At 66.5% G+C, this 56,611-nt stretch carries 52 protein-coding genes (1 of these 52 only partly in view); 15 read left to right on the top strand and 37 right to left on the bottom strand.

The genetic code is table 11. The features are described 5' to 3' along the window. Positions 1-171: 171 nt before the first annotated feature. The 5 genes from ACIGKQ_RS07580 to ACIGKQ_RS07560 form a co-directional block, all read right to left on the bottom strand. Complete coding sequence (locus ACIGKQ_RS07580) at positions 172-1,170, bottom strand: Gfo/Idh/MocA family protein (protein WP_235725107.1); 999 nt, start codon at positions 1,168-1,170, stop codon at positions 172-174. Then, positions 1,167-2,057, bottom strand: a complete 891-nt coding sequence (locus ACIGKQ_RS07575) for a sugar phosphate isomerase/epimerase (protein ID WP_235725106.1) — start codon at positions 2,055-2,057, stop codon at positions 1,167-1,169. Before ACIGKQ_RS07575 ends, ACIGKQ_RS07580 begins: the two co-directional genes overlap by 4 nt. Before the next feature lie 70 nt (positions 2,058-2,127). Then, positions 2,128-3,171 (bottom strand): Gfo/Idh/MocA family oxidoreductase, encoded by a 1,044-nt coding sequence (locus ACIGKQ_RS07570; RefSeq protein WP_235725105.1) that lies wholly within the window; start codon positions 3,169-3,171, stop codon positions 2,128-2,130. Next, complete coding sequence (locus tag ACIGKQ_RS07565; RefSeq protein WP_235725104.1) at positions 3,171-3,965, bottom strand: SDR family oxidoreductase; 795 nt, start codon at positions 3,963-3,965, stop codon at positions 3,171-3,173. Before ACIGKQ_RS07565 ends, ACIGKQ_RS07570 begins: the two co-directional genes overlap by 1 nt. 31 nt (positions 3,966-3,996) lie before the next feature. Next, a complete protein-coding gene (locus tag ACIGKQ_RS07560; RefSeq protein ID WP_235725103.1) occupies positions 3,997-5,190 on the bottom strand; it encodes a phytanoyl-CoA dioxygenase family protein in 1,194 nt (397 codons plus the stop codon). 159 nt (positions 5,191-5,349) lie between these two features. Between ACIGKQ_RS07560 and ACIGKQ_RS07555 the strand changes: the two genes are divergently transcribed. The 3 genes from ACIGKQ_RS07555 (at position 5,350) to ACIGKQ_RS07545 (ending at position 8,671) form a co-directional block, all read left to right on the top strand. Further along, complete coding sequence (locus tag ACIGKQ_RS07555) at positions 5,350-6,372, top strand: LacI family DNA-binding transcriptional regulator (RefSeq protein ID WP_235725102.1); 1,023 nt, start codon at positions 5,350-5,352, stop codon at positions 6,370-6,372. A gap of 77 nt (positions 6,373-6,449) precedes the next feature. Continuing rightward, positions 6,450-7,853, top strand: a complete 1,404-nt coding sequence (locus ACIGKQ_RS07550; RefSeq protein WP_235725101.1) for a chloride channel protein — start codon at positions 6,450-6,452, stop codon at positions 7,851-7,853. Positions 7,854-7,939: 86 nt separating this feature from the next. After that, positions 7,940-8,671: a GntR family transcriptional regulator gene (locus ACIGKQ_RS07545; RefSeq protein ID WP_235725130.1), complete on the top strand. Its 732-nt coding sequence runs from the start codon at positions 7,940-7,942 to the stop codon at positions 8,669-8,671. Positions 8,672-8,944: 273 nt separating this feature from the next. On the opposite strand, the gene rsgA is transcribed toward ACIGKQ_RS07545, so the two are convergent. Genes rsgA through ACIGKQ_RS07520 form a run of 5 tightly spaced genes read right to left on the bottom strand, consistent with a single transcriptional unit; the run spans position 8,945 to position 13,664 of the window. Then, entirely contained in the window at positions 8,945-9,988 is a 1,044-nt protein-coding gene (rsgA, locus tag ACIGKQ_RS07540) for a ribosome small subunit-dependent GTPase A (RefSeq protein WP_235725100.1), read from the bottom strand. A gap of 1 nt (position 9,989) precedes the next feature. After that, complete coding sequence (gene aroA, locus ACIGKQ_RS07535) at positions 9,990-11,255, bottom strand: 3-phosphoshikimate 1-carboxyvinyltransferase (RefSeq protein ID WP_235725099.1); 1,266 nt, start codon at positions 11,253-11,255, stop codon at positions 9,990-9,992. Positions 11,256-11,303: 48 nt separating this feature from the next. Beyond that, complete coding sequence (locus ACIGKQ_RS07530; protein ID WP_235725098.1) at positions 11,304-11,690, bottom strand: VOC family protein; 387 nt, start codon at positions 11,688-11,690, stop codon at positions 11,304-11,306. Further along, positions 11,691-11,927 carry a hypothetical protein gene (locus ACIGKQ_RS07525; protein WP_235725097.1) on the bottom strand — a complete coding sequence of 79 codons (237 nt, stop codon included), beginning with the start codon at positions 11,925-11,927 and terminating at the stop codon, positions 11,691-11,693. 33 nt (positions 11,928-11,960) lie between these two features. Then, positions 11,961-13,664, bottom strand: coding sequence for a nucleobase:cation symporter-2 family protein (locus ACIGKQ_RS07520; RefSeq protein WP_235725096.1), 1,704 nt, complete (start codon positions 13,662-13,664; stop codon positions 11,961-11,963). 115 nt (positions 13,665-13,779) lie between these two features. Between ACIGKQ_RS07520 and ACIGKQ_RS07515 the strand changes: the two genes are divergently transcribed. The 8 genes from ACIGKQ_RS07515 (at position 13,780) to ACIGKQ_RS07480 (ending at position 22,576) form a co-directional block, all read left to right on the top strand. After that, positions 13,780-14,256 (top strand): NUDIX domain-containing protein, encoded by a 477-nt coding sequence (locus tag ACIGKQ_RS07515; protein WP_235725095.1) that lies wholly within the window; start codon positions 13,780-13,782, stop codon positions 14,254-14,256. 149 nt (positions 14,257-14,405) lie between these two features. Continuing rightward, the gene (locus tag ACIGKQ_RS07510) at positions 14,406-15,566 is read left to right on the top strand and encodes an XdhC/CoxI family protein (protein ID WP_235725094.1); all 1,161 of its coding nucleotides are present in this window, start codon (positions 14,406-14,408) and stop codon (positions 15,564-15,566) included. Positions 15,567-15,619: 53 nt separating this feature from the next. Continuing rightward, positions 15,620-16,510 carry a xanthine dehydrogenase family protein subunit M gene (locus tag ACIGKQ_RS07505; RefSeq protein WP_235725093.1) on the top strand — a complete coding sequence of 297 codons (891 nt, stop codon included), beginning with the start codon at positions 15,620-15,622 and terminating at the stop codon, positions 16,508-16,510. Positions 16,511-16,562: 52 nt separating this feature from the next. Beyond that, positions 16,563-17,090 (top strand): (2Fe-2S)-binding protein, encoded by a 528-nt coding sequence (locus ACIGKQ_RS07500; protein ID WP_235725092.1) that lies wholly within the window; start codon positions 16,563-16,565, stop codon positions 17,088-17,090. Next, a complete protein-coding gene (locus ACIGKQ_RS07495) occupies positions 17,087-19,498 on the top strand; it encodes an aerobic carbon-monoxide dehydrogenase large subunit (RefSeq protein WP_235725091.1) in 2,412 nt (803 codons plus the stop codon). Before ACIGKQ_RS07500 ends, ACIGKQ_RS07495 begins: the two co-directional genes overlap by 4 nt. Positions 19,499-19,519: 21 nt before the next feature. Beyond that, positions 19,520-20,470 (top strand): XdhC family protein, encoded by a 951-nt coding sequence (locus ACIGKQ_RS07490; protein WP_396572992.1) that lies wholly within the window; start codon positions 19,520-19,522, stop codon positions 20,468-20,470. Then, positions 20,467-21,345, top strand: a complete 879-nt coding sequence (locus ACIGKQ_RS07485) for a MoxR family ATPase (RefSeq protein ID WP_287015962.1) — start codon at positions 20,467-20,469, stop codon at positions 21,343-21,345. Before ACIGKQ_RS07490 ends, ACIGKQ_RS07485 begins: the two co-directional genes overlap by 4 nt. 13 nt (positions 21,346-21,358) lie before the next feature. Continuing rightward, positions 21,359-22,576, top strand: a complete 1,218-nt coding sequence (locus ACIGKQ_RS07480; protein ID WP_287015963.1) for a VWA domain-containing protein — start codon at positions 21,359-21,361, stop codon at positions 22,574-22,576. 32 nt (positions 22,577-22,608) lie between these two features. Here the strand turns inward: ACIGKQ_RS07480 and ACIGKQ_RS07475 are convergent, their stop codons facing one another. Then, on the bottom strand, positions 22,609-23,577 hold the full coding sequence (locus ACIGKQ_RS07475; protein ID WP_328712943.1) for a LysR substrate-binding domain-containing protein: 969 nt from the start codon (positions 23,575-23,577) through the stop codon (positions 22,609-22,611). Positions 23,578-23,697: 120 nt separating this feature from the next. Here ACIGKQ_RS07475 and ACIGKQ_RS07470 point away from each other — a divergent pair, with 120 nt between their 5' ends. Both ACIGKQ_RS07470 and ACIGKQ_RS07465 read left to right on the top strand, forming a co-directional pair. Beyond that, the gene (locus tag ACIGKQ_RS07470; RefSeq protein WP_287015965.1) at positions 23,698-24,030 is read left to right on the top strand and encodes a helix-turn-helix transcriptional regulator; all 333 of its coding nucleotides are present in this window, start codon (positions 23,698-23,700) and stop codon (positions 24,028-24,030) included. Then, entirely contained in the window at positions 24,030-24,725 is a 696-nt protein-coding gene (locus ACIGKQ_RS07465) for a cation transporter (RefSeq protein ID WP_396572989.1), read from the top strand. The genes ACIGKQ_RS07470 and ACIGKQ_RS07465 overlap by 1 nt, the downstream gene beginning before the upstream one ends. Before the next feature lie 188 nt (positions 24,726-24,913). Here ACIGKQ_RS07465 and ACIGKQ_RS07460 read toward each other — a convergent pair whose 3' ends face one another. From ACIGKQ_RS07460 to ACIGKQ_RS07430, 7 genes are all read right to left on the bottom strand, one after another. Further along, positions 24,914-25,528, bottom strand: a complete 615-nt coding sequence (locus ACIGKQ_RS07460) for a TetR/AcrR family transcriptional regulator (protein ID WP_328712944.1) — start codon at positions 25,526-25,528, stop codon at positions 24,914-24,916. 41 nt (positions 25,529-25,569) lie between these two features. After that, positions 25,570-27,381: an FAD-dependent oxidoreductase gene (locus ACIGKQ_RS07455; protein WP_396572987.1), complete on the bottom strand. Its 1,812-nt coding sequence runs from the start codon at positions 27,379-27,381 to the stop codon at positions 25,570-25,572. Positions 27,382-27,579: 198 nt separating this feature from the next. After that, positions 27,580-29,076: a PH domain-containing protein gene (locus ACIGKQ_RS07450; protein WP_235725082.1), complete on the bottom strand. Its 1,497-nt coding sequence runs from the start codon at positions 29,074-29,076 to the stop codon at positions 27,580-27,582. Then, positions 29,063-29,563, bottom strand: a complete 501-nt coding sequence (locus ACIGKQ_RS07445; protein WP_396572985.1) for a PH domain-containing protein — start codon at positions 29,561-29,563, stop codon at positions 29,063-29,065. Before ACIGKQ_RS07445 ends, ACIGKQ_RS07450 begins: the two co-directional genes overlap by 14 nt. Positions 29,564-29,601: 38 nt before the next feature. Then, positions 29,602-30,384 carry an SGNH/GDSL hydrolase family protein gene (locus ACIGKQ_RS07440; RefSeq protein WP_396572983.1) on the bottom strand — a complete coding sequence of 261 codons (783 nt, stop codon included), beginning with the start codon at positions 30,382-30,384 and terminating at the stop codon, positions 29,602-29,604. A 3-nt stretch (positions 30,385-30,387) separates the two neighbouring features. After that, positions 30,388-31,149 (bottom strand): SDR family NAD(P)-dependent oxidoreductase, encoded by a 762-nt coding sequence (locus ACIGKQ_RS07435; protein WP_235725079.1) that lies wholly within the window; start codon positions 31,147-31,149, stop codon positions 30,388-30,390. Between the two features lie 46 nt (positions 31,150-31,195). Beyond that, positions 31,196-32,971, bottom strand: coding sequence for an acyl-CoA dehydrogenase (locus ACIGKQ_RS07430; protein WP_235725078.1), 1,776 nt, complete (start codon positions 32,969-32,971; stop codon positions 31,196-31,198). Between the two features lie 107 nt (positions 32,972-33,078). Here ACIGKQ_RS07430 and ACIGKQ_RS07425 point away from each other — a divergent pair, with 107 nt between their 5' ends. Beyond that, positions 33,079-33,660 carry a TetR/AcrR family transcriptional regulator gene (locus ACIGKQ_RS07425; protein ID WP_372475213.1) on the top strand — a complete coding sequence of 194 codons (582 nt, stop codon included), beginning with the start codon at positions 33,079-33,081 and terminating at the stop codon, positions 33,658-33,660. A 205-nt stretch (positions 33,661-33,865) separates the two neighbouring features. Here the strand turns inward: ACIGKQ_RS07425 and ACIGKQ_RS07420 are convergent, their stop codons facing one another. The 6 genes from ACIGKQ_RS07420 to ACIGKQ_RS07395 all read right to left on the bottom strand — a co-directional run bounded on the left by ACIGKQ_RS07420 (position 33,866) and on the right by ACIGKQ_RS07395 (position 40,215). Further along, the gene (locus ACIGKQ_RS07420) at positions 33,866-35,113 is read right to left on the bottom strand and encodes a DUF222 domain-containing protein (RefSeq protein WP_396572980.1); all 1,248 of its coding nucleotides are present in this window, start codon (positions 35,111-35,113) and stop codon (positions 33,866-33,868) included. A 242-nt stretch (positions 35,114-35,355) separates the two neighbouring features. Then, a complete protein-coding gene (locus tag ACIGKQ_RS07415; protein WP_396572978.1) occupies positions 35,356-36,501 on the bottom strand; it encodes a helix-turn-helix transcriptional regulator in 1,146 nt (381 codons plus the stop codon). A gap of 107 nt (positions 36,502-36,608) precedes the next feature. Then, positions 36,609-37,994 (bottom strand): FAD-binding oxidoreductase, encoded by a 1,386-nt coding sequence (locus ACIGKQ_RS07410; RefSeq protein ID WP_287017000.1) that lies wholly within the window; start codon positions 37,992-37,994, stop codon positions 36,609-36,611. 97 nt (positions 37,995-38,091) lie between these two features. Continuing rightward, positions 38,092-38,502 carry a RidA family protein gene (locus ACIGKQ_RS07405; RefSeq protein WP_235725073.1) on the bottom strand — a complete coding sequence of 137 codons (411 nt, stop codon included), beginning with the start codon at positions 38,500-38,502 and terminating at the stop codon, positions 38,092-38,094. A gap of 109 nt (positions 38,503-38,611) precedes the next feature. Further along, positions 38,612-39,517, bottom strand: a complete 906-nt coding sequence (locus ACIGKQ_RS07400; RefSeq protein ID WP_235725072.1) for a carbohydrate kinase family protein — start codon at positions 39,515-39,517, stop codon at positions 38,612-38,614. After that, positions 39,514-40,215 (bottom strand): class II aldolase/adducin family protein, encoded by a 702-nt coding sequence (locus tag ACIGKQ_RS07395; RefSeq protein WP_308191723.1) that lies wholly within the window; start codon positions 40,213-40,215, stop codon positions 39,514-39,516. Before ACIGKQ_RS07395 ends, ACIGKQ_RS07400 begins: the two co-directional genes overlap by 4 nt. 156 nt (positions 40,216-40,371) lie before the next feature. Between ACIGKQ_RS07395 and ACIGKQ_RS07390 the strand changes: the two genes are divergently transcribed. Further along, positions 40,372-41,037 (top strand): DUF6891 domain-containing protein, encoded by a 666-nt coding sequence (locus ACIGKQ_RS07390; protein ID WP_396573091.1) that lies wholly within the window; start codon positions 40,372-40,374, stop codon positions 41,035-41,037. A 52-nt stretch (positions 41,038-41,089) separates the two neighbouring features. On the opposite strand, the gene ACIGKQ_RS07385 is transcribed toward ACIGKQ_RS07390, so the two are convergent. The 13 genes from ACIGKQ_RS07385 to ACIGKQ_RS07325 form a co-directional block, all read right to left on the bottom strand. Next, positions 41,090-42,793 (bottom strand): sigma-54-dependent Fis family transcriptional regulator, encoded by a 1,704-nt coding sequence (locus ACIGKQ_RS07385; protein WP_235725127.1) that lies wholly within the window; start codon positions 42,791-42,793, stop codon positions 41,090-41,092. 279 nt (positions 42,794-43,072) lie between these two features. Then, entirely contained in the window at positions 43,073-44,749 is a 1,677-nt protein-coding gene (gene groL / locus ACIGKQ_RS07380) for a chaperonin GroEL (protein ID WP_266062308.1), read from the bottom strand. A gap of 33 nt (positions 44,750-44,782) precedes the next feature. Next, positions 44,783-45,808 carry an NAD(P)-dependent alcohol dehydrogenase gene (locus tag ACIGKQ_RS07375; protein WP_266062310.1) on the bottom strand — a complete coding sequence of 342 codons (1,026 nt, stop codon included), beginning with the start codon at positions 45,806-45,808 and terminating at the stop codon, positions 44,783-44,785. Next, positions 45,805-46,572, bottom strand: a complete 768-nt coding sequence (locus ACIGKQ_RS07370) for an iron-sulfur cluster assembly protein (protein ID WP_235725068.1) — start codon at positions 46,570-46,572, stop codon at positions 45,805-45,807. Before ACIGKQ_RS07370 ends, ACIGKQ_RS07375 begins: the two co-directional genes overlap by 4 nt. After that, a complete protein-coding gene (locus ACIGKQ_RS07365) occupies positions 46,569-47,615 on the bottom strand; it encodes an amidohydrolase family protein (protein WP_396572973.1) in 1,047 nt (348 codons plus the stop codon). Before ACIGKQ_RS07365 ends, ACIGKQ_RS07370 begins: the two co-directional genes overlap by 4 nt. Before the next feature lie 89 nt (positions 47,616-47,704). Then, a complete protein-coding gene (gene mimD, locus ACIGKQ_RS07360; protein WP_396573089.1) occupies positions 47,705-48,043 on the bottom strand; it encodes a propane 2-monooxygenase effector subunit MimD in 339 nt (112 codons plus the stop codon). Between the two features lie 8 nt (positions 48,044-48,051). Then, positions 48,052-49,158 carry an aromatic/alkene monooxygenase hydroxylase subunit beta gene (locus tag ACIGKQ_RS07355; RefSeq protein WP_328712963.1) on the bottom strand — a complete coding sequence of 369 codons (1,107 nt, stop codon included), beginning with the start codon at positions 49,156-49,158 and terminating at the stop codon, positions 48,052-48,054. 26 nt (positions 49,159-49,184) lie between these two features. Further along, positions 49,185-50,225 carry a 2Fe-2S iron-sulfur cluster-binding protein gene (locus tag ACIGKQ_RS07350; protein ID WP_235725065.1) on the bottom strand — a complete coding sequence of 347 codons (1,041 nt, stop codon included), beginning with the start codon at positions 50,223-50,225 and terminating at the stop codon, positions 49,185-49,187. A 170-nt stretch (positions 50,226-50,395) separates the two neighbouring features. Next, positions 50,396-52,033, bottom strand: a complete 1,638-nt coding sequence (locus tag ACIGKQ_RS07345; protein WP_328712964.1) for an aromatic/alkene/methane monooxygenase hydroxylase/oxygenase subunit alpha — start codon at positions 52,031-52,033, stop codon at positions 50,396-50,398. Between the two features lie 172 nt (positions 52,034-52,205). Continuing rightward, entirely contained in the window at positions 52,206-53,498 is a 1,293-nt protein-coding gene (locus tag ACIGKQ_RS07340) for a serine hydrolase domain-containing protein (RefSeq protein ID WP_372475210.1), read from the bottom strand. A gap of 96 nt (positions 53,499-53,594) precedes the next feature. Continuing rightward, positions 53,595-54,770 (bottom strand): pyridoxal phosphate-dependent aminotransferase, encoded by a 1,176-nt coding sequence (locus ACIGKQ_RS07335; RefSeq protein WP_396572968.1) that lies wholly within the window; start codon positions 54,768-54,770, stop codon positions 53,595-53,597. 106 nt (positions 54,771-54,876) lie between these two features. Beyond that, on the bottom strand, positions 54,877-55,710 hold the full coding sequence (locus tag ACIGKQ_RS07330) for an aldo/keto reductase (protein ID WP_396572966.1): 834 nt from the start codon (positions 55,708-55,710) through the stop codon (positions 54,877-54,879). Between the two features lie 65 nt (positions 55,711-55,775). Continuing rightward, positions 55,776-56,611, bottom strand: the 3' portion of a protein-coding gene (locus ACIGKQ_RS07325) for an NADP-dependent oxidoreductase (RefSeq protein WP_396572964.1). 106 nt of this gene lie beyond the right edge of the window; only the last 836 of its 942 coding nucleotides appear in the window; the start codon falls outside the window, past its right edge; its stop codon occupies positions 55,776-55,778.

Genomic DNA, 56,611 nt, shown 5'->3' with positions numbered 1-56,611 from the left:
TGGCTCGCTGCGCTGGCACGTCGCTACTCGACCAGCATTGGGCGGTGGTCGGGCGGTCGGGTTCGGGCGCGTCGGTTTGCGGCCGGCGGGGACGTTCCCCTGTCGCTGATCGAGTAGTCCGAGCCGCCAGGCGAGGACGTATCGAGATCCCCGCAGCGCGACTCGCACCACTCACCTCGGGTGCAGGCCGATCGCCCGGTACGCGGCGTCGAGGTAGCGCATGTTCTCCACCGCGTCGTCGAGGTCGATGGGCAGCGCCGCACCGGTGCGTACCGCGTCGGCGAACGCCTCGAGTTGGTAGGTGTAGGTCGACCGGGTGCCGAGCCGTTCGACTCCGACCGTGCCGTCCCTCGAGGACACGATGGTCAGCCGATCGTCGCGGTTCGGGGCCAGATAGTCGTGCAGGAACAGGCTGCCTTCGTCACCGACGATCCGCAGGCTGAACACGAACTCGCCGGCCACCATGGACACCGCGTGCAGGCCGGCGGCGCCGTTGGGGTAGCGAAGATCCAGCACGCAGGACTCGTCGATCTGCGGGCTGGCCAGCGACGCGCGGCCGCCGGTGATCTCCGGCGGCCCACCACACCAGCGGCCGAGCAGGCGCGACACGTGCAGCGAATAGCAGCCCAAGTCCATCAACGCACCGCCGGCGAGGTCGTAGGACCATCGCGGATCGTTGTCGTCGGGAGGCGGCATGGCCATCACCACTTCGACGTGCGCGATGTCGCCGATCGCACCCGCGTCGAGCAGTTCAGTGGTGCGTGCCATCAACGGGTGGAACAGGTAGTGAAAACCCTCGAGGACCACAACGTCGGCTGCGCGCGCCGCGGCCGCCACCTCCTGTGCCTCGGATTCGTTCCGTGCGAAGGGTTTCTCCGAGAGCACCGGTTTCCCGGCCCGGATCGCGGCGAGGTTCCACGGCCCGTGCAACGCGTTGGCGAGAGGGTTGTAGATGACATCGACCTCGGGGTCGTCGATCACCGCGGCATAGGAGTCGAGTACCCGCTCGACCCCGTACTTGTCGGCGAACGCCTCGGCACGACCGCGGTCGCGTGCGGCGACGGCCACCAATCGGTGTCCCAGCGTGCGGGCGGGCCCGACGATGGCCGACTCGGCGATCCGGGACGCGCCGAGCAGTCCGATCCGCAACGGTTCGGTCACCTCGGTCACACCCGCACCGGACGTGCAGCGGCCTTGCGCAGGAACGACATCGAGACCGCCACGTTACCTGCGGCGGCATCGCCGTCGGTTTCGTCGGTGAGGATGGTGTCCTGTTCGAGCACGTACCAGCCGTCGAACCCGGCGTCGACGAGCGTCGCGACGACCTTGGCGATCTTGGCCTCGCCCGCGCCGAGGGGCACGTACATCCCCTGCGCCACCGCGTCGGTGTAGGTCATTTCGCCGCGCTGCACCTTCTCGGCGAGCTCGATCCTGACGTCTTTGAGGTGGGCGTGGGTGATGCGGTCGGTGTAGGCCTGCGTCATCTCCAGCGGGTCGGTCCCGCCGATCAGCAGGTGACCGGTGTCGAGGCAGAGTCCGATGGTGGTGTTCTCCAATACCCGATACACCTCGTCGCGCTGCTCGACCATGGTGCCGACGTGCGGATGCAGCGCGGCGGTGACCCCTCGGGACGCGGCCAGTGCTCCGAGCCGATCCAGGTTGGCCAGCAACGTGTTCCACTGCACCTCGGTGAGGTCGGGACGATCGTCGTATCCGTCGACGCCGGTGGCCGCGGCCAGCACCAGTACGTCACCGCCGGAGGTCTCCAGGCGGTCGAGCACCTCGTTCACCGCAGGAGCGGGATCGTGGTCGGCCTGGTGCAGCACCACTGGAACGAAGGACCCCACACACCGCAGGTCGTAGGCTGCCAGCGTGTCGCGCAGTTGCGCCGGGGCCGATGGCAGGAAGCCTTCGGGGCCTGTCTCGGCTGCGGTGACGCCGAGCTCACGCATCTCGCCGAGGACGCGTTCGGGGCTGAGTTGGTATCCCCATCCGGGGACTTCGCAGACACCCCACGAGATGGGGGCGGCGGCGATGCGGAGGTCAGTTGTAGTCATCGATGAATCCCTTTGGTGGTGCTCGGTGGTCTGGTGGTGCCCGGTCGTCGGATGAGTTCGTGCGACGGCGTCAGCGTGCTGGTACCAGCATGTCCCGGATCTCCTCGATCGGGACCGGCCGGCCGGTGTCGACCGACCGGGTGGCGGCTTCGGCGATCAACGAGACCTCCAGCGCATCGTGTGCGGTGCATGGTGCCGATGTCGTCGGGTTCGTCGACGGGTCCATCACCGATGCGCAGAAGGCAGCGAGTTCGGCGCGATAGGCGGCGGCGAATCGGTCCATGAAGAACCGGTGCGGTGCTGCGGCGGGAAAAGCGCAGTCGGCCTGCATGTTCCGTACCGGGGTGGCGGGGTCCCACCCGGCGACGACGCTGTCGGTGCTGCCGTGAACTTCCAGGCGGCAGTCGTAGCCGCGCGCGTTGTATCGGGTCACCGACACCACGCCGATCGTGCCGCGGGCGAATCGCAGCAGGATCGATGCGGAGTCCACATCGCCGACCTCGGCGAACAGCGGATCGCCCTGGTTGCTGCCGGTGGCGTACACCTCCACCACCTCGTCATCGAGAAGCCAACGGACGGTGTCGAAATCGTGTACGGCGCAATCCCGGAAGATCCCGCCCGACGCCGCGATGTACTCGGCCGGTGGAGGTGCCGGGTCCAGCGTCGTCGACCGCACCGTGGTGATGAAGCCGAGTTCGCCGGCATCGACGGCTGTGCGGGCAGCCGCCATCGCGGGATCGAACCTACGGTTGTAGCCGATCGTCACCGGGACGTCGGTGTCGGCGACGCGGGCGACGACCTCGGCCGACTCGGACACCGACAACGCGATGGGTTTCTCGCACAGGGTGGGAATCCCTGCGGCGATGGCCTTCTCGATGAGTTCGGCGTGCGTGGGGGTGGCGCTGGCGATGACCACCGCGTCGACCCCGGAGTTGAACAGGCTGTCGGCATCGGAGGCGGCCCGTGCCGAGGCCAACCGGTCGGTGGTCGTCGCCACCGCCGCCGGATTCGCGTCGGTCACCACGAGCTCGTCCACCGACGGCAAAGCGGTGAGCGTGTCGGCGTGGAAGCCGCCGATCCGCCCGAGTCCGATGACCCCTACGGTCAGTCCCATCAGTCGATTCCTCCCATCACGATCTGGTCCCAGTCGATGACCGACCCGGTGACCACTCCGCTGCGCTCCGAGAGCAGAAAGACCACGAAGTCCGCGATCTCGTCGGGTTGTCCGAGCTTGCCCATCGGCACCGACGCGTTGGCGTCGTCGATCCAGCTGTCGTCGGCGCCGTGAAAGCGCTTCTGGATGTCGGCCTCGCCCTCGGTCTCGGTCCAGCCGATGTTGAGTCCGTTGATGCGGATACGGTCCCAGCGGTGGGCATGGGCGGCGTTCTTGGTCAGACCGACCAACCCGGCCTTGGTCGCCGAGTACGGCGCCAGAAACGATTGTCCGCCATGGGATGACATCGTGATGATGTTGACGATGCTGCCCGGCGCGTTGCGGCCGACCATGTCGGCCACGGCGGCCTGCATGGTGAAGAACGGGGCCCGCAGGTTGACGGCGACGTGGCTGTCGAAGAGTTCGGGGGTGGTGTCGAGCAGGCTGCCGCGTGTGGTCGTGCCCGCCGCGTTCACCAGGGCATCGATGCGACCGAATTCGGCGATGGTGTCCGCCACGGAGCCGGTCGCTGCGCGCGGATCGGTGAGATCGGCGTGCACGAATCGCACCGGTGCGCCGTTGAACTCGGCGGCGAGTGACTTGCCTTTCTCAGTGTTGCGGCCGCTGAACACGACCGAGGCGCCGGCGTCGACGGCAGCGCGCACGATCGCGGCGCCGACGCCTTGCGTGCCGCCGCTGACCAGTAGTGCCTTGTCGGCCAACAGGTTGCTGCGGTGTCGTGGTTGATCATTCATTTCGGTGACGTCCTTGTCGGGAGAGCTCGGGTCAGGCGATGTGGCGGCGATCCAGTGCCGATAGCTCGGCGTCGAACTGCGCCGCGTCGAGTCCGTCGGCGATGGCCCGGGCGAACAATTCGGCCTGGGATTCTCCGGTCAACCCGGTCAACGGCTGGTCGAGATCGAGATTGCTGGGGAAGGGGTACCCCTCGGCCGACGCGGCGATCACGTTCGCGACCGCGCGATCGTCGGCGGTGCCGGCCAGCGTCTGTACCGACGGATAGATCCACCGCATGACCGCGGAGCGGTCCACGGCGTCCATCGCGCGGCCGAACGCCGAGGACACCTGTAGCAGATTCGCCATCCGCCTGATGTCCGACGATGTGTTGTGGCCGGCCGCGTGGAACAGGGCGGGGTTGAAGAAGACGGCATCGCCCGCCTGCAGGGGGAGCTGGACATAGTTCTGGGCGAAGTGTTCGCGGAACTCCGGCAGGTTGAAAGCGAGATATCCCTGCTCATAGGTCTGTGAGTACGGCAGATACATCGTTGGGCCGGACTCGATCGGCATGTCGACGTGGGCGACGGCGCCCTGCAGGGTCAGCGCGGGCGAGAGGCGGTGGATGTGGGCACGGAATGTCGCGGCGGTGTCGGTGGACATGAAGCCGAGGTGATAGTCGCGGTGCGGGTTCTGCGCCTCTCCACCCGGATTGACGACGTTGATCGCCGAGGTCACCTGATACCACGGACCCAGCCACGCCTCGCTGATCAGATTGAGGACGTCGTTGGAGTAGTAGCGGGTGAACAGTTCCGGCGCCCGTTGGGCGAACTTCTGCAATGCATTCCAGATGCGGTCGTTGGCGCCGGGTTTGGCGAAATGGTCGCCGTTGGCGACGCCGGCCGCACGCTGGTCGGCAATGATTTCGGTGAAGACCTCGGTGGATTCGGTGAGCGCATGGCGGTTGTCGAATGCGCTGGTGAACACCACGATGCCGGGGCCATTGAGCAGCGCATCGGCGAGTTCATCGGACAGGACCGCGCGGTCCTCGCCCGACAGGGCGGTCACGGCGGCCGAATCGTAGAAGAGAACCCCGCGCTCGGTGCTCGCGGCGTGCGGATAGTCGGCGAGGTCGGTGGTGCGCCGGGTGGCCGCGATGAAGTCGTCGAGGCTGCACTCGCTCGCAGAGATCCGGTCGGCCCGGGGCGTCCGGGCGCTGCTGATGGTGCCTGCGCTGCGTACGGTCATCGCGCGCTCCTTGTCGGTGGTCGAGCCAGGTTTCTGGCCGGTGGTCGTGGGGTGGATCGGGCCCTCGGCGATTCCGCCGTGATCACGTCACCAAGAATGGCAAGATCCTATTGTCCGGACAAGAGCGTATTTCCATCAAGAATCCCTCAGGAGTGGGGCGTGCCACATCGTTATCCCGTACGCGAGATCGCGCGTCAGGCCGGCGTGAGTGAGGCGACGGTCGATCGGGTGCTGCACCAACGTCCCGGCGTACGGGAGGGCACGGTCCTGCAGGTCGAACAGGCCATCGCAGACCTCGATCGGCAGCGCACCCAGCTGCGGTTGTCAGGTCGGCGGTTCTTGATCGACGTGGTCATGGAGACGCCTCGACAGTTCTCCGGTCTGGTCCGCGACGCCTTGGAGCAGGAACTGCCGGGGCTGCGGCCCGCGGTGATGCGGGCCCGCTTCCATCTGCGGGAAACCTGGCGGACCGGCGAGTTGATCGCGCAACTGGACACCATCGCCCGTCAGGGCAGCCACGCCGTGGTGCTCAAGGCGCCGGACACACCGGAGATCGCGGCGGCCATCGGCCGACTCACCGCCGCGCGCATCCCCGTCATCACCCTGGTCACCGACGTGCCGATGAGTACCCGGATCGCCTACGTCGGGATGGACAACCGAGCGGCCGGTGCCACCGCGGCGTATCTGATGTGCCAGTGGCTGCGTCGCGTCGACGTCGACGTGTTGGTGCTGACCAGTAGTTCGATGTCGCGCGGTGAGGAGGAACGCGAGATGGGTTTCCGGTCGGTGATGCGCAGCCACGACCCGAACCGCCGGATCGTCGAGGTGACCGATTCCGACGGACTCGACGAGACGTGCGCGGCGCTCACGGCACGGGTTCTCGACGCGAATGCCGATGTGGGGGCGGTTTATTCGATCGGCGGTGGCAATCGAGGGATCGTCTCGGCATTTCGTACCGCGAACCGTACGTGCGAGGTTTTCATCGGGCACGACCTCGGTGACGCCAACCGCACCCTGCTGCTCAGCGGGCACCTGACCGCGGTCCTGCACCACGATCTGCGTGCCGACATGCGCCAGGTCGCGCAGCTGGTGATGCGCTATCACGGCGCACTGCCGGGTGATCAGCGGCCGGTGGCATCGGGGATCCACGTGATCACGCCGTACAACCTTCCTGACGCGTGAGGATGCGACGGATCTCCGCTCCCATGGCGATCGCCGATAAGGTGAGTCGGCCACCCGTCGGACGGAGGATGATGCCCATGAGCTCGATCGGCGATGCAGACGACCAGGACGGCGCCCCGGGGCAGCAGCCGGCATCGAGTACCGACGAGGTGACCGCCCAGAGCGTGCGGCCGAGCACCACCGCCGAACTGCATCCCGATCGCGCCGAGGGCGTCGTCTACCTGAAGCTGATCGGACTGGGCGCGGTGATCGGCATCCCGGCCGCTCTGTTGGCGTGGGGATTTCTCGGACTCGTGCATTGGCTCGAGGATCTGATGTGGACCGATCTGCCGCGGCATCTCGGAGTCGACGAAGCACCCTGGTATCTGGTGCTCGGACTTCCGGTGGCCGGGGCCATCGTGGTCGCGATGGCGACGGCATTCCTCCCCGGCGGAGGCGGTCACTCGCCGCTCGACGGGGTCGGCGTGACCCCGACCCCGTGGCAGTATGCGCCCGGCATCGCACTCGCGGCGATCGGCACCCTCGCGTTCGGTGCGGTGCTCGGTCCGGAGGCGCCACTGATCGCCTTGGGGTCTGCGGTCGGCATGGTGGTGGTGCCGTTCGTGCGACTCCCGGAACAGGGGCATCGGGTGCTGGCCACCGCCGGCTCGTTCTCGGCGGTGTCGGCGCTGTTCGGTGGGCCGCTGGTGGCCGGACTGCTGCTGCTCGAGGCCGGCCTGGCGGCCGGGGCGGCGTTGCTGCCCGCACTGCTGCCGGGGCTGGTGGCTGCGGCTGTCGGCTATGTCGTGTTCATCGGACTCGGCGACTGGGGCGGGCTCGGCGTCATGTCGATGGCGGTTCCGCAGATGCCCGACTACGTCGGCACCCGCATCATCGATCTGCTGCTCGCCATCGTCGTCGGCGTGCTGGCGAGCGTGATCATGTTCCAGGTCAAGAAGGCCGGCACATTCGTCGACAAGGCCGCATCGATCGACAAGCGCCGCCGCTACGGCATCCTCGTCGCGGGCGGCGTCGCGGTGGGGGTGTTGGCATTGATCGCCCGGGCCCTCGGTGCCGACATCGACGACGTGTTGTTCTCCGGACAGACCGCCGTGCCGATGGTTCTGGCCGAGAGCGGGGTCGGCGCACTCGTGGTGATCATCGCGTTCAAGGCGATCGCCTACGCGGTCTGTTTGGGCTGCGGATTCCGTGGCGGTCCGGTGTTTCCGGCGATCTTCATCGGGGTGGCCATCGCGTCGATAGGCTGTCTGCTCTTCGACTGCTCCATCACCTGGGCGCTGGCGGTCGGAGCCGCGGCCGGGATGACGGCCGGCACCGGATTCGTATTCAGCGCGTTGTTGTTCAGCGTGCTGCTGACCGGTTCGGTCGGCCTCGACGCCACGCCTGCGGCGGTGCTGGGTGTCATCGCCGCCTGGCTGACGACCGCCGCACTGTCCCGTCGTCGGCAGTCCGGCGGTTCGGCGGCCGAGGTGGTCACCTGAGGGTGACGCGCGCCGGCGGGCGCCTGTGGGAAACCTGGTCCGAACAATATTTGTTATGACATACTGACACGATGGCGGACCAGATCATGCAGATCCCGGTCGAGCTCGACCGGTCCACGCCGGTCCCGCTCTACCACCAGCTTGCCCAGGCCATCGAGGCCGCGATCGTCCGGGGTGACCTCGGTCCCGGGGATCGACTGGAGAACGAACTCGATATGGCCGGCCGGCTCAAACTGTCGCGGCCGACGATCCGACAGGCGATCCAGGAGCTCGTCGACAAGGGTGTGGTGGTGCGCAAGAGGGGGGTCGGCACACAGGTGGTGCAGAATCCGGTGCACCGTTCGGTCGAGCTGACCAGTCTCTACGACGATCTGACGACCGCGGGGATGCACCCCACCACCCAGCTGCTCGAGTATCGGATCGGCACGCCCGACGAGGAGTTGCGCACCGAGCTGGGTTTGCCGGTAGGGGCCGAGTCGGTGACAGTCAAACGTCTGCGCTGTGCCGGCGGAGAACCCCTGGCCCTGATGATCAACCATCTGCCGGCCGACATCTGCCCGCCCGCCGGAGAACTCGAGAGTGGTGGCCTCTACAAGGGTTTGCGTGGACGGGGTGTGCACATCCGGCTTGCGCGGCAACGTATTGGGGCCAAGGCGGCCGACGCCGACGAGGCGGCACTGCTCGGCGACGAACCTGGGTCGCCGTTGCTGACCATGCAGCGCACGGCCTTCGACGACGCGGGCAAGGTGGTCGAGGTGGGTCGGCACGCGTACCGGGCCGATCGGTATTTCTTCGAGACGACGGTGGTGGATCGCTGAGCCCCGCTGAGTGAGTGGGTAACCCGGTGATCGGGTAGCGGCCGAGGCGCCGACCGAGGTCGTGTATCGAGATCACTCGTGTGTCGCCAGTGGTCTCGATACGCCGCTCGCCCTAGGGGGCTCGCGGCTACTCGACCAGCGGTTGGTGGCTTGGTGGGTCGGACTAGTCGACCTGCGGGGTGGTGCGGTTCGGGCTACTCGACCAGCGGTAAGTGGCCCGGGCGTGTGCTACGCGACTTGCGCCTCGGCTGAGGTGACCAGTGGGTCTGGGGCCTACTCGGCCGGCTGATCGTCGGGGACCTCGTTCTCCTCGGCCACCTGTCCGGAGACCGCGAGCAGGAGCTGCCGCACCGCCATTGCGCGGCGATACGACGCGCCGGCGAGTTTGTCGAGCGCACACTCCGGATCGGCGGGCGGACCCAGATGCGTACAGCCGCGGGGACAGTCGTCGATGGCCTCACGCAGGTCGTCGAAGGCGTCGACGATGTCGTCGAGTCCGACGTGGGCGAGCCCGAACGATCGGATACCGGGTGTGTCCACCACCCAGCCTTGGGGCGACGAGTCCGCGCCGGGCAGGGGCAACACCACCGATTGCGTCGAGGTATGCCGGCCCTTGCCGACCCCGGACACCACGCCGGTGGCCCGCTCTGCTTGCGGCACAAGACGATTGACCAAAGTGGATTTGCCTACCCCGGAATGGCCGACGAGCGCGGTGAGCCGGCCGGTGAGGATGGCGGTGATCTCGTCGAGCGCGTCGTCGCGGCCGCCGAGCACGATCGGCAGGTCGAGATCGGCGAAGGCTCTGGTGAATTCGGCGGGATCGGCGAGATCGGACTTCGTCAGGCACAGGATCGGTGTCAGGCCGCCGACGTAGGCGGCGGCCAACGCGCGTTCCACGAATCCGGTGCGCGGTGGTGGATCGGCCAATGCGGTGACGATCAACAGTTGGTCGGCATTGGCCACCACGATGCGTTCATACGGGTCGGTGTCGTCGGCGGTGCGGCGCAGCACGGTGGTGCGGTCGGCGACCTTGACGATGCGCGCCAGCGTGTCCGGCCGACCGGACAGATCGCCGACCACCGACACCTGATCGCCGACGACGACCGGCGTGCGGCCCAGTTCCCGTGCGCGCATCGCGGTGACCCGACGGTCCGGGTCGCCGTCGAGGACGCAGCCCCAGCGGCCACGGTCGACCGACACGACCATGGCCGAGCGGGCGTCGTCGTGGCTCGGTCGTTGTTTCGTGCGCGGTCGGCTGCCCTTGCCAGGACGTATCCGGACGTCGGATTCGTCGTAGCTCGAGGCGCGCCGACTCACGTCAGGGGTGCCCGATCATTTTCTGCCACATGCCCGGAAAGTCCGGCAGCGTCTTACTGGTCGTCTCCACATCGGACACCGTGAGGCCCTGCACCACCAGCCCGATCAACGCACCTGCGGTGGCCATCCGGTGATCGGCGTAGGACTCCCACACCGCACCGTGCAACTGTCGGGGCACGATGCGCAGACCGTCGTCGGTCTCGGTGCAGTCACCGCCGAGCCGGTTGATCTCGGTGGTCAGCGCCGCCAACCGGTCGGTTTCGTGACCGCGCAGATGCGCGATGCCCGACAGCACCGATTCGCCGTCGGCGAGCGCGCACAGACCCGCCACGGTGGGGGTCAGCTCGCCGATGTCGCGCAGATCGATGCTGATCCCGGTGAGCTTCTCCGGCCCGCGCACGGTCAGCGAACCGTCGGAGAGTTCGATCGCACAACCCATCTCGGCGAGGATGTCGACGATCTGGGCGCCGGGCTGGGTCGTGGTCGCGGGCCAACGTGGCACGCTCACCGCACCCCCGGTCACAGCGGCGGCGGCCAGGAATGCGGCGGCGTTGGACAGGTCGGGCTCCACCACGCGGTCGATCGCCCGGATCGTCGACGGCGGCACCCGCCATGTCTGCGCATCCGGCCGCTCCACCGTCACCCCGCACTCGGCCAACATCTGCACGGTCATGTCGATGTGCGGCATCGAGGGCACCGGTCCGCCGTCGTGGCGCACGGTCACCCCGTCGTCGAAGAGCGCGGCCGACAGCAGCAACCCCGAGACGAACTGCGACGAGGCCGACGCATCGATGGTGACCTCCCCGCCGGACGCGGACCCGGTCCCGGTGACCGTGAACGGCAACCGATCGCCGGTCACCTTCACGCCCAGGTCGCGCAGGGCGTCGAGGATGGTCGCCAGGGGGCGAGTGCGGGCCTGCTCGTCACCGTCGAAGGCGACCCGCCCGTCGGCGAATGCGGCCACCGGGGGCAGGAATCGCATCACGGTGCCGGCCAGCCCGCAGTACACGTCGGCGCCGACCATCGGGTGCGGTTCGATCGTCACCGCGGTGTCGTCGTCGGGATCGATCCGCACGCCGACGCCCAGCGCACTCAGGCCGCTGAGCATCAGATTGGTGTCGCGGCTGCGCAGGGTTCCACGCACCACCGAGGGGCCGTCCGCCAGGGCGGCGAGGATCAACGCGCGATTGGTGATCGACTTGGAACCGGGCAACTCGACGGTGGCCACCACCGGGGCGGACACCGTGGGCGCAGTCCAGACACTCATGCGGTCCAGTCTGTCACGGGCCAACGGTCACCGATCGGGGAGCAGCCGTCACCGGGTGTCCCGTCGCAGCGGGTGATCGGCAGGTACCTCCACGATGATGATCCGACGGTCGTCGGGGTCGCGCACATGCATCTCGATCAGACCCCACGGCTCGGTGCGTGCCTCCCGCACGATCGGGACGTCGGCGGCCCGCAACTCGTCCGTGGCGGCCGCCGCGTCACGTACCTGCAGCCAGAGCATGGCGTCGGCGCCCCCGCCGGTCGCCACCTGGTCGCTCATGTGTGCGGGTACCTCGATATAACCGGTGCCGGCGTGGAAGACCACTCCGCCCGGATACTCGCGGGCCACGGCCAGTTTCAACTGATCGCGATAGAACGCGGTCAGGCGTTCGGGATCGGCCGAACGCAGCAGAATTCGGCTGCTCAGTACCTCCATCTACTGGCCCTCGGTGGACCCGTCGGTGCCACCGAGCGCATGGCCACGGTTCAGGTCGTTGCCATGCCGGGCCGCTTCGTAGATGGCCTTCTCACGCGCGATGCGATCGGTTTCCCCGATGGGCTTGGCGTCACCGAAGGCGAACGTCGAGTCGTGCGGATACTCGTGCGGCTGGTCTGGGTCGTCGTCGATGAGGGCGTCGGCCGGCTGATGATCATGGCGGGGGCTGTCGGACATGACTAAACGATAAACCGAGTTGTGCTCGACCGATCAGGATCCGCGCCGGGAGAATCCGCCGTCGGTGTGCGAGTCCCAGCTCTCGATCAGCCGTAGCACCTTGGGATCGCCCTGCTCCTTGATCCAGGCACACAGGTCTTTCGGCGCGGCCGGGTTGGTGATGATGAACTGGTGCAGATCGGGGTCGTGTTCGGCCAGGTACCGCAGCGTCTCCGGTGGGCTGTCCGGGTTGGCGGCGGCCAGCGCGTCGCGGGGATCGAAGGCCGCGGCGCCCATCGTGTCGCCTGCCGACAGACCCAGGCCGTCCTTGGTGACCACCTCGATCTCACCGGTGTTGTGGTAATCAGCCGGGTCGGGTGAGGTGCTTCTGGTGTTGAGCAGCAGATTCAGCAGGATCGCCGTCAGTGCGCCCGCGGAGATGCCGGAGTGGAAAATGGTCTGGAACCAATCCGGGAACTGGTGATACAGGTCCAGCGACACGTTGACCGGCGCGTCGCCGAGGTCGCGGTTGGTGTAATACAGCTTGGCCTCGGTCAGCATCGCCACACCCACCGAGATGGCCACGACCAGCACGTTGGTGTTGTTGAACTTGACCTTGCTGAGGGTTCGCACACCGCTGGCGGCGACCATGCCGAACAGTGCGACACCGGCGCCGCCGAGCACCGGCATGGGGATGCCCTCGACGATGGCGGCCATCTTCGGCAGCAGCCCCAGGATGACCAGGATGATGCCCGCACAGGTCGCCACATGCCGGGTCTTGACGCCGGTGATGGCGACGAGCCCGACGTTCTGCGCGAACGCCGTGTACGGGAAGGTGTTGAATACGCCGCCGAGGACCGTGCCCAGTCCGTCAGCGCGCATCCCGTCGGCCAGTTTCTGCGGGGTGATCTTCTTGTCGACGATCTCACCGACGGCCACGATGTCGCCGGTGGTCTCGGTCATGATCACCAACGCAACGATGATCAAGGCGATGATCGAGGAGATCTCGAACGTCGGCATCCCGAACTGGAAGGGTTGCGGAATGCCGATCCACGGGTTCTCGCCGACGGCGTCCCAGTTGGCCATCCCGAACGGCAGCGACACCAGCGTGCCGATGACCAGACCGATGAGCACCGACACCCGCTTGATGGGTTCGGGTCCGAACCGTTCGAGCGCGATGATCACCGCGAGGGTGAAGAAGCCGAACGCGATGGCCTTCGGTTCGCCGAAGTCCTCGCCGGTGGCGGTACCGCCACCGAACCACCCGGCAGCCACCCGCATCAGGGAGACGCCGATGATGAGGATGATCGTGCCGGTGACCAGGGGCGGGAAGAAGCGGATCAGCTTTCCGACGACGGGTGCGGCGAGTATCATGAACAACCCGCAACAGATCACCGAACCGTAGATCGCGGTGATGCCGTGGGCCTGGCCGATGGTGATCATCGGCCCGACAGCGGCGAAGGTGACGCCCTGCATGAGCGGCAGCCGCACCCCGAAACGCCAGAAGCCGACCGCCTGCAGGATCGTCGCTATGCCGGCGACGAACAGGTCGGCCATGATCAGGTGGACGATGTCGCCCTGCTCGAGTTGGCCCGCGCTGACCATCGCGCCACCCACGATCAGCGGTACGGCCACGGCGCCCGCATACATCGCCAGCACGTGCTGTATGCCCAACGGCAGCAGCTTGGCCAACGGCGGTATCTCGTCCACCGGGTGAGCTGTGGTCTTGCCGCGCCTGATCGGGTCGAGAACCGCCATACGCAGATGTTTACGAGCCGGACGTTTCGGACAGTGCGCCGACATGTGACGGCCGTGTTTCCGCGAAAATATATCGGCCACAGTCACACCCCGCCGGGCCGGGCACAATGGTGCGATGGTCAGTCGCCGCCGAAGTGCCGGGCTCCTGCTGTACCGCCGCCGCGGCGGCGACGTCGAGATCCTGATCGCCCACCCCGGCGGGCCGCTGTGGGCGCGCAAGGACGACGGCGCGTGGACGATCCCGAAGGGATTGCTGGAACCGGATGAGGAACCTGAGACGACCGCCCGGCGCGAGTTCGCCGAGGAGATCGGGTCGCCGGCACCGGCCGGCCCGGTCATCGAACTCGGCGACGTCACCCAGGCCAGTGGGAAAGTGGTCGCTGCGTTCGCCGTGGAAGGTGACATCGACAGCTCGACCGTCGTCAGCAACAGCTTCGAGATGGTGTGGCCACCGAGGTCGGGGAAGCTTCAGAGCTTTCCGGAGGTGGATCGGGCTGAATGGGTGGACCCGGAGACGGCGCGGGTGAAACTCAATCCGGCGCAGGTGGCGTTCGTCGATCGACTGCTCGACACCCTCGCATCACAACGCTGATCTGCAAGCGGGAGGTCGGGTAGGGCGACCTAACCTCAGCGATTACTGAGTTTCGTCTTGACGCCCGGCCGATCCGGCGCAAACTGAGAATGGTCACCATGGTGTGATGTCGGACACAGTGGCGTGTCCGCAGAGTCGAGGATGTGTCTATGCGAGACGTCTTGCCCACACTCGTGGAGCGCTGGCGCAACGGGGAGACGGTCGGGCTGACGACCGTCGTCGCCACCTACGGGTCGGCGCCACGGCAACCGGGGGCGGCGACGGCCCGCCTGGCCGACGGCGGGGTGATCGGCTCGGTGTCCGGCGGGTGCGTCGAAGGTGCGGTGTACGAACTCGCCGGTGACGTCGTCGAGTCCGGGACGGCGCAGACCGAGCGGTATGGGATCGCCGATGACGACGCGTTCGCCGTTGGTCTCACCTGCGGTGGCACCATCGACGTCTTCTGCGAGCCGGTCTCCCGCGAGACCTGGCCCGACCTCGACGAGATCGGCGCCGCCGTCGATGCCCGACGGCCTGTGGCCGTCGCGACGGTGACATCCAGCGATCAGCCGGACGTGCCGGTCGGGGCGCACCTGACCATCGCACCGGAGCGCGCCCGGGGCAGTCTCGGTGAACCCGAGCTCGATCGGGTCGTCGTCCAGGACGCGCGAGGCTTGCTGGACCTGGGGGAGACCTCGATCCTGCGCTACGGCCCGCAGGGTCTGCGCACCGGCGACGGCATCGCCGTGTTCGTCAACAGCATGGCGCCCTCGCCACGCCTGATCGTTTTCGGGGCCGTCGACTACGCCGCCGCCCTCGCGCATGCCGGAGCCGCACTCGGCTATCACGTGACGGTGTGCGACGCTCGCCCGGTGTTCGCCACGCCGGCCCGTTTCCCGGCCGCGCACGAGGTGGTCGTCGACTGGCCACATCGCTATCTGCGCGCCGAGATGGCTGCCGGCCGGATCGATTCGCGCACCGCGATCTGCGTGCTGACCCACGACCCCAAGTTCGACGTCCCGGCCCTGCAGGCCGCGTTCGAGTCGCCCGAGGGTGTCTACATCGGCGCCATGGGATCCCGGCGCACCCACGACGACCGCATGCGTCGGCTTCGTGAGGAGGGCGCCACCGACGCCGCTCTCGCCCGCCTGCACTCACCGATCGGACTCGACCTCGGCGGTCGCACCCCGGCCGAGACCGCGGTGTCGATCATGGCCGAGATCATCGCGGTTCGGCGCGGCGGAACCGGGGTCACCCTGACCAACCTCACCGATCACATCCATCCAGGCATCAGCCGGATCCAGCCGGACCCGACGAGAGTGGGCGGATGACCGGGTAGACCCGGCCGATCGGACGATCCCCCGATCACAGCAGAGGAGTCATCATGCAGGTACCGGCACCGTTCGAATACGAGCGCGCGACCAGCGTCGATCACGCCATCGGACTCCTCGGCCAGCTGGGCGACGAAGCCCGCCTGATCGCCGGAGGGCACAGTCTGCTGCCGATGATGAAACTCCGGCTCGCGACACCCGAGTACCTGATCGACATCAACGATCTGCACGACGAACTCGGCTACATCCGGTTCACCGACGACGATGTACGCATCGGCGCGATGACCCGACACCACGAACTGCTGGCCAGCGAACCACTGTTCGACACCTTCCCGATCTTCCGCGACGCCGAGCGGGTGATTGCCGACCCGGTGGTCCGTAATCGCGGCACCCTCGGCGGATCACTGTGTCAGGCAGACCCGTCGGAGGATCTGTCGAGTGTGTGCTCCACCCTTGATGCACGCTGCGTGATCCGAGGCTCCGACGGGGAGCGGGTGATCAGCATGGCGGACTTCCATCGCGGCCCCTACGAGACCGCCGTCGAACAGAACGAAATGCTCACCGAGGTGCGGGTTCCGGTCCGGCCGGGCGGCGCCAGCGCATATGAGAAGGTCGAGCGACGCGCGGGGGATTGGGCGGTGGTCGCCGCGGGTGCCGCGCTGTGGCTGACCGACGGCACCATTGCCGACGCCCGCGTCGGCCTGACCGCGGTCGGCGCCAACACCACCGACATCCCGGCGATCTCCGAGGCGCTGCGTGGCGCGGACCCGACTGAGCAGACTTGGCGGCAGGCAGGTGAGGTCGCCGCGCAGGCCTGTGATCCGGCCGCCGACGGTCGGGGCACCGTCGACTACAAACGCCATCTCGCGGCCGAACTCACTGCACGAGCCCTGCGCCGCAGCGCGCAACGACTCGGGGTCGAGGCATCGACCCCGGCCACCTGATCACCCGCCCATCCCGAATCCGCGAAAGATGCCGACCGGCAAGGAGAATCCGATGCAAGTGACGATGACCGTCAACGGCGAGTCGGTGACCCGCGACATCGAGCCGCGCCTGCTGCTCGTTCACTTCCTGCGCGACCACCTCGCCCTCACCGGCACTCACTGGGGCTGCGACACCAGCAACTGCGGGACCTGCGTGGTGCAGGTCGACGGACAGCCGGTGAAGTCGTGCACGATGCTTGCCGCGATGGCCGGCGGTCACGAGGTGCGGACCGTGGAGGGGCTCGAACAGGGCACCACGCTGGATCCGCTGCAGCAGGGATTCATGGAATGTCATGGGCTGCAATGCGGATTCTGCACACCCGGCATGCTGATGACGACCCGCGCACTGCTCGACGAGAACCCGAATCCCACCGAGCACGAGATCCGGGAGGCGATCAGCGGACAGATCTGCCGCTGCACCGGCTACACCACGATCGTGCGATCGGTGCAGTGGGCCGCACAGCACGGGGCCGCACACCAACCCGACGGCACGAGTGAGGCATCGGCCGCCGATGACGTTGCGGAAGAGGCACTTCGATGACCATCACCACTCCACCCGAACCGGCATCGGCGTCCGGACCCGACGACCTGGTCGACAACAATCACAAGCCGATGGGCTACGGCCGGATGCTGCGCAAGGAGGACCCGCGTTTCATCCGTGGACTGGGTCGGTACTGCGATGATGTGCAGTTGCCCGGCATGCTGCACATGGCGATTCTGCGGTCCCCGGTGGCGCACGCGAAGATCGTCAACATCGACACCACCGCGGCCGAGGCGCTGCCGAAGGTGAAGGCCGTCATCACCGGTGACACCCTGAAGGGTTTGGGACTGGACTGGATGCCGACCCTGTCGAACGACGTGCAGGCGGTGCTGGCGACCGACAAGGTCCGCTTCCAGGGCCAGGAGGTCGCGGCTGTCGTCGCCGAAGATCGCTATGCGGCACGGGATGCGCTCGAACTCATCGATGTCGACTACGAGATCCTCGACGCGGTCCACGATGTCCGCACCGCATTGGACCCGTCGGCGCCGGTGATCCGCGACGATCTCGAGGGCAAGAGCGACAACCACATCTTCGACTGGGAGACCGGCGACAAGGCCGCCACGGACGCGGTATTCGCCGACGCCGACGTGGTGGTCACCCAGGACATGGTCTACCCGCGCGTGCACCCCGCACCGATGGAGACCTGTGGCGCGGTCGCCGATTTCGATCGCGTCGACGGCAAGCTCACCCTGTGGTCGACGAGCCAGGCACCACACGCACATCGCACCCTGTACGCATTGGTCGCCGGCATCCCCGAGCACAAGATCCGTGTCATCTCACCGGATATCGGCGGCGGGTTCGGCAACAAGGTGCCCATCTACCCCGGTTATGTGTGCGCGGTGGTCGGGTCGATCGTCACGGGCAAGCCGGTCAAGTGGATGGAGGACCGGACCGAGAACCTCACCAGCACCGGGTTCGCCCGCGACTACGTGATGCGCGGCGAGGTCGCCGCCACGAAAGACGGACGGATCCTCGCCATCCGCACCAACGTCCTCGCCGACCACGGGGCCTTCAACGGGGTAGCTGCCCCGGTCAAATACCCGGCGGGATTCTTCGGCGTTTTCACCGGTAGCTATCAGCTCGAGGCCGCGTACTGTTCGATGACCGCGGTGTACACGAACAAGGCGCCCGGTGGTGTCGCTTACGCCTGTTCATTCCGGATCACCGAAGCCGTCTATCTCGTCGAACGTCTGGTCAACTGCCTCGCCCACGAACTGCAGATGGATCAGATCGCGCTGCGGCGCAAGAACTTCATCCAGCCAGACCAGTTCCCGTACACCACCAAGACCGGGTGGATCTACGATTCCGGCGACTACGACGCCGCGATGACCGAAGCGATGCGGATCGCCGACTACGACGCCCTGCTTGCGGAGCAGGCCGCCAAACGCGAGCGCGGCGAGCTGATGGGTATCGGCGTGGCCTTCTTCACCGAGGCGGTCGGTGCCGGACCGCGCAAGGACATGGACATCTTGGGCCTGGGCATGGCCGACGGATGTGACGTGCGGGTCCACCCCACCGGCAAGGCCGTGGTCCGGTTGTCGGTGCAGTCCCAGGGGCAGGGGCATGAGACGACGTTCGCGCAGATTGTCGCCGAGGAACTCGGTATCGCCCCCGACGACATCGACGTCGTCCACGGTGACACCGACAACACACCGTTCGGGCTCGGTACCTACGGCAGCCGATCCACACCTGTCTCGGGGGCGGCGGCGGCGATGGCCGCCCGCAAGGTGCGCGACAAGGCGAAGCTCATCGCGGCGGGCATGCTCGAGGTCTCCGTTGCCGATCTGGAATGGGAGAAGGGGACTTTCGCCGTCAAGGGTGATCCGGGCACCACGGTGACGATCGCGGAGATCGCGATGAAGGCGCACGGCGCGGGCGACCTGCCACCCGGAGTCGAGGGCGGGCTGGACGCGTCGGTGGTCTACAACCCCGCCAACCTCACCTACCCGTTCGGTGCCTACATCTGTGTGGTCGACGTCGACCCCGACACCGCCGTGGTGAAAGTGCGACGGTTCATCGCGGTCGACGACTGCGGCACCCGGATCAACCCGATGATCGTCGAGGGGCAGGTGCACGGCGGGCTGACCGACGGTATCGGGATGGCCCTGATGGAGATCATCGAGTTCGACGAGTCGGGCAACTGTCTCAACGGGTCGCTGATGGATTACCTGATCCCGACCGCGCTCGAGGTGCCGCATTGGGAGACCGGACAGACCGTGACACCCTCGCCGCACCATCCGATCGGCGCCAAAGGCGTCGGCGAGTCGGCGACCGTCGGGTCACCACCCGCGGTGGTCAACGCCGTCGTCGATGCGCTGGCACCTTTCGGTATTCGCCATGCCGACATGCCGCTGACCCCGTCCCGGGTGTGGGAGGCGATGCAGGGCAGGGCACGGCCGCCGATCTGAGATCGTGACGACAGGAGCAGCATGACATCCGAACACGGCAGATCGCTGGACGAGATGGCCGCCGACCTCACCGATCGGCGCAGACCGTTTGCGCGCGCCACCGTGGTGCGGGCGCAGCCGCCGACATCGGCCCGGGCGGGCGACCAGGCGTTGGTGATGGCGGACGGAGAGATGTTCGGATTCGTGGGCGGCCAGTGCGCGGTCGAATCGGTGCGCCAGAGTGCCGTCGACTCGATCGCCGCCGGTGAAGGGGTCCTGCTGCGGGTTCTGCCCGAAGGCGCCGAGACGTATCCGGAGACCTCTGGCGCGCGGGTCGCGGTCAACCCATGTCTGTCCGGGGGTGCGCTGGAGATCTTCATCCAACCGGTGGTGCCCACCCCGATCATTCAGGTCGTCGGGGACAAGCCGATCGCGTTGGCCATCGTCGACCAGGCCCGGTTGCTGGGTTGGGCGGTGAGCCGGGTGGACCCGGAAGCCGCCGGCGTGTGGGAGTTCACCGAACCCCATGGGGTGGTGGCCTCGATCATCGCCAGTCACGGCGGTGATGAGGCCGCGGCGATCCGCACGGCACTTGATCACCACGTGCCGTTCGTCGGACTGGTGGCAAGCGTGAGGCGCGGCGCGACGGTACTCGACGCGATGGATCTGTCGGTGACCGACCGTGCATGCGTGCACACCCCGGTCGGCCTCGACATCGGTGCACGCACGCCGCCGGAGATTGCGCTGTCGGTGCTGGCTGCGGTGGTGGCGGCCATTCGGCGCGACGGTCTGGCCGGCACCGGCGCACCCGAGGATGCCCCAGCTGTAGTCGAGCCTCGACGCGAGGTCGACCCGATCTGCGGGATGACCGTGATGGTGTCCGCCGATACCATCGAGTATGACGACGATTCCGGTTCACATTGGTTCTGCTGCAAAGGATGTCGGGACACCTTCGTCGCGCGGTCGGCGGGTGGGTTGCAGGCGGCTCAATGACGTCGCCGTTGTTCTCCTCGGCCGACGACGTCGCGCGCCACCTCGATGCCGTGGATTATCTCGCCGACGAAGGTCTGGCGACTGCGCTTTTCCTGGCGACGTCGCTGCAGATGCCGATCCTGCTGGAAGGTGAACCGGGGGTGGGTAAGACGTCGGCGGCGACCGCACTGGCCACCGCCCTGGACACCGACCTGATCCGCCTGCAGTGTTATGAGGGGCTGGCGGCCCATGACGCCCTGTACGAATGGAACTATCAGCGTCAACTGCTGGCCATCAAGATGTCGGAGTCGCGGGGTCAGGATTTCTCCGACGCGGATCTGTATGCGCCCGAGTTCCTCTCGGAACGGCCGCTGTTGGCGGCGATCCGGCACCGCGGAGCCCGCCCGCCGGTTCTGCTGATCGACGAGATCGACCGCGCCGACGATGAATTCGAGGCATTGCTGTTCGAGTTCCTCGGTGAGGGCGCGGTCACCGTGCCGGAACTCGGCACCATCCGGGCGCAGCGTCGGCCGCTGGTGGTGCTGACATCCAACCGCAGTCGTGAGCTCCACGAGGCGTTGCGGCGGCGCTGCCTCTATCACTGGATCGTCTATCCCGGTGCGGCGCAGGTGGTCGCGATCTTGCGGCGCACGGTGTCCGGCGCCTCGGCACCGCTGCTGGAAGACGCGTCGGTGTTCGTCGGTCGGGTGCGGGAACTAGATCTCGACAAGCCGCCGGGTATCGCCGAGGCGATCGACTGGGTGTCGGCCCTGATCACCCTCGGTGTCACCGAGTTGGTCGCCACCACGGTGGCGCCCACGCTGGGCACCCTGGTCAAGACGCCCGACGACCACGAGATGCTGCTGGCGGCGCTCGAACACGGTTCCGTGCTCTGAAACGGCACCCGGAATGACCAGAGCGGCGATCGTGGCGCATGTGGACCGGGCGGCTTTCGCGGCCGGTTTCATCGACCGGCTGCGAACCGCGGGGCTGCCGGTCGGTCACGCCGATGCCGCAGTATTGTGCCGCGCACTCGACGTGCTGGGGCGAGCCGTGCTGTCGGATCGACGGCAGCTGTATTGGACGATGCGGATCACGCTGGTGCGTAGGCAATCCGACCTGTCGACGTTCGATGCCGTGTTCGCCGCGGTGTTTGACGATGCGGTCTTCTCGCTGGATCCGGTCGCGATGCGCAGTCGGTCGACGGTTCGGTCGGGGCAACAGGACCGTCCGGTTGCCAGGGATGCGGCCGGACGTGGGGGTGCGGGAGACACGTTGCCGTGGACGACGCTGCCGCGCATGTCGGTCGTCGACGAGTCGGCCGCCGGAGATGACGATGGTTCACCGGTCTGGGTGCCTCGTCCCAGCGCCATCGAAGCGATTTCCGGACTGCCCTTCGACCGGTTGGACACCGCACAACTGCGGCAGGTCGAGGCATGGTTGGACGGCGCGATCGCAACGTGGCCCCGTCGACGCGGGCGTCGGGAACGAACGCGCGTCGATGGTAGGCGAATCGACCTGCGCGCCACATTGGCACGTTCCCGGTACACCGGATGGGAGCTGGCCGACGTTGTCTATCGCGGGGCGATGTGGCGCGATCGCCGCGTGGTGATGATCTGCGACGTGTCTGCGTCCATGCAGGCCTACACCAGCGCCTACCTGCACGTCATGCGTGTACTGACGCGATACGGACGCGGCGAGACCTTCGCGTTCGGCACCACGCTGACTCGGATGACGCCGATGTTGGCCCGCTCCTCGGTCGACGACGCCATCGAGACGGCGAGTGCGCAGGTGACCGACCGATTCGGCGGAACCCGGATCGCGTCGAGCCTGCAGGCACTGGTCGCCTCCCGCCACGGACAGACGCTGCGCGGAGCGATCTGCGTGATTGCCTCCGACGGTTGGGATTCTGACGATCCGGCGCAGATGACACGCGCGATGGCGCGGATAACGCGCCGAACCTTCGCGGTGGTCTGGCTCAACCCGCGCGCCGGTGCCGACGGGTACGAGCCGCTCGTGGGCGGCATGGCTGCTGCTCTGCCGTACTGCGACCGCGTGCTCCCGGCGGCGACAGTCGCCGACCTCGCCGATCTGGTCACCGCGGTGACCGGGCTTCGCCGGCGATGAATGGTTCACGGACTCGATTCCACCAGGTGACGTCAATTCCACAGGGTGACATAGACCGCGGGCCGGAAGTTCTTCACCGGTACACCCGAACCGCGCAGCATGGCCTGGATCGCCCTCGGAGTGGTGACGAAGCGCATGAGTTCACCGGCCGTGCGGGTGGCGTCGTGGGCGAGGGTCGTCGCGCTCCAGGTGGCGCGCCGGTGCACGCCCGCACCTGAGACGCGGGTGAGGCGCCCGGCGGCCAGATCGGAGTACACCGCGAAGGTCAGCGCCAGCGTCAATCCGGTGCCGCGTTGGGTTTCCTCCCACGCGGCGGCGTCGCTCTGGAAGATCCGCTGGGATTCCTCGGCGATGCCGAGATCGGCCAGCATCTCGGGAATGGCGCCGCGTTTTCCGGTGGCCGATGGGCCGAGATTCCAGGTGGCGTGGGCCAGTTCCTCCGGGCTCGCCCGCCGCTCGGCGAACCGATGGCTCGGGGCCGCCATCACCTCGATGTCATAGGTCAGGAACTCGCGGCTGCTCAGCGCCGGGACGGCCGCCGTCGTCTCCGATTCCAGCGGTGCCGGTCCGATGGCGATGTCGACGGCACGCGAGGCGAGCAGGGTGGCGAACTGATCTGGCGGCTGGACGGTGAGTTCCACCCCGAGGTCCTTTGCGCGGCGCGTGAACAGATCGATCAACCCGCCGGCGGCGTGCTCGGCGAACAGGCTCGACGCGGCGAGGCGAATTGTCCGCTGGCCACCGGCAGCGGCTTCGACTTCGCTGACCGTTTGGTCTTGCAGGCCCAGGATCTCCACTGCGCGCGCCGCGAGCCGCAAACCCCCAGGGGTGAACGCCAGTCCGGAATGTGTGCGTCGGAACAACTGGTCGCCCAGGCTCTTGCGTAGTTGGGCGACATGCATCGACACCGCCTGCTCGGTGAGGCCGAGTTCTGCTGCTGCTTGCTTGACCGACCCGGTCCGCACGATGGCGACGAACGCGCGCAGTTGGGCCGATGTCATGGACCCCATGGTATTTGAGGCCGCGGCGTCGATTGCGTTGTTTCCGCGGTGCTGCGCAGCCCCAGATTCCCTGATGGTTGAGAGTTTTCTGTATTCAGATTTGCGTGTACTGTCCGCCGTATGGAAACAGTTGTCGTTGTCCGCGATGCGTTGACGAGGTTCGGGTACGCGTTGTCGGATTCCACGCGTACGCAGGTTCTGCTACGCCTGCGCACCGGCGGGGCGTACCCTTCCGAGTTGGCCGAGTCCATCGGCGTCACGCGGCAGTCGCTGTCGAATCATTTGAGCTGTCTACGTGGTTGCGGCCTGGTGGTCGCGGTGCCGGAAGGACGTCGGACCCGATACGAACTGGCCGATCAGCGAATCGCGCACGCCCTCGACGACTTGCTCGGTCTGGTTCTGGCGGTGGACCCCGCTTGCTGTGACAACGCCGATGACGAGGACTGCTGCTGATGGCATCGGAACTGGGGATGCCGGCGGTGGGCAGTCCGACGATCAGCGCGGACCGTCGGCAGTTGTTGCAGCGTCGGATTCGATGGTTTGTCGCGATCACGATCAACTACAACGTGATCGAGGCGGTTATTGCGCTTTCCGAGGGAGCGCGGGTGTCGTCGGGTGCGCTCATCGGCTTCGGTCTCGATTCGGTCATCGAGGTGTCGTCGGCGGCGGCCGTCGCCTGGCAGTTCGCCGGCAAGGACCCAGAGCATCGCGAGAAGATCACGTTGCGGATCATCGCGTTCTCGTTCTTCGCGCTGGCGTTGTACGTCGGAGTCGATTCGATTCTTGCTCTCTTCGGTTTCGGCACTGAGGCCGAGCACTCGTCGGTCGGGATCGCGTTGGCTGCGGCGAGTGTCGTTGTCATGCCGGTATTGTCGTGGGCGGAGCGTCGCACCGGGCGCGAGCTCGGATCCCTCACGGCGGTCGCTGATTCCAAGCAGACGCTGCTGTGCACCTACCTGTCAGCGGTGTTGCTTGTCGGTTTGTTGCTCAACAGTTTGCTCGGATGGTCGTGGGCAGACCCGATTGCGGCACTCGTCATTGCGGGCATCGCGGTCCGCGAGGGTGTCAACTCATGGAAGGGCGACGCATGCTGTGCGCCGGCAATCGGTCGCGGGGTCACGGCCCATGATTGTGACTGCTGCTCCTAACCGTCGATTGAGCGCCAAATTGCGTTGACTGGGGCGTCAGAATGTGACGACTGGACAATCGATGCCGTCGCCAATCCGACTGCGGCCTCATCGGGGTCGCGCGTTGATCGCCGCGCCGCCGGATTCCACGACTCCTCGTGGCAGGACTTCGCTAACGCGATGCTCGATGGCATCTCGCCGTTCGGGAGTCACAGGAGATACGTCCTTGTCATCGACTTCCACAACTCGAGGTGTGGGTCGGTGGTCGGATCGCGGCGGTCGATCAGATAGGTGGTGGCCACCCCACGCATGCTCGACAACAGCAGCGGGTACAGCTCGGGGTACCGCGGTCGGGAGGTCAGTTCGTCGCCGAGGAAACTGGCGACGGCGCTACGCACCGTCGGTCCCAGCCGCCGTTCCGTCGGCACCAGTGCGTTGCGGAGCTGCTCGTTGGTCCGTGCGGCGATCCACAGTTCCATCGATGCGACGAAATACGGTTGGTGAAACGTGGTCCAGCCCAGTTCGATCGCGGGCCCGATCCGTTCGGCGGGATCACTGGGCCAGTCCACCTGTTCGGGCATTTCCGCGATGCGGGTGCGTGCGAGATGATCGACGGCGGCCATCAGAAGGCTGTCTCGGGAGGGGTAATGGTGCAGTAGCCGGCCCCGCGTCACACCTGCTTCGGCCTGAATCGCCAGTGTGCTGGTCTTGGCGTAGCCCCGTTCGACCAGTGTGCGGAGCGCGGCATCGAGGATCTGGGACCGGGTGCGCTCACCGCGTGGCCGGGTGGCCGGGTGGTCGGTTGCGCGCGGCGAGGGATCCATGCCGCGAGTCTAGTGTCGACGCGGCGCGCTGTGCTGCGGCGTCAGACGTCGAGGACATGCGGTTGACCCGCGCGATAACGCTTGCGGTCTTCGTCCTTGAACGGATCGAGCATCGGCAACTCCCACAACGGGAAGACCGGCGCGGGCCGTGCGGGACTGTCGGCTGCCGCGAGGATCGCGTTGGTGACTCGTCGACCGGATTCGTTGGCTCCCTCCATCGTCGCCAGATCGATGTTGGTCCGGACGTGGTCGCCGGCGATGAAGAAGTTCGGCAGCCGGGTGTGCGCCGTGGGACGATCCGCGTAGGAGCCGGCGGTGTTGACCATCAGCGGGGTGGCGTTCTGGATGGTCGGGGACCAGGTGATACCCGGGTCCAGCGACCAGCTGACCAGTTCCTCATCGCGCAGGATCGGCTTTCCGCCGGCGTTCATCGCCCGGCTCATCTGCGCCCACGCCTCGCGCGCGATCTCCTTGCGGGTGCACTGTTTCGCGGTCTTGCCGTAGAGGATTCCGGGCTTCTCCCATTCGGAGATGTCGATGGACAGGCAGTCGCGCACCGTGCCGTCCCCGTAGGTCTTGGCGAAGTCGACATTCCACGGCTTCGCCTGGAACAGTCCCGTCAGCGCCCATGGGGTTCCGAGTGATGCGATGTGACTCGGCGGCACCTCGGATTCGCGGGACAGGAAGTACTGGATGCCGACCATCCAATCGTCTTGTAGGCGATGGATTCCGGCCAGTGTTGGATCGGCACCCACGAGGTCGGGGGTGAGCAACGGCTTGAGTCGGTCGATGGGCATCGCCGCGACGAACCAATCGGCGGTCACCGTGCTGCCGTCGCTCATGGTGGCACCGGTGATGCGTTTGCCCGCCACCTGGAATCGGCTGACGCCGGTCCGCATGGCGAAGCGCACCCCACGCGACCGGAGATAGGCGACCCACGGATCGATCCAGGTGTGATTGGTCGGCCCGTTGAGGATCCGGTCGACGCCACCGTTGACCAGCTCCGCGTCGTACTGCCCGACCAGCCCGGTGGCGGAGGTGGCCAGCGCCAGGCCGATCTGGCCGATCGTGCGAGCAGACGCGGTGTGTGACTTCGCCGCGACCAGGGCACGTGTGAGTGCGCCCGCCAGGTAGGCGCGGTAGGCGGGCGACTTGCCGTCTGCTTTGACGAACTGCAGCCAAGATTGCTTCTCCCACTGGCCCAGGCGTCGTTCCTCGCAACTGGTAGCGATGACGAGCTCGCGAGCCACGAAGTAGGCCAGCTCATGCGGCGGGATGTCCACCACGAACTTCAGACCGGTGGTCAGTGCGTTGCGCAGGTTCTCGAGGTTGACGATGTCGGCGGCATGGTCAACGAAACCCATGATCGAGGCGGGGGCCGACACCGGCGCGTACCCCGCGTCGTCGAATGCGACGACCGCGGCTTCGACGTTGACCAGGTGACGGTGCTTGACGTCGCCGCCACCGGCGAGCGGAATGCGCTCCATCGTGTCCGGAACATGTTGGTAGCAGCCTGGATAGAAGCGGAAGCCGTGTTCTCCCGGCAGATGGTGACGACCGCCGCGTGCGGTGTTCGGCACATCGTGGCTACGCGCCTTGCCGCCGAGGAAGGCGGGCTCGTACACGGTCACCCGGAATCCGCGTTCGATCAGTTCGTGCGCGGCCGTCAGCCCTGACATCCCGCCGCCGAAGATGGCCACCTCGCGGCCCTTGCTCTGGCCGACGCGCGGGACCGCTCGGGCCGACGGCACCGCCACATTTGGTAAGGCGACCGCGGTGCCGGCCAGCACCGCTGCGGCAGCCGCACCCTTGAGTGCGGAACGTCGATTGATGTCGTTTCGGTCGATGTCCATGGTCCCCGTCCCTCGACAAACCAGTCAGTACTGACTGATGTGATTTCTACCACTCTTAGAGCGACCGTGGGACGAGTTGGCGAAACAGTCTCAAAAAGTTGGTCAAGTGTCTCAGTGGGCACGTGGTGCCGTGTGGACGAGGCCATCGGGAGCCACTCGACGGTAAACGGTGCCCACTCGACGGGAAACGGCGCCCAGTCAACGGGTCTGACTGAGGAAGGGCGCGACGAGGTCGGGGGAGACGGTGTCGATGACGTGTGCGGACGACTCTGGTGCGAGGTCGACCATCGCGTAGGCCTCGGTGCCGGCGGCGGTCGCCAGCACCAGCGTCTCGACGCCGCGGCGACGCTGGAACAACGATTCGCGCGAGGCCCAGCCGACGACACCGTCGCGGGCCACGGCGTAGCGATGACGCGCGACCCGCGGTGGGGCGACGACCACCGACCGATCAGTGATCCGGTATCCGAGATTGCGGTAGCGCACCACGCCGAGGCCGCTGCCGCCGATCGCAGCGGCGATGGCGACGGCCAGCCACGGCCAGGTCAGCGGGCCCGCGACGGCGACGATCACCAGGACGGCGATCAGAGCGCCGCCGAGAAAGCCGCGGGTGAGGCGTCGCGACCGGGCCCCGGAACCGTGTCGGATCAGCGGCACCGTGAGTTCGTCGCCGTCGTGGGTCACCAGCCGGCCGACACGGATCGCTTCGTCGGCCGGTGCGGGTGGCAGCAACAGTGGGCTCTTGGACGATCCGGTGGCGATGGCATGCAGACGTGCTCCATGCAGCGGCCGCATCAAGATCGGTTCGTGAAGGTGGACGCCGCGAATCCGTTCCTCATCGAGGCTGGTCGCGTTGGTCGTCAGGAGTCCGCGCCGAATCCGCAACGTCGCGTCGTCGCCGTTGCGGCTCAGATCGAAGTTCCAGTACCCGAGTACGTAGCCCGCGACCGACAGCACCGCACCAACGACGAGCACGGCCACGACTGCCGTCGTGACGAGCAGCGGTACCGGAATCGCGCGGAGCCGGTCGGCGGTGCTCTCGGCGATGTCGGCCCCACGTTCATAGAGGCCGGCCTCACCGGCGATCTGCGCGGCGAGCCCACCGACGGCGGCGGCCGCGGCGAGCCCTGCCATCGAGAACGGTGCATAGCGCAGCCAGGACAGCCGAAAGCGTGAGAGCTGCTGGGGAGCCGACACGCGATCGGAGGGTGTAGCGGTCTGGGCGCTGTCGCGCGCCGCGGTCGCCATCAGGGATTCGTGCAATCCGTGGGCTTCGGGTGCACCGATCGCGTTGAGTTCCACCACCGACGACTGCTTGTCACCGCCGGTACCGATCCGGACCTTCTGCAGGCCGAGGATGCGCAGCGGGAGCGATGCGGTGAGGTCCACGCTGCGCACGCGGTCCCGGCGGGCGGTGGCCACCTTCTTGGTCAGCCACCCGCTGCGCACCCGCACGTGTTCGTCGGTCACCTGATAGCGGGTCGTCAGCCACGGGACCAGGGCGACCACCACCACGGCGACGACGCCGAGCGCCAGCATGAGCAAAGGCGCGTTGCGGCCGGCGAAGACGATCGCCAGTGCCACCGGGATCAGCTGCGGCAGTTGCTCTACGGGGCGGACCGCCATCATCCAGGGGGACAGACGATGCCACTGGTCGTGGCGGTCGACGACGATGGCGCCGGGGTCAGGTCGCGTCATCGGTGTCGGCCTGCGTACGCGCGGTGAGGTCGGCGGCGGTGGTGCGTGCGACAGCTGAGTCGAGTCCGACGATACGGATGGTGCCCGCCGAGGATGCGGTGGTGACGGTAAGCGTGGCGAGGTTGAGCAACTGTTCGATCGGGCCGGCCGCCGTGTCGACGACCTGGATACGTGCGATCGGGATCATCACGCGCGACCGGGTGAACCATCCCGATTGGGTGTACACGGCCTTGTCACTGATCTCCCAACGGTGAAACCGATAGCGCCACATCGGTACGACCGTGACGTAGAACGCAGTGACCAGCGCACAGACGATCGCGGCGATGACGGCGATCAGCCGCACCTGATCGACGAGCGCCGCGACGATGACGCAGGCAGCGAGCAAGGGGAGCCCCGCCAACAGGGGCGTCATCCGCCACATCGTGATCGACCGTCGATCGACTCGGTGGGCGGGTTCGCGCAGGAGCAGCGCAGGGGTGTCAGCCATGTCACCGACAGTCTACGAACTCCGGTGCCCTACGCGTCTCAGCCGACCGACGTCGTGTCGACCGTGACCCAGGTCGGATGCTTCGCCGTTCGATCGTCACCGGATGAGCGACCACGCAGGCGCCGGATTACCCAGGGTGTGAGATGGGTGCGGACGAATCGTAGATCCTCCACGGCGCGACCGCGACCGGCAGCGGCGAGCGGTGGATCCGGGATCGGCACCGTGTGCACGCCGAGCGCAGCCAACAGCTGTGCGGCGACACGCTGATGGCCGACGGGGTTGAGATGGAGTCGATCGTCGGACCAGTACCCGGGTCGGCGGAGCTCGGCATCGTGGAAGAGATCGACGAACCTCACACCCATCTCCTCGGCGAGCGCCGCCGTCGCAATGGTCAGCGTCTCCCCGCGGGCGCGGATGGTGTCACCGAACGGCAGTCCGCCGGACGGGTCCGCGCCGGCGAGCAACAGCACGTCGATCCCGGCTTCGACGCAGCGGCGCACCGCGATCCTGGTCAGTTCGATCAGTCCGTCGGGATCGATACCGCGCCGCAACATGTCGTTGCCGCCGCCGTTGAACGTCATCAGCGTCGGCAGGGGATCGAGGGCCAGTGCCGCGTCGACCTGCTCGGTCGCGATCGGCGCCAACAACCGGCCACGGATCGCCAGATTCGCGTACTCAATGTGGCCATGGTGCAGGGCGAGCCCGTCGGCGACCAGATCTGCCCACCCCCGCACCCGCTCGCCGACCAGCGCTCCGCCCACACCTTCGGTGAAACTGTCGCCGACCGCGACGTATCGAACTGGATTCGTCTGCTGCCGCATGGTTTAGGTGACGGTGATGCCGCCGTCGACCGGGATGGTCTGCCCTGTCACGTACCCGGCGGCAGGTGAGGCCAGCCAGATGGCGGCGGCGGCCAGTTCCTCGCCTTGTCCGATGCGGCCGAGCAGGATGCGCGGTGCCTGGGAATCGATGTAGCCGTCTTGGTAGCTGTCGGTCATCTCGCTGGCGAAGAATCCGGGGGCGATGGCGTTGACCCGAATTCCCTTGCGTGAACCCCACTGCTGGGCGAGATCTCGGGTCAGCCCGATGACACCGGCCTTGCTGGCCGAGTACGCGGCCTGGGGGAGCCCGGCAGTGGTGAGTCCGAGGATGCTGGAGATGTTGATGATTGCGCTGCCCGGTTGCATGACGCGCGCACACGCCTGCGCCATCCAGTACGACCCGTTCAGGTTGATGTCGATGACCGATCGGAACTGATCGGGCGTCTCGCGGGTCGCCGGCACCGCCGTCCCGATACCAGCGTTGTTGATCAAGATGTCGACGTGGCCGAACGCCTCCATCGCGGCGTCGACGACGGCTTGGCATTGGTCGGGATCGGCGATGTCGGCGGGCACGCTGAGGGCTTTGCGGCCCCGTGCTTCCACTTCGGCGGCAGTGTCGGCCAACTTCTCGGCACGCCGTGCGGCGAGCACGATGTCGGCGCCCGCCTCGGCGAAGGCCTTGGCGAACGCCACCCCGAGCCCCGACGACGCGCCGGTCACGATCACGACCTTGTCGGTCACGTCGAACAGATCTGTTATAGACATGCAGTTCTCCTCAATCTCGTGGCGTGGCGTGGCGTGGCGGGCCCCGCTACAGCCAGGCCGGGTCGGTGTCCAGGGTGGTCCGGTCCAGTGCCGCGACCAACTCGAGCTGTGTGCGGGTCTTGGGCAGTTCGTAGCCGAAGAAATAGCGAGCCGCTGCGCGTTTGCCGTCATAAAAGTTCCCGGTCTTCGCGCCGACGGCCAGGAGCTGTTCGAGCCACATCCAGGCCACCACGATGTGGCCGGCGGCCTCGAGATAGGTGGTGGCGTTGGCCAGGGCGACGGCCGGATCGCCCGTCGACCAGGCGGCCGCCGTGGTCGCCACGAGGTGGTCGACGGCGGTGCGCAGCTGTTCGCCGAACGCTGCGGTGTCGGGCTCGGCGATGGCGCGATCGATGGTGGCGCCGACGGTGTCGGTCAGCAATGCCAACCCGGCACCATCGGCCATGACGACCTTGCGGCCCAACAGATCCAGGCCGTGAATGCCGTGGGTGCCCTCGTGGATCGGGTTCAGACGGTTGTCGCGGTAGTACTGCTCGACATCGAATTCCTTGGTGTAGCCGTACCCACCGTGCACCTGGATGGCCAGACTGTTGGCCTCCAGACACCACTGCGATGGCCAACTCTTGGCGATCGGGGTGAGTACGTCGAGCAGCAGGCCCGCGCGCGCTTGCTCCTCGTCGGAGCCGGTCTGTTGCAGATCGACGAGCTTGCTGCAGTACAGCTCCAGTGCCAGCGCGCCCTCCACATAGGACTTCTGCGCCAGCAGCATCCGCTTGACGTCGGAGTGCTCGACGATCGGTATCGGCTTGCTCGCCGGGTCCTTCTGATCGACCGGACGGCCCTGGGTGCGCACCTTGGCGTATTCGAGTGACGCCTGATAACCGGCGTATCCCAGTGCGGTGGCGAGGAATCCGACCCCGATGCGGGCCTCGTTCATCATCTTGAACATGTACGACAACCCGCGGTGTTCCGCGCCGACGAGGTATCCGACCGCGCCGGGAATGTCGGTCGGGGTGTGCGTTCCGTCGCCGAAGTTCAGCAGAGTGTTGGTGGTGGCGCGATTGCCCATCTTGTGATTGAGCCCGACGAGCGCCACGTCATTGCGGGTGCCGTCAGCCAGATACTTCGGCACGATGAACAGTGAGATGCCCTTCACGCCCGGTTCGCCGCCGGGTGCCTTGGCGAGCACGAGGTGCACGATGTTCTCCGACAGTTCGTGCTCACCGGCGGAGATCCACATCTTGGTACCGGTGATGCGGTAGGAGCCGTCGGACTGCGGCTGCGCCTTGGTGGTGATGTCGGCCAGCGACGATCCAGCCTGCGGTTCCGACAGGCACATGGTCCCGAAGAAGCGGCCCTCGACCATCGGTCGCACCCAGGTGTCGATCTGCTCGGGGGTGCCGTATTCGGCGAGCAGGTTCGCGTTGCCGACGGTGAGGAATGCGTAGGACGACATCGCCGCATTGGCGGCCTGGAACCAGGCGCTCGAGGCACGACTGATCACCGTGGGCAACTGCATCCCGCCCAGTGCCTCGTCGAAGGAGCCTGCGGTGAGGCCGGCCTTGACGAACTCGGCGATGCCGGAGGTGATCTCGGCCGGCAACACGACCTTGCCGTCCTCACCTACGTAGGGTTCGTGCTGGTCGCCGAGCTTGTTCACCGGGGCGAAGCGCTTGGTGGCGAGGTCTTCGCTGAGCTCGAGCACCGCGTCGAACGTCTCCCGGGAGTGCTCCTGAAAACGAGTGCGAGCGGTGAGGGCCTCGGCGTCGAGCCACTCGTAGAGCAGGAACTCGAGATCGCGACGGGAGAGTGGTGCGGCCATGATGCTCCTTCGTTGGCTAAGCGATCGCTCATCTCCTAAGCGCTCGCTTATGATGCATCGTACAGTGCGATGAGGTCAACAAGGCCCTTGATCGAGTGAGGTGCGAGATGCCGGTGACGACGCGGGACTCTGCGGCCGCCGAACGGATTCGTCAGGCCGCCATCGCATCGTTCGCCGAGGTGGGCTACGGCGGGACGTCGACGCGGCAGATCGCCAAACGGCTGAACATGAGCGCCGCGGCGATGTACCCGCACTACAAGTCGAAGGAAGAGCTGCTCTACGCCATCGCAATGGATGGTCATCAGGGCGTTTTGTCGGCACTGCGCAAGGCCGACAACGACTCGCTGCCTGCGGCCGAACGGCTGCGGATCGTGATCGAGGAGTTCACCCGCTGGCAGGCCGAGCATCACGAACTGGCCAAGGTCGTGCAATACGAACTGCATGGCCTCACTCGCGAGCACTATCGGACGATCACCGCGATCCGCCGCGAAACCTCCGACGTGCTGGCCGCGATCGTGCATCGCGGGATCGACTCCGGTGAGTTCACCGTTACCGCGGCGGACGATGTAGTGCTGGCCCTGTCGTCGTTGTGTGTCGACGTGTGCCGGTGGTTCCCGTCGCGCACTCACCAGGATCCGGTGGAGCTCGGTGCAGCCTACGGGGAGCTTGCGGTCCGTATGGTGCGGTGATCGCCACGCGCATACGGTTTTCGGGCAATGTGGCCGCCGGCGCAAGGTGTCGCGTACCGCGCACCACCCTGGTTGGCGTGCAACTGTGGTGGCCGTCGGGTACGCGACACCGTTGCGGCGCCGTTGTTTCACGCTATGGAGTTTTCAAGGGACGGTTGCGGTCCCGACCGGGGTCGGGTGCGTGGGAAGACTGTGACTGCGTCGCTCAGGCGGCGGCGGGTAGGTTGTCGAGGTTGAGGGTGCGTCGGTTGTAGGCCGGTATCGGCCGACGTGTCGGGTCGACAGCGACGGGTGGGAGGAGCCAGGGATGTCGGTCGTGGCCCATGATCACTTCCCACCCGTTGTGGTGGATGTCGGCATGGCACGACGGGCACAGCAAACATCCGTTGTCCAACACCGTGATTCCACCATCAGCCCAATGCACGAGGTGATGGCCCTGGCAGCGGGAGGCCGCCACGCCGCATTTGATGCAACACTCGTCGCGTTTGTGCAACGCTTTACGGAGATGGGCTGGGAACAGGCGTTTGTCTTTACTCATCTCCATCGGCACCGCCTCACCGTCGACGATCGCGACGGTCGCGGTGCTGTCACAGGTCAGGGTGCGCAGCATGGCTTCGGTGAGTGAGCCCATGAATGGTAGTTCGGCCAGATCCGGGGTATCGGCGGGCACCGACACCAATATTTGGTGACGGGGTGCCGAGGCCGCATCGCCACTGCGGGCAGCGATATCCAAGAGCGCTTCGAGGGCGTCGGCATGCCGGCGTTCGGGGCTGCGGGCATCCGGTGAGCCGTCAGGTTCGGGGCGGGGTGCCGCCAACTCTTCCATCGCAGCCGAGAACTTCTCGCCGACTTCGGTGTTGAGGTCGGCGCGCACTTGCAGGCGTCCGTCACCGTCGACATCGTGGACGAGCGTGTTGAGGTTGCGGTCCTCGGATGCCGGTAGCCCACCGGTGTCGGCGGCGGCCTGGTTGCCCAGACGACGCGCGCGTTTACCGATGTCGGCGGGCGTGGCGCCGGAAAAGAAGTGCGCGAGAAGTTCGGTCACGATGTTTAGACGCGCTACATCGTCGATCGGTTCCGCCGATCTTTTCCCGACATGATCGACCCCTTTACCCACCGCGTCCACATGTTCGGCCGAGATCGCCCCATCGGCGGCATGCGCGCCCAGAGTGGGGAGCTGCTCACGGGCGGTGGCGATACGGATCAGACGGGACGCCACCGCCGGTGCCAGGCCCATCACGATCAACAACTCACTCAACTTGCGGCCGTGGTCGCGGGCCACACCGAGGCGGTCCAGATGGCCGACCACCGTCGCGGCGTGATGGTCGATCAGATTACGCAACGTGACCAGAGCGGTCATCGCATCAAACGCTGCCCGACCCGACATGTCGTCGGCAAAGCACAGCTCACGCAGTGAATCAGTAATGGATGTGAGATCCCCCGAAGTTCTCATGATTCCAAGGTAATCGAAAGAATGTTCGACGTCAAGGAAGTCCTGTTGAGAATTATTCTGCGACAGAACGTTTGGATGGGTGCGCAGTGAAAAAAGCTGGTTTCATTGGACTTTGGTAAACAGGAGTCACAGGAGTTACGCGTTGTGGGTAGAAATCACCGCGAGAAGACAATTCGCCTGAACGTGCGGCAAGTTCGGCTGGATAAGCACTCGACGGCATCAACCACTGACGGCACCGTCGGTCACATCAGCTCCGATGGGCCGGCGGAGTAAGACCCCGATGGCAGCAGCGGATCGTTCATCCGGGGTGCGTATTGGTCGAAATAGACGCGCGCGATCAGTTCGCGGCGGCTGCGCACGCCCGCCTTGTCGAAGATCGACTTGAGATGGTCCTGGACGGTATAGGCGGATACGTGCAGCGTTGTGGCGATGTCCTTGGTTGCGACCCCCTGCAGCACCATCTGGGTGACGTCGCGCTCGCGGGACGTGAGGCCGAAGGCGGCCACCACGAGTGGCACGATCTCCGGCGGCCGTGCCTCCTCGATGGTGACCACCACCTCGCCTACGCGATCGACGGTGCTCGACAAGGGCGAGGCGTGCACGACAAGCCACATGCCCGATGCGCCGCGTACCCGCAGCCTCGGTGGGACATCGGATTCGCCCCGCCCGTACCGGCGTGCGGCGCTCACCAGGCCGGTGATCACCGACGTCGCGGCACCACTGTTCGCCCCGGACAGCAGATCGGCCACCCGCTCCTCGGCGCCGGCGCTCATCTGGATCATCTGATTGGAACTGTCGACGATGAGTACGCAGGGTCCTGAGGGCGTCGTCTGCGGCTCCGCGACGATGCTCGCGAGCAAACCCGTGCGGACGCCCCGGGCGAGCGGCTGGGACAACGTCCGCAGGAATTCGATCTCGCTCGGGATGAACGGCTGCTCGTCGAGCTCGCGGAAGAAGGCGATGCCACCCCACACCTGGTCGCCGTCACGCAGGATGAGCCGCGCTTCGTCGGTGAAGTCATAGTGCGGCCGCATGAACTCGTGCATGCGGGGTGAATCCTGGGTTCGGCCCGCCGTCAGGTCGTGCATGCCGACGGCATCGACACCGGCGCGGGCGAGCTGCCGAAACGACGAACACTCCGGTGCCCCGTACTCCCGCAGTCCCCACTCGTCGTCGTGCTCGTTGCGCCCCAACAGGTTTCCGTACTTGCGGGTGCTGGTCAGCAGCAGAGTGTTGGGATCCACGGTCGCCATACACGCCGCCGCGTGCGGTACGGCGCGAATCAGCGAACCGATCGCCTCACCGAGAAAGTCGCCGACGTCGAGACCGGCGCGGGCGAGTACGTCGACATCACTGCGAACGCGCTCGGCAGTCAGACTCGTCGTCATGAAAAGATTCTCCGTTTTCGCAGGTCATCTGTCTATCCCAGAAATTTGGGGGAATTCGGACAGCCCGCGGCGAGGGTGCGCGGTGCACCCTCGCCGTCAGTGTGTGATCAGCCGATCCGGGTGAACATCCCCGCGGGGTCGTGGCGGCGTCGGATCTCCTCGAGTCGCGACCAGTCGGCGGCTGTCCAGAGTGTGGACAGCTCGGCGGCCGGGGTCTGGCCCGCGAAGTTGAGCAGACCGTCGCTCGCCCATGGGGAGAGGGCGCCGTTGACGGCGGCGACGTGGGCGCCGGCCTGATCGCCCAGCGGTCCCGCGGGTACCCCGATCGCCATCACGCAATAGCGGGCCGCGCGCCCGGTCACCGCGTTGGGCACGCCCTGCGGTGAGGCGAGCGCACCGCCGAGCAGTCGGATCTCGACAATGGCCAGCGGACTCGCGACCTGCGGTCCGGCGACGGCCAACACCGCGTCGACGGCCTCGGCCGGTAGATCACGGATACCGCATCCGCGCTCGACGCTCGGGAGCGGACCGGGCGGGTCCATGTGCACCGCGTCGAGGGCAGCCGTCGGCAGGACGTCGACGTTGCTCAACAACACTGGTCCGGCGGACATCATCGGCGCCAGCATCTGCGCACCCACGGCGGGATCGCCGGTGTAGGTGAAACGCACGTGCACGACAGTTTGTCCCTGCAGCGGTGGCGGCAGATTCGGATCCGGTGGGAGCCGCACGATGGCCACCGACGATCCGGCGGTGTCCGGCAGGGTGGGCGCCCAGTCGCGCCACGCGTGCAGCACCTGCTCGGCCGCATCGCCGGCGAAGAAGACACCACCTCCGTAGATGGTGGCCAGATCGATCAGGTCGAGTTCGATCGCGGTGACGATGCCGCACCCGTCGCGGCCCCCGAGCAGTGCCCAGAACAGGTCGGAACCCGCACCCGCGTCGACCGTCCGGATGACACCGTCGGCGGTCACCAGTTCGATACGTCGTACCCGGTCGGCGGCGAAGCCGAATTGCCGTCCCAGCGGGCTGAGTCCACCACCGAGCGTGTAGCCGACGATGCCCACCGATGACGACGACCCGACCAGCCCGGTCAGCCCGTGCGGTGCCGTTGCGGCAGCGAGATCGCGCCACCGGACCCCGGCGGCGACCCGGGCGGTCTTGGCCGCGGCGTCGACCTGGATGTCGGTCATGCGGGAGGTGGTGATGGTCAGGTGGCCACGGCCGGAGATGACGGGCCCGTGTCCGGTGGCCCGGACGCCCACACGCAGTCCGTTGGCGCGGGCATAGCGCACTGCCTCGGCGACGTCGGCCGGCGACGTCGCGCCCACGACGACGGCCGGCGCGGGTGTGGCGGCCGCGTTGAAACCGGCCAGTTCGGTGGGGTAGTCGGCGTCGTCGGGGGTGAGCACCGGGCCGGCGACGGCCGCGTCGAGTTCTGTGACGTCGAGGGGACCGGCGGGCGGGATGTGTTCTTCGGGGGTGGTGATGGACATGGTTTCTCCTTGGATGAATCGGTGTGCGTTGATGAATTACGTTGGGGGACCGTGGTTGCGGTGAGAGGGCCGCACAACGGGATTGGGACGACGAAACTCAGCGCCCCGCCTGCACCGCGATCTCGACGGCGAGACCGGGTAGCGCGAGGGCGGTGACCCCGACCAGGGCGGCCGGCGGGGTGGCGCCGTGTACGTCGAGTCGTTCGGTGAGCGCCTCATACGCGGCCAGGGTGGCTGCGACGTCGGTGGTGTAGATGGTCATCATGAAGACGTCGGCGAGGGTCATCTGCGCCGAAGCGAGGATCTCTTCGATGTGGTGGACCGCAAGCGACAGTTGGGCCGCCACGTCGCCCTCGTGCACGACGGTGCCATCGTCGGCGACAGAAGCCTGCCCGGCAATGCTCAGCACTTGGCTGGGGGCAGGTCGCAACTGGGCGTGGTCGAAGCGGAACGGGGCGTTCCAGGTCGTCGGGTTGATGGCAACGATGGTGTCGGTTGGTGTGTTCATGGTTATGAGCCTGGCTCGTCGCCGCCACGTTGCCCATCCCGATCAACCGGGGAATCGCGCACCCAGAAACCTGGGGGTCGGTCATCCGACCGACCCCCAGGTCACCGACTCAGCGCTCGCGCGACACGGTGTCCCACGACATCTCGCCGTGGTCCGAACCCAATCCTGTTGCCACGATTCCGGCCACCGCGCAACCGATCTCGGCCGACTCGAGTAGGGAGAGTCCGTGTACGCGCGCGGCGAGGAAACCGGCCGAGAAAGCGTCGCCGCAGCCGCTCGTGTCCACGACGTCGACATCGTGTGCGGCTGCGTGGTCGGTGGTCTCGGCGGTAACCACATAGGCGCCGTCTGCGCCGGCGGTCGGTGCCACGGTTGCGACGCCGCGATCGATCAGCCGGCGACAGGCGGCCACCAGATCGCTCTCGCCGGTCAGTCCACGTATCTGATCGTCGTTGGGCAACAGGTAGTCGAGGTGGGGCAGCACCGGTTCGAGCCAGGCGAGGACACCCGGATCGCCGTCGGTGAGGATGTCGGCGGACACGGTGACACCGGTTGCGCGGATGTCGGCGAGCAGCGGCGCCAGCTCCGGCGGGTTGAGCAGTTCGGGAGCACCTACGTGGACGTGATCGACCGTGGTCAGCAGGTCGCGAGGTGCATCGGGAAGGGGGTAGGCGAGGTTGGCGCCCGGAACATGCAGCGCCGGCCGGTCACCGTTGCTGCGAATGGGCAGCACGCTCATCGAGGTCGGCTGGGCGACGGCCACCAGGTGGTCGGTGTGCACGCCGAACCGTCCGAGCATCATCCTCAGCATGCCGGCGGGGTCGTCGTCGCCGACCGCGCCTACGGTGTGGACCTCGACGCCCAGTTTGGCCAGGGTGATCGCGGTGCCGCCGGCCGGGCCCGCCGCCGACATCCGGATACTCTGCACCAGCACGGCACCCTGACCGTCCGGGATCTCGTCGACCGGTTGTGCCAGCACGTCGAGAACATGCGCGCCGAGCGTCGCTATCCTCATGTCTTCCTCCCGGGAAATGGTGAGTACTGTCGTTGCAGCGCCGTGGCGATCACCTCGACGACCTCGTCGGAGGTAAGGGATGCCGGCGTCGCCACCGCAGCCGAACGCAGGTAGATGTCGGCCAGCCAATCGACGAGTTCGATACGCTCGCAGGCCATGTCGATGTCATCGCCATAGGCGACCGATCCGTGGTTGCGCATCAGCGCCGCAGTCCGGTCGATTAACGCGGCGGCCACCGCGTCGCCGAGTGCCTCGCTGCCGAAGACCGCGTAGGCGGCCACCCGGACCGACCCGCCGGTCAACGCCGCCGTGTAGTGGACCACCGGCAACTCGTCGACGATGTTGGCCACCGCGATCGACGCCACCGGGTGGGCATGGGCGACCGCGCGTGCCGTTGTGCGCCGGTAGATGTCGAGGTGGATTCGCAGTTCCGACGTCGGGCGGTGGACGGTGTCCTCGACGACCGTACCGTCGAGATCGACGAGGACCATGTGGTCGGCGGTGACGTCGGCCAATCGGCAGCCCGACGGCGTCAAGATCACGGTGTCGCCACACCGGATCGACAGGTTGCCACCGGTACCGTGTGTCATCCCGGTCCGGTGCAGCCGGTGCGCTGCAGCGGCCAAGGCGGTGCGTTCGTCTACGAAGGACAGCGGCCCGGACGGGTCGTGGCCGGAGGATGCATCGCTGGGGGACACGTCGGTGAGCGTACGCGACCGGTGTCGGTCGAACAGCCGAAGTCGTGGTGGCGACGAGTGCTCGGCGGTCCTTCGAACGAACGAAACCCCGTCGAGCCGGAACCCCGACGCCTGCCGGTGCGTCCAAACTTCGTGGGGATCGACGATGGGAGCGTGATGCGGGGAGAACGTCTCACCGATCTACGACAGCTGATCAGGTCGCGACTGGCGCCGGGGTTCACCGACCTCGAAGAGGTCGAGTCCGACGCGCGCGATTGGGCCGAGGACAACGGTGCGTCGGCCGACGAGGTGACCGCCGAGGTACGACGAATGTGGGTCGCCCGACGTGCGGACGAGGCTGCGTGGAACGACACCGGTGACTTCGGCCGGTTGAGTGCCGCGTTCGGCGAACTCGATGCCGCAGGCGTCCTGGCCCGGATGAACTTCGCCTGCTGCGCGCGCTGTGCGACTGCGCTCATCGACGCCGAACGCACCCCGGCGCCCGAGCGCGACGACTGGTACAAGTTTCGTGAGTGGGCCTATGTCTTCTTCGCCGAGGCCGACGCAGGCCACATCGCCGACGACGACCCTGTTCTGTCCCTGTCCTACAGCGGTTTCCGGCCGCACGAATCCGTATCGGAATCGGTACTGGATGCGATGTCGGACGGCGACACCGACGCCGAACACCTCGCCTACGAGCAGACCGAGACGATGTTGGCCGAACAGATCGTCGCAGTGCTGCGCAGCCACGACCTCGAGGTGATCTGGTCGGGCGGACATCATGACCGGATCGATGTGCGGATCGGTGCCTGGCGCAAGCCGTTGCCGGGTGCGCCCGAGTAGGCAGAGCGCCGGGTGCGCACAGCGGTGGGTGGTGCCACCGCCATCCGAGCTGTCACACGTCGATGCCGAATTCCTTGATCTTGCGGTAGATCGTGGCGCGTGAGATACCCAGCGCGGCAGCGGCGGCCGGTTTGTGCCCACCGTTTTCCTCTAGGCTTCGGATGATCGCGTCGCGTTCCATGGCCTCGATCCGGGTGAGCGTGTGTCGACTGAGGGCGCGGCACGTCGGCGGAAGCTGGTTCACGTCGATGACACCGGATCGTTGGTGGGTGACGATCTGGCGCAGGATCTGCCGGAGTTCGGCGACGTTTCCGGGCCAGCTGTACTTGGTGAGCTGACGCATGGCCGCCGACGACACCGTCAGCTCGCGCCCGCGGGTGAGTTGCCGCAGCAGCGCCGGGATCAGGTCGTGCAGATCTTCGATGCGATGGCGCAGTGGCGGGATGGGCACCGTGTGGGTGAAGAACGGGAGCAGGATGGCCGCGGCATCCGCGTCGTGCAGTGCATCGACGGTCACATCGCCGACTGTCACCCCCACCCAGCCGGCCCCTTCGCGGCCCTGCAGCATGTCGGCGATCGTGGCCAACGTGTCGCCGTCGAGCGTGTCGATGTCGCGCAGTATCACGCTGAAGTCGTCCCGGTCGAGTTCGCTGTCGAGGGCGTCGAGGGACTCCGGTATCTGGAGATCGGCCGCCGCAAACACCCGAACGTTGCCCCGGGTCAGGGCGGCTCCGGCGCGCAGCACAGTGGATCGTCCGGTGCCGGTCTCGCCGGACACGGCGAGCCAGTCACCCGCGCGGAGGTAGCGGACCACCCGATCACAGGACTGATGCCACGACGAACTACGCCCCACGACGCCGGGCAACGCCGAGCCGCGGCGCCGGGTCATGGGCGGTTCTGTGTGTTTGCCGGTATCGATCAGGTGCACGTGGAAGATGGCCATTCCCGCTGTTTCATCCCAGAACTCTGGGATCGGTGAGAGTCGCGCGACCCGCCCGCTGGCCATCGTGCCGACCCGGCGCGATGCCGTGGTGTCGAGCGTCTGATCGACGGCGTGCTCGAGCAGCGAGATCTGATCTTGGGGATCGATGGCCAGCCGCAACCGCCGATTCATCAGCACGACCTCGCCCGCGATGGCCAACACCATCATCTGCGGTGCACGTCGACAGGTGGTCAGGTATGCGTTCAGCAGCCGCGACTCGCGTTCGCTCGCCTGGGACAGCATCCGCTGTTCGATCTGTGCCGTCGCCGACTTCGCGAGCGACAGCAACAACGGGCCGCCGTCGTCGGCGAGTCCGGTGAGATCGAGCGCACCCACACACGTCCCGGACACGGGGTGCACGATCGGCACCCCTGCGCAGGACAGGTCGGCGAGGACCCCGGCGTAATGCTCGGAGCCGCGGACCAGGGTGGCCTGCCGATTCTCCAGTGCGGTCCCGATCCCGTTGGTGCCGGCGTGTTCCTCGCGGTAGCTGTAGCCGGGGGCCAGACTCACCTCGTCGAGCCTGCGCTCGAGCGGCCGATGTGCCGTGGCCCGCGACAGCACGACCCCATCCGCGGAGGTCAGGATGATGCTGACCGGTTCGGCGGACAGGTCGTCGGCGAGCTGTCGGATGACTGGACGGGCCGCGCTGACCAGCGGACTCTCCAGGTTGGGTTCGCGCACGAACGGTAGTTCCAGACGATCGGCGTGCACGTTGAAGTCACGCGATCGGCGCCACGACGTCGAGATGCTCTCGCGTACCCCGACCGGCATGTTGTCGTCGGACAGGAATCGCTCCCGTGCCGCAGCGACCGCGGTCGGTGGTTTCGGTGATGTCGGCTGAAATCCCACAGACAAACAAACTCCTCTGTGATGTGGACCGCGCTGTGATGCGGATCTCACACCGGTTCGAGTCTAACGTCTCGCGCACCGCACAGAACCTGGTTATGCGGTCATCCTGGCGAGGAGGGCCGGCCGCGATCAACGCCGCGAACGCACTCGTCCGGATCGCGGCCGGCCCAGTTCAGGGGAGGCCCGCGCGGGGCCCGCCGGTCAGTAGATGTTCGACGGCCGCACCATCCCTTCGGCCAGGTCGCCGAAGCCGGGCGCATCGATCGCGCCGGGATGGGTGAGCACCTCCTCCACCACTGCGGTCTCGGTGGTGATCAACAGCGCCGCGATGGATGCGGCGCTCTCCAGTGCTGCCCGCGTCACCTTGCACGGGTCGATCACACCTTCGTCGAACATGTCGCCGTACCCACCGGTCAGCGCGTTGAAGCCGTGCCCGATGGGCAGTCCGGTCACTACACGCACCACCTCGTCCCCGTCGAATCCGGCGTTCATGGCGATCCAGCGCAGCGGTTCGGCGAGTGAGCGCCGCACCACGTCGATGCCGACCGCTTCGTCGGCGACCGCTTCGGCACCCACCGGGTCGCCATCGGTGGTCAATGCCTCCAGCGCGCGATGGGCTTGGGCGAGGGCCGTGCCGCCGCCGGACACGATGCCTGCCTCCACGGCTGCTCGCGTCGCGGCCAGTGCGTCCTCGACGCGGAGCATGCGTTCCTTGAGTTCGACGCTGGTGACGCCGCCGACCCGGATGACGGCCACCCGGCCGGTCAGCCGCGCGATCCGCAGTTCGAGGGCGTCGCGGTCGGCATCGATACGGGCCCGACCGAACTGTGCCTCGAGCTGCCCGACTCGTGCGTCGACCATCGACTGGTCGCCATGCGCGCCGACGATCGTGGTCTCGTTCTCGGTGACCGTGACCCGGTCGCAGGTGCCCAGAAGCTCGAGCGAAACCTCCGAGAGCTCGAGTCCGGTGTCCTTGGCGATCACCTGCCCGCCGAGCGCTATCGCGAGGTCCTCGAGTTCGGCGACCCGCCGGTGTCCGAAACCGGGGGCTCGCACCACCACCGATTGCATCGTCTTGTGCATGTTGCCGCCGACCAGCAGTTGCAGGGCAGGACCGTCGACCTCCTCGGCCAGGACCAGCAGCGGCCGGTCGGCACGCTTGGCCGACTCGACGGCGGGCATGATCTCCTGCACCGAGGTGATCTTCTTGTTCGTCAGCAGCACGACCGGGTTGTCGAGGACGGCCTCCATGCGTTCGTGGTCGGTGACCATGTAGCCGGAGATGTAGCCGTGGTCGAACTCGATCCCGTCGACCACGTCGACGGACAGTCCGAGGGCGTCGCTCTCCTCGGTGGTGATCACACCGGTGCGGCCGACATGCTCGACAGCCGACGCGATCACTGCCCCGATGACCTCGTCGTCGCTGGCGGCCAGACTGGCGATCCGTTCGAGATCGGCCCGGCCGCCGATCTGCACGGCCTGATCGGTCAGCGCGTCGATCACGGCGGCGACCGCTCGTTCGATACCGCGGCGGACGCGCATCGGGTTGGCGCCCTGATCGACGGCACGTAGGCCTTCGCGGACCATGGCCTGCGCCAGCACCGTGGCGGTGGTGGTGCCGTCGCCGACCACCCCGTTGGTCTTCATGGCGACTTCTTTGACCAACTGGGCGCCCATGTTGGCGAAGGGATCTCGCAGTTGGATCTCCCGGGCGATGGTGACCCCGTCGTTGGTGATGGTGGGTGGGCCGGTGAGCTTCTCGAGGACCGCGTTGCGGCCCTTGGGTCCGAGGGTCACCTTGACTGCGTCTGCCAGGGCGTTGACGCCCCGTTCCAGCCGTAGCCGCGCTTCGGCGTTGTAGCGCAACTCTTTGGCCATGGTGTCACTGCCTTTCGTGATTTGTTTTGGGAATCAGGGGATGAGAATGGCGCGACCACGTACTCGGCCGGCGTCGAGGTCGTCGATCGCCTGCTGATAGTCGTCGAGGGCATATTTGGTCGTGTGTAGCGTGACCTTGCCCTGGGCGGCCAGGGTCATCAGCTCGGTCAGGTCGTTGTAGGACCCCACGAGATTGCCGATGAAGTTGATCTCCGTGGAGATGACGTCGATGGTGGGGACGTCGATGTTCTCGCCGTATCCGACGACGAAATAGTTGCCGGCGCGACGCAACATCGCGATACCTTCCGCGGTGGCGCCGCCCTCGCCGACGAAGTCCAGCACTGCTTCGGCACCGTGACCGCCGGTCATCTCGAGGATCTGCTGCACATGTGTGCCGTCGGCGACAATGCCGTGATGCGCCCCGACCTCGACCGCCAATTCCACTGCGGCCGGGTTGCGGTCGACGACGACGATGGTGACTCCCGAGATGGCGTCGAGCACCTGGATGCCGATGTGGCCCAGACCACCCGCACCGATCACCACACAGGTGTCGCCGGGCCGGGTCATGCGCGCGACCTTCGCCGCGGCGTGGTAGGCGGTGAGGCCGGCATCGGCCAGTGCCGCCACATCCGACGGCTGCAGTGAGTCGTTGATGCGGACGACACTGCGTGCGGTTGTCTTCAGATACTCGGCGTAGCCACCGTCGGTGTCGATTCCAGGGAAATCGCTGTTCTCACAATGCACGTCGTCGCCATCGCGGCAGGCCCGACACAATCCGCAGGTGATGAGCGGGTGCAGGATGACGGTGTCGCCGACGGCCACATTGGTGACGGCATCACCGACCGCATGCACCCAACCGGCGTTCTCGTGGCCGATCGTGTACGGCAACGTCACTTGGCTCTTCTCGGCCCACTGGCCTTCCAGGATGTGCAGATCGGTGCGGCACACCCCGGCCCCGCCGATCTTCACGATCACATCGAGGGGGCCGGTGATCTCCGGATCGGGGATGTCGGTGAGCTGTAGCTTGTCGTGGTATCCGACCACCTGGACGGCTTTCATGATGTTCTCCTCGGCGATCGCAGGTCGGTGATGACCGGGCCGCTGCGGCCATCGCAGTCGGTGTCGTCGGCGTATCGGGTGGCCAACAGGCCTCGGCAGAAATGCCCGTTGCCCTCGATGGAGATCCGGACCGATCGGGCGAAGCGCAGGGCCATGGCGATGTCGTCGCGTGCGACGGGATGGCCGTCGTCATCGACGAGGACAAGACTGTTGGGGCACAGGCTCAGCCCAGCGTTCACCCGACGGCGTAGCAGCGCGGCTTTCGCCGGCCCCGGCGGCAGATCCCGCACCGTGAGATGCCCTAGGTCGGCGATGGTGACCTCGCCGGACGCTAGCAGCGCGGATACGCAGCGCTCCATGGCGGCGGTGTGTGCCTTGCGGACGAAGATTTCCCGTAGCTCGTCGAGGCTGTCGTCGGCCTCCGCTCCGAAAGTCCCCACATAGCCCGCCTCCGCGGCCAGACCTGCGTTGATCTTGTCGCTGTCGTGGTGGTCGTCGAGTAGCACACGGACCAGTCCGATGTCGTCGATCTGATGCAATGCGTCCTGTGCGTCGGAGGCCATCAGATAGGCGAAATTGGGTGAGCAGAACGACGTGGGAAGCCGTAGGTGCACGGTGACGCCGTCGTCGTCGATCAGGATGGAGCGGACGAAGTTGAGGTCGGTGATCGGTTCGTCGAGCTCGGGATCGACCACCGTGCCCAGCGCGGCGAGGACGGCGTCGGTGACCGTGGTGGTCACCGGCCCATCGGCCACCGCGGTCATGCGCTCACCGCGTCTTTGGCGCCGGCTGCGACCTCCACACCGGGGTCAGCGGCATCGGTGGGAATTTGCAACTCCTCTGGCACTTCGATGTTGGGATACAACGCGGCCGCGTTGAGGCCCAGGATCTTCTTCTTCTGTTCGACGGTGATGGGCGCGTATTCCGTCATGTCCTCAGGGATCTGGAAGTCGACGAATCGCTCGACCAGCCACTGCGGGGTCCACAGCGCGTAGTCGGAGGCGAACAGGATCTTGTCTTCGCCGATCCAGTAGAGGAGTTCGCCGATGATCTGGGCGAAGTAGCGCGGTCGGGTGTGGATGAACGGGATGGCAACGGCCAGGCCGCCGTACACGTTCGACTCCTGGGTGGCGATCCAGCAGAAGTCCTCCAACCGGGGCAGACCGACGTGTTCGATGATGAAGTTCAGGTCGAGATAGTCGGTGGCCACCTTGTCGACGTCGGCGACGTCGAAGGCATCGCGATCCAGCGGCCGGATGGTTGGCCCCTTGTGCACGTGGACGTTCTTGATGCCCAGCTCGATACATTCTTCGAGGTAGCGTCGCGACCACGGGTCGTCGAGTTTGTATCCGCGCGAGTCGCCGTGCCATTCGGCGGTGTAGAGCTTGACGCCCTGCAGCTGCATGGTCTCGGCGTCGCGCCGTAGCTGGACCAGTCCTTGCTCGCCGTCACGCGGGTCGTAGGCGTGGTTGTAGGTGAGTTTGCCCGGATTGTCTTGTGCCAGCTTGAGTGAGTCGTCGACCTGGGCGAACCCGTTGACGTAGAACTCGCGCAGAATGGTGGCCTGGAAGATCGCGTGGTCGACTGGGCCGTTGACGAACAGATCGTTCCACAGCCGATCTGCGCCGTAGTAGCAATAGGTGTCGTAGTCCCAGACCTGTTCCTCGGGGCTGAGGTTCTTGTGATAGTCGTAGAAGCAGTCGATGAACTGCTTGCCGTGGATGTTGCGCTGATTGGATTCGCGGCCATCCCACAGGTGGACATGGCCGTCGACGATGAAGTACTTGTCGCCGTTCTTCTCGTACATGCTTCTCACTCGTTCTCTCTGTTGGGCTGGAACAGGTCGGGGTGGAGATCACCGCCCGGGGGTGGGTAGCCACCCCCGGGCGGTGAGGTTCACGAGGACGCGGTCAGGTCGAAACCGATGAATTCCGCGGCGTCCTCGGGGCTGGCGAACAACATCGTGCGGTCGTCGAGGTGGACCATGCGTCCGTAATGCGTAGAGCTGATCTCCTCGAAGACCGATCCGTCGAAGTCCTGGCCGAGGGCGTCGGTCAGTTCGTCGTAGTCGAAATCGAGACGGTTGACGCCGTCGACGCGGATCATCGACGGGTATTCGGTGAGTTCCACGCCCTCCTTTGCGCCCATCACGTCGGCGACCACCCGGCCGACCGGCGTGTTCATGAGCGTCACACCGCACATGTTGGAGAACTCGGTCTCGGCTCCGAATTGCATACTGGTGCTCACTGGTTCAACTCCTCGGGGATGTCGGCGTCGATGGATTCGAGGACGCTTCGGAACTTGGCGATCGCGGCGTCGAGGCTGGCGGCGAAGGTCACCGGCTTGTCGGCAGGCTGCGACCAGATCGGTTGCAGTGCCCGGGCTGCATCCAGACAACGCGGCACCCATACGGCCATCCACTCGTTCAGCAAGGCCTTGTTGGACTCGCCGTAGGTCTCGTCGCGGGTGAGGATGCGGAAGAGGTTGCGGGTGTAGGCGAGATCGCGGTCGTAGTCGTACTCGCCCGTGCCCACGATGGTGGGGGTGATGTAGTCGCCGTTGCCCGCGGCCACCTGCATGACGAGTTCGGAACGGAACAGCGAACCCACCAGCTGCTCGAAGACGATGTTGGTCGCGAACAGCAGCTGGCACCAATCACCGACCGCCGTCAGTCGCTCCACTGTCTCCCGTACGGGTTGCCACTCGGGTGCGTTCATCCACACATCACGATGTGCGCTGCCGTCGAAATCGTCCTCCGCCTCGGCGAGGTCGAGGTTGAACAGGGCCAGATCCTGTGCGAACCGCATCTTGTGGGCCGCGTTGACCGCGACGGCGGTGTTGATCATGTTGGTCGGGCCGGACCGCTGGATGGAGGTGAACACATGGAGCGCGAGGCCGTTCTCCGCGTGCATCCAGGCACCGAGATTGCGTTCGATGAACTTCAGCCACGGCTTGTTCCACACGTCGTAGGCGCGGGCGCGTTTGGCGTTCTGCAGGCACAGGTCCACCTGGTGTACGACCGCCGAGTTGTTCCGGTAGATCGTCTGATCCCATTCCTCGTTGGGATCGAGAAAGGCATGCCAGTTGCTGGATTTCGCGGCCGTCCATTCCTGCGGGTAGCCACCCGGTCCGTCGCCGAACCCGTAGATCCACCCTTGTGTCAGGTGACGTTCCGGGTCTGGCTGGACGTCGACGGTGACGTCCTCGTAGGTGGTCGCACGCTTCTTGGCCGGCTGATAGTAGTTGTACTTGCGGCTCTTACTGCTCGGGAATTCCTTGGCGCCGGCTTCGGCGTCGGTGAATTCGATGGAGGGGAAGCTGCGTTCCCGCGGTTCGGTTGGTGCGGACATACCTTTCGTTCCTGTCGTTCGGGCTTCTAGTCGAAAGCCGGGCTGGTGAACTTGTCGTAGAAGATCTGGTCCCTGGGCACTCCGGCCGTCTCGGCGAGGGCCAAGGCGGCGTCGACCATCGGGGGCGGCCCGCAGAAATACACCTCCGTTCGCGCTAGGTCGGGTTCGCATCCCTTGACGATGTCGGTGACGTTGCCTTCGACCACGTGCACGCCGTCACCGACGTCGGCCATGGATTCCGACAGGCATGCGGTGAACGAGAAGTCGGCGATCTTTGCACCGAGAGAGGCGATCTCGTCGAGATAGAAGAGGTCGGCGGCCGTCCGCGCACCGTAGTAGAAGCGCACCGGACGGTTGATCTCGTTCTCGCTGATGTGGCGCAGAAGCGATAGCAGGGGGGCCATGCCGGCGCCGCCGCCGATGGCCACGATCGGAAGCACATGGCCGCTGCGCAGCGTGCACGACCCGTACGGACCGTTGACCATGATCTCGTCGCCGACGGAGAGTCCCTCCTCCAACATCCCGGCGAAGAGGCCTCCGGCGTACTTCTTGATGACGAACTCCAGTTTGTCCGGCGTCTGCTGAGTGGTCGCGATGGAGAACGACCGCTTCTCGTCGGTGCCCGGGATGAAGAGGTCGACGTACTGACCGGACTTGAACTCGAATGCCGCGGGTTCCACGACGTCGAGGCGCAAGGACACGATGTCGCGGGTCAGCGGTTCGATCGCGGTGACCCGGGTGCGGACATCCTGGATCGGTGCGCCGCCGAGCAACTCGTCCTCGTCGAAGTTGAGCAGTTCGATGTCGCAGTCGCTGTATGCGTATGTCCGGCAGAGGAGTACGTACCCCTCGGCCTCTTCGGCGTCGTTGCACGCGAACGTCGAGTAGTCGTCCATCTGGACGTCACCGTCGAGCATGTACGACTTGCATGCCGAGCACCGACCTTCGCGACATCCGTGCATGAGGTGGATGCCCTGTCGGAACGCGGCGTCGAGGATGGTCTCGTCCTCGGTGACCTCCATCTCGATGTCGACGGGTTCGAAGTTGATGCGGTGGGTGTCGGCCACGGGTTCTCCTGTGTGAGTGGTGGTGTGGCGTGGTCTCGATACGTTCCTCGCCTAGCGGCTCGGAACTACTCGACCACCGGTTGGGCTGGTGGGCCCCCGGTTCGCTGGTCGAGTAGCCGGCGAGCCGCTAGGCGAGGCGGCGTATCGAGACCACCTGGCAACCCGCGGCCTCAGGCGGGGACTGCCCCGTTGCGGTTGGCCTTGTATGCCGCGACATGCGCGTCCCGCTCGGCGTCCGACATCTCGTTCAGCAACACGTTCGGACTCTGGAAGGTGTTGCCGCGGACATCGTCCAGGGTCCACATCTTTTTCGGATCGAGATCGAGGTGCGGTTGTGGGATCAGCGTCTTGCCGTCGTCGCGGACGTAGCCGAGATCGGTGATGATGTCGGCGAGATCCTTGCCGTGGTGCAGGGTCTCCCATTCGCGGAAACCGGTGAGGCGACCCATGTTAGGCGTCTCACGGCCCTCGTACTCGCCGCGGAAGGCGGTGGTGTCGGTCCACGCACAGGTTTCCGAGCAGTAGGTGCGCCACTGGCCGTCGACCTTGTCGGTGACCATGTCCTCACGGATCACGCACGGCACCATGCAGGTCCAGCAGCGGTGCGGGTACTCGTAGTCGACATCCTCGAAGGCGATCGGCTTGTTGCGACCCGGGTAGGCGAGACGGTTGTAGTTCTCCCACCACTTGCCGAACTTGTTGTACCACCCGGGGTACTTCTCTTCGAACCACTCGAAGTCCTTGTCGGTCATGGCGTCGATGCGCCAGTAGTTGACCGGCCAGCCGGTGGCGAAGAAGCGGGCCACGTCGTGCACGTAGTGCTTGTCGACGATGCGCTTCCACGCCTCCTCCACCAGATCGTGCGGAATCGTCAGACCGTACTTCTCCAGCGGCAGAAGATAACTGCGGTAGTAGTCGTCGTAGATCCAGCGACGCCACATCTCCGCGTAGCTCTCCCGGTCCTTGCGCCGGTCCTTGGTGCCGTACTCGATGAAGGTGCCGATGGCGGCGTCGACGACGCAGTGGTTGTTCCACCACGCGTAGCGCAGGTCGCGCTCGAGCAGCGGGCGGTTGCGCTCGTCGGCCAACGCCATCAACAGGATGGAGTAGCCGTTGGAGATGTGGCGCGACTCGTCGGACTGCACCGAGTGGAAGACGGTGGGCAGCAGGTAATCACCGTTGGCGGCCGCCTCATCCGGCATCGCGACGAACAGGGTGTTGGTGAAGGCGGTCTCCGCGACAACCGTCAGGTAGATGTTGGCTGCGGTGATCGCGTCACCGGTGATGAACCCCTCGCCGAACTGGCGGCCGATGGTGCCGGCGTAGTTGTTGGCGAACGCCTTCTCGGTGATGTCGAAGCCGGCGGGATCGATGTAGTTGTTCATGTACAGCTTCTTGAGGTTCATCTGGATCGTCGAATGACGAACCTCGTCGATCATCTGTACGGCGAGACCGTTGTGGATCTCCGGGTTGGGGACCGCATCGATGGCCATTGGCATCGCACGCGCTGCGGAGATCTCCGGGAACGGGATGATCGACAGGAACAGCTTCTGCCATTCCAGCCACCGTTCCTGGACCTGCCGGAACATGTTGCCGCGGATGGCGCCGTCCATGGCGCCGTAGACGCGATTGTCCTTCTCCTCCTCCATCGGGAAGTAGGACCGCATGATCTGCTTGAGAGGGTCCTTCTTCGGAGCCTTCTCGAAGGTGTAGTCGGTGCCGAACCGGGTCGCCGGTGTCGCGAAGGTGGGCTCCCACGACAACTCGGTGATCTTCGCATGTGCTTTGGTCAAGCTCTGCCTGCTCAATGTGCGCCTCCTCGTGAGAAGGCCGACGAGGTGCCGGCCTGCTGGGCTGGAGCGCCTCCGATGTAACCCTGTGATTCAGGTCATATGCGTCTCAGTGTGAGACGGCGAGCACATTGATCTGGCGTGGTCGGGCATACCTGCAGGTCAGCGCATTCCTACCCGGGCGTGATCATCAGGGCGAGGTGCACTTCAGGGCGTCGTACACGGCGGTCTCGAATCCGAGATACGCATTCAGCGCCGTCGGATCGAAGAACGGGAACAGCTGCGTTGCCCAGAAGCCACCGATCCTGCTGCGCCGGTCGATCCAGAAGTAGAGATTGGCCAACCCGGCCCAGCTGAGGGCGCCGGCCGGCCGGCCGGTGGGCACGGGCTCTTCGTTGATCATCGCCGTCAGCCCCCACGTCTTCGGCACGCCGGGGAAGAACTCTGCGTCGTGGGACAGCGCTGGGATCGCGCCGTGCAGCCGGTCCACCCGCCGGTCGCCGAGCTGATCGCGTTCGGCCATCTCGATCGTCTCGGGCCGCAGGATCTGATCCCCGCCGTCCGACAGACCGTCGTTGAGCCACATCCGGATGAAGGCGAGGTAGTCGCGGACCGTCGAATACAGTCCATGGCCGCCCATGTGCAGTTCCGGTTCGTCGGGCAGTGCCCATTTCCGGTTGGTCTTGAGACCACCGTCGGGCGTGCGGTGATGCATCAGCGCACGCCGGCCGGACATCTCGCCGGTGAGTGTGAACGCCGTGTCGGCCATGCCGAGCGGGGAGAACACGCGCTCGCTCATCACCTCGCCGAGCCGCCGGCCGGTGATGCCCTCCACAACCTGCCCGGCCCAGTCGACGTTGCTGCCGTAGCACCACGACGTGCCCGGATCGAACAGCAGCGGTGTGGTCAGCGACTCGCGGGTGGCACTGATGGTGCCGGGCACACCGTGCTCCTGGGCCAGACGGCGATAGGACTCGTCGAAGAAGTCGTACCCGAATCCAGCCGTATGCGTGAGTAACTGGCGAGTCGTGACAGCCGATCGCGGCGCGCGCAACCGTGGATTCCCGTTGCCGTCGAAGCCCTCGAGGACGGCCACGTCGCCCAACCGCGGTGCATAGTCGGCGGCCGGTGCGTCGAGGTCGAGGCTGCCGTCCTCCACGAGCTGCAGCGCAACCGTCGCCGTGATCGTCTTGGTGGTCGAGAAGAGCGCGAAGACACTGTCTGTGGTCACTGCCTCGGTAGTCTTTGCCTCGGTCGCCCTTGCCTCGGTGGCCACTGGGTCGGTGACGATCGGGTCGGACGTCGAGGCGAGGGCGCCGTCGACCGCGCGCACTCCGCCGGCGGTCAGTGAGAGGAGCTTCTCGGCGGAGGTGGTGCCGGCGACGACGCCCGGTAACCGGGGTGCGCCGGCGGTCGCTGCGGCGACAGCCGTCTCGGTGGCCGCGACGATGGCTGCCGTGTCGACCTCGTACGGACTGCTCACCTTGTCATCCTCCTCGAACCCGGCCCCCGACAGATCCCCTCCATACGATCGGCAGTGTATGTGTGCGGCGCACGACAGCCCACGGCCACGCCCCGGTCAGGGGTGCAGCGAGCCCACGAAGTCGCCGAGCCGCCGCAGCCCCTCGGTCAGATCGTCCGTCGAGGCGGCATAGGACAGGCGGACGTGGTCGTCGGCGGTGTGATGTCCGAAGTCCTTGCCCGGTGTCAGGGAGACGTGTGCCTGCGCCAACGCCCGGTCGCAGAACTCAGCCGAGGTCAGGCCGGTGGGGGCGACGTCGATGTAGACGTAGAACGCGCCGTCGGGCGCGACCGGCACCGACAACCCGATCCGACGCAGACCATCGATCACCAGTTCGCGGCGGATGCGGAACTCGGCGCGGCGCGCCTCGGTGAGTGCGAGCGATTCGTCGGTGAAGCACTCCAGGGCGGCGTATTGGGCGGGTGTCGGCGGGCAGATGTAGAAGTTCTGCGCCAAGCGTTCGAGTACCGGCACCATCTGCTCGGGCACGATGCACCACCCGAGCCGCCACCCGGTCATGCCGAAGTACTTGGAGAAACTGTTGATCACGATCGCGTCGGGATCTGCGGCGAGGATGCTGCGTGGCGGGTGGCCGTCCGAGTTGTCGGCCAATCCGAGGTAGATCTCGTCGACGATACGCCATCCGCCGCGGGTGCCCACTTCGCCACAGAGGCCGGCCAACTCGTCGAACGGCACCGACGTGCCGGTCGGGTTCGACGGGGAGGCCACCATCACGCCCCGCGTCCGCTCTCTCCAGGCGTCGGCGACCAACTCGGTTGTGAGTTGGAAGCGGGTCGACGGTGTCGTCGGTATCAGTCGGACTCGCGCACCGTAGCTCTCGGCGAAGCGGCGATTACACGGATAGGACGGATCGGCGACCAGCACCTCGTCACCCGGATCGATCAACGCCGCACAGCTCAGCAACAGTGCGGCCGACGCCCCCGAGGTAACCACCACCCGGTCGGGGTCGACCTCGCATCCGAAGTGTCGTGGATAGAACCCGGCGATCGCCGACCGCAGCTCGGGTAGGCCGAGCGCTGCGGTGTAGGCCAGCTGACGGCCGTCGGTGAGGTCGCGTACCGCCGACAGGAACGCCGGTGGCGCACCGAAATCGGGCTCGCCGATGCTGAGTTTCACGACGTGGTGGCCCGCCGCCTCCAACTGCGCGGCACGCTTACCGAACTCCATCGCGTAAAAGGGCGCGACCGCCTCGGCCCGCTGCGAGAACCTCATGGCGCCATTGTGCTCTGGCGCCGAGGTCGAGCGGGTCCAGGGGTCGCGCCCTGCGTACTGCAGATGGTGTCCGGACCGACCTCCTGTCACGGACGGTCCGACCTCATCACGGGATGTAGTTGAACTCGTCCGGGTTCGGTCCGCGACGACGGTCCTTGTTCATCCCGTCGATGGCGGCCATGTCCTCAGGTGAGAGGTCGAAGTCGAACAACGCGAAGTTCTCCTCGACGCGTGAACGGGTCACCGACTTCGGAAACACGATGTCGCCGCGCTGGATGTGCCACCGCAAGGTGACCTGTGCCGGGGTGCGGTTCTTCTCGCCGGCGATCTTGGTGAGGACCGGGTCGTCGAGGACGTCGCCCTGCGCGATCGGCGACCACGCCTCGGTGGCGATTCCGTGCTCGGAATTGAACGCGCGCAATGAATTCTGAATCAGATAGGGGTGCACCTCGATCTGATTCACCGCGGGCACCACGTCGGTCTTGGCGAACAGTCGCTCGAGGTGGGCCTGCTGGAAGTTCGACACGCCGATGGCGCGGGCCTTGCCCTCGGAATGGATCTTCTCCAGTGCGCGCCACGTCTCGACGTAGTCGACATCGATGCCGGGCAACGGCCAATGGATGAGGAAAAGGTCCACGGCCTCGACACCGAGGTCGGCCAGCGTCTGTTCGGTGGCGCGCAGCGCGTCGTCGTGGGCGTGGTAGCCGTTGTTGAGCTTGCTGGTGACGAAGATCTGGTCACGAGGGATGCCGGATTCGGCGACCGCCTGACCGACCTCCTTCTCGTTGCCGTACATCTCGGCGGTATCGATGTGGCGGTAACCCACTTCGAGCGCGGCAAGGGTGGCGGCCTTGGTGTCCTCCGGCGGTATCTGGAATACGCCGAAGCCGAGCTGTGGGATCTCGACGCCGTTGTTGAGGGTGATGGTGGGTACTGACATGGGTGATGTCACCTTCCTCGTCAAATCGAAAATTGCACCGTTCTGTGTGGTCGTACCCGGTGGTCTCAGGGCACGAGGATGAATTTGCCTCGCGGATGGCCGATCTCGAGCTCGGTGAGCGCGACCGCGGCGTCGGCGAGCGGGAACGTCTTGGCCACTTCGGTGACCAGCGAACCGTCGGCGGCGCTCGCGATCAACGGTTCCACCGCTTCGGCACGATGGCGGCGACTACTCGGTGTGCTGCCGTTGACCAGGACGATGCCGTCGGACGCGCGGCCGAATGCGGCGATGCTGACGATCTTGCCGGGGTTGTCGACGAGTTCGAGCGATGTGTCGATCGCCTCGTCGGTACCGGTGGTGTCGATCACCGATGTGATCGGACCCGGAGCGGCATCGCGGACGCGGTCGAGCAACCCGTCGCCATAGGTCACCGGGATTGCCCCGAGGGACCGAAGATGATCGTGGTTGCGCGCAGACGCAGTCGCGAGCACAGTCGCACCTGATGCCCGGGCCAATTGGATCGCGATGACGCCGACCGCCCCCGATCCGCCGTGGACCAGGACGACGTCCCCACTCTCGACGTGTGCGGTACGCACGGTGTCGGCTGCGGTGACCCCCACCAACAGGAGGCCGGCCGCATGCTCGAAATCGAGCTCGTCGGGGATGCGGTGCACGGAGGTCAGGTCGGCCGCCAGCCGGTCGGTGTAAGCGCCCTGGGCTCGATAGACGATCACCCGGTCCCCGACGGACAACATGCCGTCTGGGGTCACGGCGCCGTCGCCGACCGCCGAGATCACCCCGGCTGCCTCGAAACCGATCGGCAGCGGCAGTCGGGAATGGTCTCCGCCCATCTCACCTCGGACTGTCTTGGCGTCGGCAGGGTTCACCCCGATCGCCTTGG

The sequence above is a fragment of the Gordonia sp. NPDC062954 genome (assembly GCF_044543825.1).
Classification (GTDB): Bacteria; Actinomycetota; Actinomycetes; order Mycobacteriales; family Mycobacteriaceae; genus Gordonia; species Gordonia tangerina.
This window is presented reverse-complemented; position numbering and strand designations above follow the sequence as displayed.

What these genes read in the sequence shown, in the direction of transcription:
- ACIGKQ_RS07575 (WP_235725106.1), bottom strand. Translation starts at nt 2,057, where the DNA reads ATGACTACAACTGACCTCCGCATCGCCGCCGCCCCCATCTCGTGGGGT.
- ACIGKQ_RS07570 (WP_235725105.1), bottom strand. Translation starts at nt 3,171, where the DNA reads ATGGGACTGACCGTAGGGGTCATCGGACTCGGGCGGATCGGCGGCTTC.
- ACIGKQ_RS07565 (WP_235725104.1), bottom strand. Translation starts at nt 3,965, where the DNA reads ATGAATGATCAACCACGACACCGCAGCAACCTGTTGGCCGACAAGGCA.
- ACIGKQ_RS07560 (WP_235725103.1), bottom strand. Translation starts at nt 5,190, where the DNA reads ATGACCGTACGCAGCGCAGGCACCATCAGCAGCGCCCGGACGCCCCGG.
- ACIGKQ_RS07550 (WP_235725101.1), top strand. Translation starts at nt 6,450, where the DNA reads ATGAGCTCGATCGGCGATGCAGACGACCAGGACGGCGCCCCGGGGCAG.
- ACIGKQ_RS07545 (WP_235725130.1), top strand. Translation starts at nt 7,940, where the DNA reads ATGCAGATCCCGGTCGAGCTCGACCGGTCCACGCCGGTCCCGCTCTAC.
- aroA (WP_235725099.1), bottom strand. Translation starts at nt 11,255, where the DNA reads ATGAGTGTCTGGACTGCGCCCACGGTGTCCGCCCCGGTGGTGGCCACC.
- ACIGKQ_RS07530 (WP_235725098.1), bottom strand. Translation starts at nt 11,690, where the DNA reads ATGGAGGTACTGAGCAGCCGAATTCTGCTGCGTTCGGCCGATCCCGAA.
- ACIGKQ_RS07525 (WP_235725097.1), bottom strand. Translation starts at nt 11,927, where the DNA reads ATGTCCGACAGCCCCCGCCATGATCATCAGCCGGCCGACGCCCTCATC.
- ACIGKQ_RS07520 (WP_235725096.1), bottom strand. Translation starts at nt 13,664, where the DNA reads ATGGCGGTTCTCGACCCGATCAGGCGCGGCAAGACCACAGCTCACCCG.
- ACIGKQ_RS07515 (WP_235725095.1), top strand. Translation starts at nt 13,780, where the DNA reads ATGGTCAGTCGCCGCCGAAGTGCCGGGCTCCTGCTGTACCGCCGCCGC.
- ACIGKQ_RS07510 (WP_235725094.1), top strand. Translation starts at nt 14,406, where the DNA reads ATGCGAGACGTCTTGCCCACACTCGTGGAGCGCTGGCGCAACGGGGAG.
- ACIGKQ_RS07505 (WP_235725093.1), top strand. Translation starts at nt 15,620, where the DNA reads ATGCAGGTACCGGCACCGTTCGAATACGAGCGCGCGACCAGCGTCGAT.
- ACIGKQ_RS07500 (WP_235725092.1), top strand. Translation starts at nt 16,563, where the DNA reads ATGCAAGTGACGATGACCGTCAACGGCGAGTCGGTGACCCGCGACATC.
- ACIGKQ_RS07495 (WP_235725091.1), top strand. Translation starts at nt 17,087, where the DNA reads ATGACCATCACCACTCCACCCGAACCGGCATCGGCGTCCGGACCCGAC.
- ACIGKQ_RS07490 (WP_396572992.1), top strand. Translation starts at nt 19,520, where the DNA reads ATGACATCCGAACACGGCAGATCGCTGGACGAGATGGCCGCCGACCTC.
- ACIGKQ_RS07485 (WP_287015962.1), top strand. Translation starts at nt 20,467, where the DNA reads ATGACGTCGCCGTTGTTCTCCTCGGCCGACGACGTCGCGCGCCACCTC.
- ACIGKQ_RS07480 (WP_287015963.1), top strand. Translation starts at nt 21,359, where the DNA reads ATGACCAGAGCGGCGATCGTGGCGCATGTGGACCGGGCGGCTTTCGCG.
- ACIGKQ_RS07475 (WP_328712943.1), bottom strand. Translation starts at nt 23,577, where the DNA reads ATGACATCGGCCCAACTGCGCGCGTTCGTCGCCATCGTGCGGACCGGG.
- ACIGKQ_RS07470 (WP_287015965.1), top strand. Translation starts at nt 23,698, where the DNA reads ATGGAAACAGTTGTCGTTGTCCGCGATGCGTTGACGAGGTTCGGGTAC.
- ACIGKQ_RS07465 (WP_396572989.1), top strand. Translation starts at nt 24,030, where the DNA reads ATGGCATCGGAACTGGGGATGCCGGCGGTGGGCAGTCCGACGATCAGC.
- ACIGKQ_RS07460 (WP_328712944.1), bottom strand. Translation starts at nt 25,528, where the DNA reads ATGGATCCCTCGCCGCGCGCAACCGACCACCCGGCCACCCGGCCACGC.
- ACIGKQ_RS07455 (WP_396572987.1), bottom strand. Translation starts at nt 27,381, where the DNA reads ATGGACATCGACCGAAACGACATCAATCGACGTTCCGCACTCAAGGGT.
- ACIGKQ_RS07450 (WP_235725082.1), bottom strand. Translation starts at nt 29,076, where the DNA reads ATGACGCGACCTGACCCCGGCGCCATCGTCGTCGACCGCCACGACCAG.
- ACIGKQ_RS07445 (WP_396572985.1), bottom strand. Translation starts at nt 29,563, where the DNA reads ATGGCTGACACCCCTGCGCTGCTCCTGCGCGAACCCGCCCACCGAGTC.
- ACIGKQ_RS07440 (WP_396572983.1), bottom strand. Translation starts at nt 30,384, where the DNA reads ATGCGGCAGCAGACGAATCCAGTTCGATACGTCGCGGTCGGCGACAGT.
- ACIGKQ_RS07435 (WP_235725079.1), bottom strand. Translation starts at nt 31,149, where the DNA reads ATGTCTATAACAGATCTGTTCGACGTGACCGACAAGGTCGTGATCGTG.
- ACIGKQ_RS07430 (WP_235725078.1), bottom strand. Translation starts at nt 32,971, where the DNA reads ATGGCCGCACCACTCTCCCGTCGCGATCTCGAGTTCCTGCTCTACGAG.
- ACIGKQ_RS07425 (WP_372475213.1), top strand. Translation starts at nt 33,079, where the DNA reads ATGCCGGTGACGACGCGGGACTCTGCGGCCGCCGAACGGATTCGTCAG.
- ACIGKQ_RS07420 (WP_396572980.1), bottom strand. Translation starts at nt 35,113, where the DNA reads ATGAGAACTTCGGGGGATCTCACATCCATTACTGATTCACTGCGTGAG.
- ACIGKQ_RS07415 (WP_396572978.1), bottom strand. Translation starts at nt 36,501, where the DNA reads ATGACGACGAGTCTGACTGCCGAGCGCGTTCGCAGTGATGTCGACGTA.
- ACIGKQ_RS07410 (WP_287017000.1), bottom strand. Translation starts at nt 37,994, where the DNA reads ATGTCCATCACCACCCCCGAAGAACACATCCCGCCCGCCGGTCCCCTC.
- ACIGKQ_RS07405 (WP_235725073.1), bottom strand. Translation starts at nt 38,502, where the DNA reads ATGAACACACCAACCGACACCATCGTTGCCATCAACCCGACGACCTGG.
- ACIGKQ_RS07400 (WP_235725072.1), bottom strand. Translation starts at nt 39,517, where the DNA reads ATGAGGATAGCGACGCTCGGCGCGCATGTTCTCGACGTGCTGGCACAA.
- ACIGKQ_RS07390 (WP_396573091.1), top strand. Translation starts at nt 40,372, where the DNA reads ATGCGGGGAGAACGTCTCACCGATCTACGACAGCTGATCAGGTCGCGA.
- ACIGKQ_RS07385 (WP_235725127.1), bottom strand. Translation starts at nt 42,793, where the DNA reads ATGCCGGTCGGGGTACGCGAGAGCATCTCGACGTCGTGGCGCCGATCG.
- groL (WP_266062308.1), bottom strand. Translation starts at nt 44,749, where the DNA reads ATGGCCAAAGAGTTGCGCTACAACGCCGAAGCGCGGCTACGGCTGGAA.
- ACIGKQ_RS07375 (WP_266062310.1), bottom strand. Translation starts at nt 45,808, where the DNA reads ATGAAAGCCGTCCAGGTGGTCGGATACCACGACAAGCTACAGCTCACC.
- ACIGKQ_RS07370 (WP_235725068.1), bottom strand. Translation starts at nt 46,572, where the DNA reads ATGACCGCGGTGGCCGATGGGCCGGTGACCACCACGGTCACCGACGCC.
- ACIGKQ_RS07365 (WP_396572973.1), bottom strand. Translation starts at nt 47,615, where the DNA reads ATGTACGAGAAGAACGGCGACAAGTACTTCATCGTCGACGGCCATGTC.
- mimD (WP_396573089.1), bottom strand. Translation starts at nt 48,043, where the DNA reads ATGCAATTCGGAGCCGAGACCGAGTTCTCCAACATGTGCGGTGTGACG.
- ACIGKQ_RS07355 (WP_328712963.1), bottom strand. Translation starts at nt 49,158, where the DNA reads ATGTCCGCACCAACCGAACCGCGGGAACGCAGCTTCCCCTCCATCGAA.
- ACIGKQ_RS07335 (WP_396572968.1), bottom strand. Translation starts at nt 54,770, where the DNA reads ATGAGGTTCTCGCAGCGGGCCGAGGCGGTCGCGCCCTTTTACGCGATG.
- ACIGKQ_RS07330 (WP_396572966.1), bottom strand. Translation starts at nt 55,710, where the DNA reads ATGTCAGTACCCACCATCACCCTCAACAACGGCGTCGAGATCCCACAG.